A 57,671-nucleotide genomic window follows, 5' to 3' on the forward strand; every position below is an offset into this window, starting at 1 on the left:
GCTCATGTAGCCACTGGAGGATGTGATCCCGAAAGGGATCCAGCTTCTTGGACCGGTTGCGCAACGAAATAAGAAAGTCTTCAAACTCCTCCGGCGCCATCCCGATATATTCTTTTACGGTATTCCTCGACATGTTCAGCTTCTTCGCAATCGAGTTAATGGAGAACCCTTCTGCCTGCAGCTTACGAACTTCTACATATTTCATAAATCTGTTCACTCCAATTTCCTCACTTTCAATAAACTAGTCGCAGCCTATTAAAAGTGTCATATTTGTAGGGAAATTGGTCAATCTTATTTGTGGAAACCTGCTCTATCTTAATTGTGATAAATTGCTCTCTCTAGTTTAGCGTTTACAATATAGTTACAAAACTTAATATATTCTGAATTATCTGTTAAAAATAAAGCTTAGATGTTAAAATTTAATTAGGCTTAAGCCACCCGAGAGTTAAAGTACTACAGACTTGCTTGAATATTGCATAATGAATGAGCCACTTATGCGTAAACTTAAACCATCAATTGCGGAAGATAGAGCCAGCTTTTGCGGAGTAGAGAGCCACAAATACGTTTTCACGATAAATACCTCCGGTATACTTAAGGGGCGTGCTTAAAAGCATGACACTTGTGTAGAAGGAGTTTTTTTTATGGTTAATTATCGAAAAATTCTGGGGATGGAGTTCGATGGCATTAGCCAGAGGACAATCAGTTCCAGTACCGGACACTCGCGAAATACGATTGCTGAAGTTGTCCAACGGGCTAAAGAAAGAGGGATCAGAGAGTTGGAGGATTCCATGAATAATCAATGGCTTGGGACTTATCTAATTCCTGAGAAACAAGCGATTGAAAAGGGTTATTGTCCTGTTGATTTCGAGTGGGTTCACAAAGAACTTCAAAAGAAAAACGTCAATTTGACGCTTCTGCACAATGAATACGCAAGTGCAGCCAGAGAAGATGGAAAAGTCCCTTATGCCTATCGGACATTCGCTGAAAAATACGGAAACTTCGCAAAGAAGCATAAACTGACCATGCCCATCAGAAGAAAACCAGGCGAGATCCTAGAAGTAGACTGGGCAGGAACGACGCTTAAAATCATGGATAATACGACCGGCGAAATTATACCAGCGTATGTGTTCATCGCAACTCTTCCCTACAGCCAGTTGAGTTATGTAGAGGCATTTCTAGATATGAAATCAACTTCTTGGCTGCGCGCCCATATTCATGCATTCGAATATTTCGGCGGTGTTGCCGAGGTTTTGGTCCCTGACAACTTAAAGACGGGCGTGACGAAGCCCCTTCGGGGCGATCCAATAATTAATGAAGCTTACCGGGAATTAGCTGATTACTATCGGGCAGTTGTCGTGCCTAGTCGCGTCCGAAAGCCGAAAGATAAAGCGAGTGTAGAAGGAACTGTTGGATACATTTCAAGACAGATCATCGCGTCTTTACGAAACTACCAATGTTTTCATCTTGAGGATTTGAATGCGCGAATCTTTGAAAAGCTGGAAGAAATCAATACGATGGACTTTCAAAAGCGCGAGGGTTCTAGATTCAAAGTGTTTGAAGAAGAGGAGAAGAGCCACCTTCACCCTCTGCCCCCAACACGGTTCAAGATGACGGAATGGGCAACTGCCAAAGTCCAACCGAACTACCGTGTTCAAGTGGACTATAAGTTCTATTCCGTTCCTTATGAATACGTCCGCGAGGATGTCGATGTTCGAATCACTGCGGATGTAATTGAATTGTACTTTAAAGATGTGCGCATTGCATCCCACCCACGCAAACGGAAATCGGAAGATTCATATGCCACAAACCTGGATCACATGCCGGATCACCACCGGCGTTATCTCGATCATAACCCAGAAAATAACCGAAAATGGGCGAAGGAGATCGGACCAAATATGGAACGTCTGGTTGACCATATCCTAAAAACGAATGTCGAAAAGAAAGCGTTGAATATATTGAATGGATTGAGAAATACGGCTTCTAAAAGAACAAGCACAGAGCTTGAGGCAGCGACCAAAACGTTACTGGAGATATCCTCACATCCAACCGTTGCCGTGCTAAAAAGCATCTTAGCGAGGCAGAAGAAAAAGCAAGCGGACAAACAACTCGTGCGGGAACCGCAGACAGAGGACTATGGTTTTACCAGAGGCGCTACCTATTTTGGGAGGGATAAAAAATGATCAATCAAGAAACCTTACGAAAATTAATGGACATGAAGATGAGTGGAATGGCGGACTTATATCAACTGCAGAATGAAAATAAAGACTTCCAGGGTATGGATTTTGATGATCGTTTTAACCTATTGGTGGATACGGAATATGATCGCAGGAGGTCGAATAAACTGGACCGACTGATTAAACAGGCGACGTTTGATGACTCGAGCGCATCGGTGGAACTGATCGAGTACCACGCTGACCGTAAGTTGGATAAGCAGTTAATCTTAGAGTTGGCGTCCGGCACCTATCTTCAGAAGCATCATAACATTATCCTTATGGGTGCTTCAGGCAACGGGAAGACGTGGTTATCAAATGCCTTCGGCATTCAAGCCTGCCGGCAATTCTACAAGGTGAAATATATCCGCTTGCCCGAATTATTGGATGAACTCGCCGTTGCGAAACATGAGGCAGACGGAAGTTTTCGAAAATTGATTCAAAAATATAGATCCATTGATTTATTGATACTGGATGAATGGCTCCTGAGTGAGTTGTCGCAAGACCAAGTACTTCATGTTTTAGAAATTATCGATGCGAGACTCAAACGGACTTCTACCATCTTCTGTTCGCAGTTCTCACCCGAAGGGTGGCATTCCAAACTTGGACAAGCCCAGGTGGCGGATGCAATTCTCGACCGGATTGTCCATGATTCCTATAACATATTGATCGATGGCAAAATCTCAATGCGTGAACGCCATAGTTTAGTCGCGCCTCGTTGACCATATACCAAAAGAGAGTCACCGGTAAAATTTAGCCAGTGGCTCTCTTCTATGCATTTACTGGACACATTCTCCGCAATTGATGGCTCAAATCTCCGCACACGTGGCTTTTTCGTTCCGCAATACTCACTTGCTCAAACAACACGGAGGTGATTTTCTGACAAATAACTGATAGAGAATCACTTAGCGTATTAAAAAATGACAAAGCTGCACATAATTAGGCTCTAGAAATATCAGTGAAAGCAAGAGAATACTATTCTAAAAGTCCTGAAGAAATATAAGAATAAGATAGTCCACATCGCAGTGTCTAATTGTACTAGGATTTTCAAGTAGTAACTTGAAAGTTACTACTTGAGCTAGAAAAAAATAATCGAATGAAGATTCAGTTTTTAAAATGAATTGAAAATCAATCTAATAAATTATGAAGAGAATTATTTCCCTGCCCTAAAATAATTAAATTGAATTCTTTTCAAGGAAGACAGAAGACTGGTTAAATGAGTGATATGCAAAGTGCCAGGGAACTCCAGCGAGTTCCCGTTAATAAGATAAAATTCACTTATAAAATAAACTCTCAGAAAGGGGCAGACGACATGGATAATTGGTTTACCGACTTATAGGGCGAAGAGACCTTCAAGGACTGGATGGAGGAGCTGACCGAAAAAGGGCTGTGGGACGTGAACAAACATGGCGAGAAATACCGGATACGGGTCAGTGAACAGGAAGGGACGCTCATCATCGCTCTTTACGACCGCGAGACGGGCGAAGGGTATGACCGGATGTTTCCGGTGGGCGGATTCGACATGGAGAAGCGCGAAGTGATCGCCGAAAAGGCGCTCGCCTATGTGGAGGAAGATTTGCCGATCATGTGGAAGGAAATCATCTCTCCGCTGATCGGCGGGTACTGGGAGGACGAGGAGTGGGATGTCACCATTGTCCATAATATCGACCGCTCACGTATCAATCCTGGTTACCGTAACTATCTCAAATAAAAATAAAAAAAGCCATCCTATGCTTAACACAATTCAAGATATACAATAAAAATGCATGAAGAATCTAATCAAGCTTGCAATAAAGCGGATTCCTCATGCATTTTTATGGTAAATGACAACTTGTCATAATTAAGGTATTTACAGGGGAAATTTGAGAACCGCTGGTATAATGTGAAATACAAGGAACTCATGTTTGAGGTTAACCATAGATGTTCCAATGCATAAATCTTAAATCTCTTTCTGACTCTGCTCCTCCGTATACTTTCTGTGTTTTTCCTCCATTTCTTCATGAACTGTGAATACATATGTTTGGATGCTGAATCAGCCATACAACCCTTTTTGCCATTTCTGCATCGATAAAATTCTTCATGAAAGTCAACAAGGTCGTTCTCTAAAAGAACGGCTTTTTCAATACAGTTTTTTGATTTAAGTGCGTCTCCAGGTCTGACGAGACACTTTTTAGCATGACATCAATCATAGACTACACCAGCTTGGTCAATCGTTTTTGATTTTTAGCACGTGTATTTTTGTTCAAGAAATTCTCATAATAATTCGTGTAACCGTTTAAAGGAAAAATCTTGATGTGAGGAAGAATATTTTCATGGTAAAATAGTTTTATGAATATTCCGATTTTATCGACCAAACTCTACATTCCACAGCCACGGCCAAACAGTGTCCAGCGGCCACGCCTGATTGAACGCCTCAATGCCGGATTGGATCGCAAACTGACGCTTATCGCCGCCTCTGCCGGATTTGGCAAGACGGCGCTGATTAGCGAATGGGCAGCGGATTGCGGCCGGCGAGTCGCATGGTTGTCGCTGGATAAAGGGGATAGTGACCCTGTACGCTTCTTGTCTTACTTTGTTGCGACATTGCAGACGATTAAAGAAGACCTTGGAACCGGCGTGGTGAATCTGCTGAAGTCCCAGCAGCCACCGCCAATCGAATCGGTTCTGACGGCTCTGATCAATGACATCTCGGCCATTCCGTTCAAATTCATCCTTGTCCTTGACGATTTCCATGTGGTTGATTCCAAAGAAATAAATGAGGCTCTCAGCTTCCTGCTCGAGCACCTTCCGCCACAGATGCATTTGGCCATCGCCACACGTGAAAACCCACCGTTGCCCTTGGCGAGGATGCGTGCCCGAGGGCAGCTGAACGAGTTGCGTGCCGCCGATCTGCGCTTTACACCCGATGAAACAGCTTTGTTCCTCAAAGGGATGATGCGCTTGGACCTCACAGCTGATGAAATTACGGCACTGGAGTCCCGTACCGAAGGCTGGATAACCGGACTTCAGCTGGCAGCACTCTCGATGCAAGGGCGCAGTGACATACCTGCGTTTATCCAGGCATTCGCCGGAGACAATCGGTATATCGTGGACTATCTGGTCGAAGAGGTCCTGCAGCTGCAGCCAAACCACGTCCGGGCCTTTTTGCTTCAGACCTCAATTCTTGACCGGTTAAACGGGCCGCTTTGCGATGCCGTCACGGGCCGGCAGGATGGGACCGTTCAGTTGGAGGTGTTGGAACAGGGCAACTTTTTCGTTGTTCCGATGGATGAAACTCGCCAATGGTATCGCTATCATCACCTTTTTGCCGAAGTTCTCTATGCGTATTTGAAGGAGGAGCAGCGGGACCAGTTAGCTGATCTACATTTGAGCGCGAGCACATGGTATGAAAAACACAGCTTTTCAGCTGAAGCGATTCGCCATGCACTTGCCGCCGAAGATTTTGCGCGTGCTGCAAGCTTGATTGAGCTGGCTTGGGCAGATATGCGCAGGAATCGTCAGGAAGCGGCGATGCTCGGCTGGTTGAAAGCAATTCCCGATGAGCTTGTCCGGCATCGGCCGGTCCTTAGTGTAATTTATGCCTGGGCGTTATTGTCGGCCGGTGAGATCGCGACAGTAGAGGAGCGGTTGCAGGACGCTGAACGGTGGCTGGAAATGGCTGACGTGCATGAAACAACCGAATCTTTTTTGGAGGGCATGGTCGTCGTAGACAAAGAAGAATTTCGCGGGCTCCTAAGCTCAATTTCCCTTTACCGTGCCGCAAATGCTTTGGCGCAGGGGAACATATCCGCTGCCATGAAAAACGCCCGGCGGGTTCTCGGCCTTGTCCCCGAAACGGATCATCTCCGGCGGGGAGCGGCAGCCGGACTTTTGGGGCTTGCCTACTGGACAAGCGGGGAACTCGAGACGGCATACCATACCTATTTCGATGGCATGGCAAATTTACAGCTGGCCGGCAATCTATCAGACGTAGTCGGTGGATCGATCGCTTTGGCTGATATCCGGATTGCCCAAGGCCGGCTTCGCCAGGCGATGCACATCTACGAACGGGGTTTGCAGTTAGCGGCGGAACAGAGCGAACCTGCCATGCGGGGAACGGCAGATATGTGGGTGGGAATGAGCGAGCTTTGCCGGGAATCCAACGATTTGCCAAAAGCCTTGCAGCATTTAATGAAAAGCAAGGAACAAGGTGAGCGTACCGGGTTCCCGCAAAACCAATACCGCTCTCGCGTCGCTATAGCCCGCATAAAGGAAGCTCAAGGAGATCTCGACGCTGCGCTCAAACTTTACGCAGAAGCAGAACAGCTGTATGTCAGTGACTTTTTCCCGAACGTCCGACCCATTGCGGCGTTGAAGACAAGGGTATGGCTTAAGCAAGGACGGCTGGACGACGCTTTCGATTGGATGCGGGAGGAGGGCCTATCCGTCGACAACAGCCTTAGCTACTTGCGTGAATTTGAGCATATCACCATGATCCGAGTGCTTTTGGTCCGCTATGGAAATGGCCTTGCCGACCACCGTTCCTTTTCTGAGGCAAGAGAATTTCTGAATCGCCTCCTCAAAGCTGCAGAAGAAGGCGAAAGGATGGGGAGCGTTATTGAAATCCTGATTGTGAAGGCGCATGCCGATCAGCTGGAAAGCGGCGTCTCTGCCGGACTTGTGCCGCTGCAGCGAGCGTTGTCCCTGGCAGAACCGGAAGGATATGTCCGCGTCTTTGTGGATGAAGGGCCACCTATGGCGGCTTTGCTTGAAGCTGCCCTAAAAAAGAAGATTGCCTCGCACTATGTCCGTCGCCTGTTAACCGCTTTTGGCCAGACAAAACCTAATGTGCCTGTTAAACAGAATATAAGCGAACAGCTGAGTGAACGGGAACTTGACGTGCTGAGGCTGCTTCGAACCGACATGAGCGGTCCGGACATTGCCCAGGAGCTGAATATCTCTCTAAACACGCTGCGGACCCATACCAAGAACATTTACAGCAAACTTGAAGTAAACAGCCGCCGGGCAGCCATACGCCGGGCGGAGGAAGTCGGATTGTTTTGAAGAATATACCACCCTTCCGATCCAAGCGGATTTGAACTGCACCGGAATTGTTAGACACCAGTCTAGCAATTCCGGTGCAGTTTTTTTGTTTTTAAATTTACTCTTTTTATATGATAAATCACCACATATGGTGATGTGCTCTCACCACATGCACGTGTATCTTTGGATTAAGTAAGGAGCACACCTGCGACGCAGAGCCGCAACTCCAAGAAGAGAAAAGGAGGCGCACAATGAACGGGGAAAAAGAAGCAGACAATGGCTACGGGACGCCAGAACTTTATGAAATTCGCCTGAAAGGGCACCTGAATGACCGGTGGGCCGACTGGTTTGAGGGCTTTTCCTTCATCCGCGAAAGCGACGGAACAACCATTCTCTCCGGTGCAGTAGCGGATCAGGCAGCCTTGCATGGTTTGTTGAGGAAAGTGCGCGATCTGGGCCTTCCTTTAATCTCAGTCATTCAGATGAATCCTAAACAGGAAAGCTCGAGAGAGAACAACTGAAATTAATCGTAAAGGAGACGAACATATTATGAATACACATCACCAGCTTCCAATTTATAAAGGAAACATACAGGCTGACGTTGACCAAAAATCTGCGGTTAAGGCAAAAGGAAAATGGAATTTAACGGCTTTGGCTCTTTTCCGCGGGGCAGGGTTATCGGCTATGGCAGCAGGCTTCCTTTACGTGCTCATCCAAATGATCCACCCGCCTGAACTTCTTTCGACGGTCACGTCCGGCGCCTGGACTAACGTCCACTATTTAACTTTTGCCATGTGCCTTTTCTGGCTGCTCGGCATGGTAGGGATTTACGTAAAACAAGCGGAAAAGGCAGGTTGGCTGGGCCTTGCTGGTTTTCTTCTGTTTAGCCTCTTTCTGGTGCTCTCAGCTTCCTTCAATTTTGCCGAAGCCTTGATCATACCGCTGTTGGCGGCCGACGCCCCGAAATTTGTAGAGGGGTTCCTGGGAATTTTCAGTGGAGCCGGCAGCGAAGTCAACCTGGGAGTTCTTGCCGCAATCGGGCCGGTGGGCGGGATATTGTATTTATCCGGAGGTGTGGTGTTTGGCATCGCTACATTCCGCGCAGGCGTCCTGTCGCGCTGGGGTGCCGCCATATTCGCCTTCGGAGCTGTGGCATCCTTGGGAGCCGTGGTGCTCCCGCACGAGTTGGACAGGCTGATGGCAGTGCCAATGGGAATTGGCATCGCTTGGCTCGGCTATTCGCTCCTGAAGCAGCGGCGATAAAAAGTCTAAGAAGTTTTTTCATGATAGCGGGAACATGGATCGTTTTACGGGAATGACAAGCGGTCAACAGGACGCTTGTCTCAGCGTATTTTGCACAGAACGGCCGTAGCCGGTTCATATAGAAAGGAAGAGGAAAATGAAATCAACTGAAAGAACGGCGAAACTTATTGGCGTTTTGTTTATTCTTGCAGCAGTTTCCGCCATAGTGGGGGTTCTTTTATACAATCCCATCCTGAATGGCCCTGATTATCTGATCGAAGGCTCTAGCCACGCCAACCAGGTGCTGCTCGGCGCACTGATGGAACTGATTCTAGTGGTATCAGCCATTGGTACGGCGACTACGATGTTTCCCATTTTGCGAAAGTACAATGAAACCATCGCACTTTGGCACGTTTGCTTCCGTTTTCTAGAAGCGGTTGTCATCACCATCGGAATAGTCAGTGTGCTTGCTCTTTTGACAGTAAGCCGTGAATTTGCAGCAGCGGGAGCTCCGGATGCCGCCTCATTTCAAGCTGTCGGAACTTCCTTGATTGCCATACACGACTGGACTTTCATGCTCGGGCCGCTTTTTTTCCTCGGCATCAATACGATCATGTACAGTTACATCTTTTATAAATCAAAGCTTGTGCCGGCGGCTATCACCTACTTAGGCATGGCGGGTGCCGTACTTGTTTTCATCTGTGCCTTGCTGGTCCTGTTCGGCGTCATCCAGCAAGTATCATTAGTTGGAGGTCTGTTGGCGTTGCCGATCGCAGTTTATGAAATGACTTTAGCGGTGTGGCTCATCCTGAAAGGCTTTAATGATTCAGATGTTGTTCCCGTGGATGAAAAAACAACTGTACCTGTCTATTAGTGCCCGACTAAAAGAGGAGAGTTGCAAAATGAAAGCACTTGTCGCAACGAAATACGGGTTGCCCGAAGTTCTCCGGTTCAAAGAGGTCAAAAACCCTTCGCCTAATGACAATGAAGTGCTGATAAAAGTCTGTGCGGCATCCGTAAACTCATGGGACTGGGATCTTTTAAGAGGGAAGCCTTTATTGACCCGGTTAGGTGGTATTTTCACACCCCAATACCAAATACTTGGCGCTGACATTGCAGGGCAGGTCATCGCGGTGGGCAAAAATGTAAAGCAATTTTTGCCGGGCGATGAGGTATTTGGCGATATTTCAGGAGCCGGATGGGGCGGCTTTGCCGAGTATGTATGTGTGGGGGAAGATGCATTAGCGATGAAGTCAGCACACATGACAAACGAACAGGCAGCTGCTATTCCTCAAGCGGCAGTCCTCGCTTTGCAAGGGCTCCGCTATAAAGGAAGGATAAGCAAAGGTCAAAAAGTTTTAGTAAATGGTGCCGGCGGGGGAGTCGGTACGTTTGCGCTGCAAATCGCAAAATCATTTGGTGCGGAAGTGACCGCTGTGGACAATTCAGGGAAATTGGCTGTGCTGGGTTCGATTGGTGCAGACCATGTCATTGATTATACAAAAGAAAACTTTACTGAAAATGGCCTGCAGTATGACTTGATCTTGGACGTTGTCGCCCATCGCTCGATTTTCGACTGTAAACGCTCTTTAAAACCGAATGGCCGCTATGTCGTCATTGGCGGCACAACGGCTCGAATTATTCAGTTTGCGTTTTTGGGTCCATTGGTTTCACGAATGACGAAAAAGAAGATGGGCATCCTCATCTATCTTCCAAACCAACAGGATTTAAACGTGATAAGAGAGCTTTTCGAAAGGGGTAAAATTGTACCGGTCATCGATAAAAGCTATCCATTGTTCCAGGCTGCCGATGCTCTCAGGTATTTTGGAGAAGGGCAAGTTAAAGGGAAAGTGGTCATCACGATGGATTAAAAAGCATTGCCAATTGCGCAATGCTTTTTTAATCGTTTTTTATAGCCTCCAGCCCAATTTTAGCGAGTACAGCCTGTCCTTCTTCTGTCGGGTGAATGTCACCGGGGATGATGTAGTCTTCCTGTTTGCCATTGTAAGCCGAATAGGCATCGACCAGGTAGACATTCTCATAGCTTTCAGTAACTTCCTGGAATGTGGCGTTCACTTGGGGCAGAAGAGCTTCACCGATTTGGTGCATGGAATTGCCAGGCGGAAAAGGGGTGTAAATGTTATAAAGAAGGATTTGGGCGTCTGTCAGTGACTGGATCTCTTCAATGAGTTCACCGATTTCATCGAAGACAACGCTGTTACCAAGCTCTTGCCGCAGTATTTCTTCCACTTGTTCCGGGTCGCCTGCACTGGAAGTTTCAGCAAGCCGGAGGATCTCCAGCAAATCGTTGCTGCCAATTGTCATGGCAATCACGTCCGCGTCTTTGACCTTTTGGCGGTAGTCTTCGTCTTCGCGAAGGGCTTCTTTGACCCTTGCGGTTTGCCAGCCGGATACAGCAAGGTTATGCACTGCGAATCCAGCGTCTTCCGCGATCAAATACGGATAAGCCGACTGGCCGCTGTCTTCAAGATTGGCGCCGTAAGTGATGGAATCGCCTAAAGCGACGAGTGTTTCCTGCTCGGCGTCTTCCTGTACACAGGCGCTGAGCAGGAAAACGGCTGATAAGGCGAAAAGGGCATTCTTACCGATCCGCTTGAATTTGGCCATAGTGCCTCTCCTTTTATGTTTTTTTACAATATATCATGAACGTCAAACAGAGCGCCTTTCACGAAGCTCTTCGAGGAAACTTTCTATTTTGAGGGTGAAGGTTTTTCGCCATAAATATCCAAAGAAAATCCGGGGAAAAACAAAACGAATAAAAGAATGGCGAAATTCATCCGTGAAAGGACGAATTTCGCCATTCTTTTTTATGTTAAATAACTATCAATAACCAAGCTGCTTACTTGAAAACCCGCTCACTAATCGAGAATGCTTCCGGCTTCGCACAACTGCTTTCCATCCGATAATACGCACTATCCCGAGATGAATTCAAAAAGCCATGCATCGCTTCCAAGACATGATAAGCGAGCTGGCCGTTTGCTCGGTGCGGCTTGCCGCTCATGATGGCATGGGCCATATCTGCAACGCCGATGCCGCGGGCGTTGTCCTGGAAACTGGATACGAGGGGAATGTCGGTAAAGTCTTCATTGTCTTTTTTGCGCAGCCGCACCGGTCCGCCGAATGTATTCGGATCCGGGACAAGCAAGGTGCCTTCGCTGCCGTAGATTTCGATCGGCGGAAGCGTGGAACCGCCGAATGCATCAAAACTGGAAGTAAGGGTCCCGATGGCGCCGGATGCAAAATCGATCGTTCCGGAAATATGGGTTTCGGTTGACACGGTAATTTTTTGCCCAGCGTTCGGTTCGCTCAAGACAGTGCGTTCCGGATAACTGATGCGTGCGGCTCCGGCAATGCGGGTGATAGGGCCGAGCAGCGCAATCAACGCGGTTAAGTAATACGGGCCCATATCAAACAGCGGGCCGCCGCCTTTCTCGTAGTAGAAAGCCGGATTCGGATGCCAATGCTCATGCCCGCGGCTGATGACAAATGCCGACGCACCGATTGGAACACCGATGTCACCGTTTTGGATCAGCTGCAGAGCGGTTTGGATGCCGGCTCCAAGGAACGTATCCGGCGCGCTGCCGACGAATAAACCTTTTTCTTCTGCTTTGTCCAGCACACGTTTTGCTTCCTGCAAACTGATGGCGAGCGGTTTTTCGACGTAGACATGTTTGCCGGCTTCCAGCACTTGAAGGCAGACTTCCGCATGCACATTTGGCAGCGTTAAATTGATGACCAGGTCGATTTCCGAGTCGTCCAGCAATTCCTGTACGGTGCAGGCTTTCGGAATTCCGTATTGTGCGGCTTGTGAGCGGGCGCGTTCCAAGTCCAGATCCGCACAGGCCACAAGCGATAAATGGTTGAAGGCCGGAATATTCTCCATGTAAATGGAGCTTATGTATCCGCAGCCGATGATGCCGATCTTGAATGTGCTCATTTTGTTCCTCCCTTATTGGCTATCGCCCATCCCTGTATAGTTCCGGGCATTCCCGGAAGCGGCATAGTTTTGATTAGTTGCATTCCCATAAAGCGTTTTGCCTTCTGCTGCCCATAAAAATCCTTTTTTCATGATGAACGACACTTCCGGCATCGTTATGATATCCGCTACGTGTCCTAAAGAATTGTAAAATACGCGTCCGACTCCCCAGCGCTTCGTCCAGACAACCGGCATGTCGACGGCTTTGTTCAACACATGCGGGCCATCTGCCACGGGGAAGCGTGTAGTGGCCAGCACTTCAACGGCCGGATCGACGTGCAAGTAGTATTGTTCGCTGACGACTTTGAAATCATCCAATCCTTCCAAAATCGGACTCGAAGAATGTTTGACGTTGACCATGTATTCGACGCCGTCATTTCCAGGGTGCGCCACCCAGTTGCCGCCGGTCATGAACTGCCAGTCGACGTTCTTGCGGAATGAATCGCACATGCCGCCGTGGCTGCCGGCGAGCCCAACGCCGCTGATGACGGCTTCCGAGACATTGCGCACGTATTGCGGATCGATGTCGCCCATCGTCCAGTGCGGCACAATCAGATGAAGCGCTTTCAATTTTTCAAGGTCTGCGTAAGCGTCCAGCGTATCGGATATTTCCACGTCGAAATTTTCTTCAGCCAGCAAATCCTTGTAAATGTTTGCGACTTGTTCCGGCTCATGGCCGTCCCAACCGCCTTGGACAATCAATGCTTTTTTCTTCATAATCTATCGCTCCTAACGGTTTCAGGTTTCTTAGAGGCTTGAGACATCGATCCATTTTCTCTCCTTGATGGATTGTTCTACAGCTTCCAGCACTTGCTGGCATTTGACGCCGTCGTTGAAATTCGGGACCGGCTGACGGTCTTGCTCGATCGCGTCCAAAAATTCGACGAACGCATGCGTGAATGTATGTTCATAGCCGATTGGATGTCCGGCTGGCCACCAAATACCGGAATAGGCATGCGACGGATCGGTTGCCAGCACGCGGCGGAAGCCTTGGACATCTTCTTTATCGTTGGTGAAGTAAACTTGCAGCTCATTCATCCGTTCAAAATCAAAAATAACGCTGCCTTTGGAGCCGTTGATTTCAAATGAGTTGGTGCTGCGGTGGCCGGTCGCAAAACGGGTCGCTTCAAAACTGCCAAGTGCGCCGTTTCCAAAACGCACCAAGAACAAAGTGGCGTCGTCTACCGTGACAGGACCTGTTTCAGTCGTTTTTCCGCTCGTCGCCGATAAGCCGCCAGTTTCTTCCGGCAGCGGACGCTCTTTAATGAAGGTTTCGCTCATGCCGATCACTTCGGTGATATCGGCGATGAGGTAATGGGACATGTCTATCAGGTGCGCCCCTAAATCGCCATGGGCACCGGAACCGGCAATTTCTTTTTGCAGGCGCCAGGCAAGAGGGAAGTCCGGGTCCACCAGCCAGTCCTGCAAAAACCAGGCCCGGAAATGATAGATGTCGCCTAAGCGTCCTTCGTCGATCAATTTCTTCGCCAGCATGACAGCAGGCGCAAAGCGGTAGTTAAAGCCGACCATATGCTTGACGCCTGCATTTTCCGCCGCTTCCAGCATGTCGCGTGAATCCTGGAGTGACAGTGCCAGCGGTTTTTCGCAGTATAGGTGTTTGCCAGCCGTGGCTGCCGCAACCGCAATTTCCTTATGGGCGTTGCTCGGGGCGTTGATGTCGATCAAGTCAATATCTTCCCGGGAAACAAGCGCTTTCCAGTCCGATGTGTGTTCTGCCCAGCCGAATTGTTCCGCCGCAGCTGACACAGCTTCGGTATTTCGGCCGCAAATCACTTTCATATTTGGCTTGATGCGGTCCGGAAAAAACATCGGCAACGCGCGATACGCGTTGCTGTGCGCCTTGCCCATGAATTTATAGCCGACCATACCGATATTTAGCTTAGCCATTTCCTCATCTCCCATTCTTTGTTTAATGATTAAACAAACACATTTTTATTTTCTCGAATAGTTAATATTCTGTCAAATTTAAACGGTTTATTGATAATTAACATGCTTTTGTTTTGATATTAAAAGAGGTGTAGAAAGCGTTTCTGGCGAATTTATTCCATATAGTGTAAAGATTAAATGATTTTGGGTTTAGGGCTTCATTAACGGAAATAATGTTTTAGCTAGAATGCAGCGAATATTTATGCTTGAGAATGCAAAGTTTAAGGTATGCAGCGAACAGAAGAGCGGCAATTCGCATGCGGCCGGCAAGTGTAATTTAGAAAGTTTGTTTTCAAAAGTTAACGAAAGAAATAATGCCTTATACGTCATCGTTTATGAGAGGTGAAACGTTATGAAATTAACCGAAAAATTGGCGGAGGAATTTTTGTACTACACCGACGAAATGCAGGCTGTTTTGGACCGTGTGACGGGAGAAATCCTGTATGACGCGGATGAATCTTTGACTGGAGAACCCGGAATAGATTGGGATGATGAAACTGCCCGTAATTTGGTGCTGGTTCCGCAGATTTCATCAGCTGAAGCTTTTGAAGTGATGCAGCAATTTGCAGAAAAGCAAAAGCAGCCAAACCAAGAAGTGCTAATAAAGGCACTCGAAGGCAAAAAACCTTTTCGGCAATTTAAAGATCAAATTCTGGTGTTGAATTTGGAAGAAAGCTGGCATCGGTTTGAGCAGAAGTACGCCAGAAAGCGGATGACTGAATGGCTGGAAGCCAATGAGATTCACTTCAAGTGACGCTAATTCTTCCTCTCCATAATACTTAGGGATCTCCAAGCTGCCTTGACTATTTATCGCTCAAAAAATCATCAAGCGCTTGAATTGCCAAGTCCAAGGATTTCAGCCTTCTCTCGAGAAGCGTGTGCTGCGGACTGCCCGGTTTTGACTTGGCGCAGCTTTGTTCGATAGAAGGCAATAGGCCGTTCAGGACTTGCCTTGCTTCTGCCAGATTTCCTGATGTATAGGGATGCCGTTTTTGGTACCAAGCATTTTCCAGGATGGCTAAACCAATTTCCAAAGCGTTTAGCCGTTTCTTCAATAAGGCGGTATTCGACCCTTTCTGCGTCATTTGCGCCACGGCATTTTCGCATTTGCGGATAGTGGATTGGAAGGACTTGATCGCTTCTGATCGGGCATCGGTTGATACAGTTTCCATCGCACTGCACCTCTTTCTTTTTTCTTCCTACATAATGAGTTCAGTATACCCGATAAGCAGACAGATGGATGAATGACTTGTCGACTGAAAATCCGGACATTTTTTAAGGCTTTTTTAAAATAGAGGACTGAAAAGCTGCGGGGAGAAACGGTTGAATCTGCGCCAGTAGTTCTATGTTGAAAGCTTAAAACGGGCAGGAGGCAGCCATATAAATAAACGATTCATGATCAATAGTGTCTGCCTGTTTTTTTTCGCCGTGCTTCTGATTTCTTTGCAAACCCACAACAATGGTTTGCTCATCATCTGGGGAGTTTTTGCGTTCTTTTTTTACGTCTTTTCCGATAAGCGGATAAAAACGGTCATCGCTGTGCAGGCGGTATTTAGCGCCGGCTTTTCACTGTATTTATATACTCTTGCACACTGGATTCCGCAAATTCAATCAACCGAAATGCACGTCTTTTTAAGCCGCATGTCTTTGATTTTTGTGCTGCTTCCTTTATGGCTGCTGTCGCTCATTTTGCGCCGACCTTTACTAAACTACTGGAGAAAGCCGGCATGGAAAGAAACGATGGTCATCCCTTTTATTTGGAGCGGTTTTCATCGTGTCAGCATTGCTCATTTTCTCGCCATAGCATTAGCCGTCAACTTGGCTGTCTTTATCCCTTTCATTTACATGAACGATGGGGCTGTTTTTGCAGAGATATGGCTTTTAGCCATCATTTTTTCCGTGACAAATGCACTGCTCGAGGAGCTGATTTGGAGAGGTGTGCTTTTAAGCCGTTTTGCTGAAGGGATGGGGGAAAAATGGGCCGTCGCATTTACCAGCGTAGGATTCGGATTGCAGCATCTTTCACTCGGCTTTTCGTGGCCGATTTGCCTGGCTTTTTCAGTTGGCGGCCTGTTTTTCGGCGGCATCACGGTTCGATCCGGGAGCATCCTGCCGGCAATAGCCTGCATCTGGTTTTAAACTTGCTGATGGTGTTGAGTGGAATTGTGAAATAAGAAAGAAACTTAAAAAGGTTTCGTCTACCAGGACAGCAATCGCCAATAGAGGCAATTGCTGTCCTTTTATTTCCTCATGACAAACCGCTCATTTTTTCAATGGATCAGTTAGGCATCTGGATACTTCAAAAAGGGGGAGAAAACAGCGCTGCGCAAAAAAACGTTAAGAAAAGAACGGAAATATTTAAAAGTTATTGCTCGATTGACGTTTTGCGGACTTTGAATGACGGGGCACACTTCAAAATAAAAGGAAATGAGATTGACCAGTACCAATATTTTGAATAAAATGAAAAATGAAACGATTACAAGGGGGAAGCAAAAACCGATGAAAAAGAAATTGGCAGCAGGAACATTTGCATTCGCATTAGGGGCAGCATCACTTTTAGGCAGCGCAGTCAGCGCTGAAGAAACCGCTGCATCAAAAGAAGATTATATTGTCGTCTTCAAAAACCAGAACAGTTTGCCAACCGGCTATGAAAATGTACTGGCAAATGCTGGCGGAAAAGTGAAAACCAAATTGGCGAAGCTTGGGGCGGTGGAAGTGTCTTCTTCCAATCCGAACTTTTTAGCTGAAGTGCAAAAATCATCCGCAGTTCTGGATGCAGATCCGGAACGCGTTATTTATCCGGAAGCGCCTGCAGTAGCTGAAGCGGCCGCAACGGAAGCGATTGGCGACAGCGCCGATCTTTACAATGCGTACCAATGGGACATCAAGCAAGTGACGCAAAACGGCGCTTCGTGGGACTTGCCGGGCGGAACCGGGAAATCAGTCGATGGCAACGATATCGTCGTGGCAGTCATTGATACCGGCATTGATTACAACCACCCGGACTTAAAAGACAACTATGCCTACGGAAAATCATTCGTACCGGGCTATCCGGATGCGATGGATGAAAACAGCCACGGAACGCACGTAGCAGGAGCCATTGCAGCAAACGGCCGGACTATGGGTGTTGGGCCCGACTTGAAAGTGGCAGCTTACCGCGTCTTCGGGCCGACTGGCGGAGCATCGACAGCGAGCATTGCTGAAGCTTTAAGAACTGCGGCAGATGACAATGTTGATGTCGTCAACATGTCGCTTGGCGGCTATGACTGGCTGCAGGATCCGGAACAAAAAACAAGTGATGTTGCAGCGGACATGCGCCTGTTCAACCGCGCCATCCAGTACGCGATCCAGCAAGGCGTGACAGTTGTCGGCTCTTCTGGCAACAACAGCCTCGATATCACAAGCCCGGGCAAAATGTCCGGTGACGACGGCGGTGCGACGCACAGAAGCCCGAGCAGCCAAACGATGATCCGCGTTTCAGCAGGCGGAGCGGCTAAGAACTTGGCATATTACTCGAACTACGGCGTCGGCAAAATTGACGTAATGGCCCCGGGCGGCGACTTGGGCCCGAACTACGATCCGGTAACAAAGACAGGGCGCGACAATTCCTACTTGTCTTATGCGACCATTCCGGGCGGCAAATACGGCTATAAAGCCGGCACGTCAATGGCTGCACCAAAAGTGGCTGGGCTTGCAGGCGTCATCATTGCAAAGCACGGCAAAGACAAATTGAAGCCGGCACAAGTCAAGCACATCATCCAGTCTTCATCTGAAGATGTTTTCAAAACAGGTTATGACAAATATTCTGGCTTCGGATTGATCGATGCGGTAGACGCACTGGATTGATTTGGAAACAGCCTACATGAAAAACAGCCATCTCCGGAATCAATCGGTTTCGGAGATGGCTGTTTTATTTTTTTGTAAAATAATATTTTTTAAAGCTAAACAAAACGCTAAATGATGGGAAAATTACAAAAACTATAGCAAATTTGCTGGCTTTGCCCTATCATTAATCTTAATGAATGCTCTTCTATCAGCTGAGCATTTTTCTTATTGACTTTTGAATACGGGGAGAGGGTAAATTGAGCCGAAAAGAAATCGTTTATGTCGTATCAGATTCCATCGGCGAAACAGCCGAACGGGTGGTTAAAGCAGTAGCCGCCCAATTCCTCGAGGATGAAATTGGCATCCACCATACGTCGCATGTCAGTGATGAAGCGGATATTGACGAAATCATTGCAAAAGCCAAAAAAGATTCTTCCATCATCGTGTATACGATTGTCGTCGATGAACTGAGGGATTATCTGAACAAACGGGCCGAAGAAGAAAATGTTTCTGCGGTTGATTTATTGGCGCCTTTGATGCAGGCTTTTGTCGAAAAGTTCAATCGGGAGCCCGCCCATAAGCCAGGGCTCACGCATGTCTTGGATGAAAGGTATTTCCAAAAAGTGGACGCCATTGAGTTTGCGGTGAAGTATGATGATGCGCGGGATCTGGAAGGCATCAAAAAAGCGGATATCGTGTTGATCGGCGTCTCCCGGACGTCCAAAACGCCGCTTTCGATGTATTTGGCATATAAAGGCTATAAAGTCGCCAATATTCCGTTGGTTCCGGAAGTGCCTGTACCGGTTGAACTGTTTGAGGTACCGAAAGGCAGGTGCATCGGCCTGGTCATTACACCGGACAACTTAAATGCGATCCGCAAAGAGCGGCTGAAAAAAATGGGCCTGCAGCCGAATGCATCTTATGCCCAGTTTGACCGGATCCTGCAGGAACTGGATTACGCTGAAAAAATCATGAAGCGCGTCGGCTGTCCGGTCATTAATGTGTCAAACAAGGCGATTGAAGAAACGGCGAACGACGTAATTGATATTCTGAATCTCTAAACACATTGATCATTTTGAGGAGGCATTTGGATGGTTAAAATGGTATACATGTTTGATGAAGGAAACAGTGAGATGAAAGAGATCCTGGGCGGCAAAGGGGCAAATTTAGCCGAAATGACGAATATCGGTTTGCCGGTACCGCCCGGATTCACGATTTCTGCACAAGCCTGCAACGATTACTACGAATCCGGAAAGCGCATACAAGATGAAGTGAAAACCGAAATCCTGGAGTCGTTAAACCGCTTGGAAGAAACGACCGGGAAGAAATTAGGCGGGACAGACAATCCTTTGCTGGTGTCGGTGCGCTCCGGTTCGGTTTTTTCAATGCCCGGAATGATGGATACCGTTTTAAACTTGGGAATGAACGATGAAACAGTGGAAGCGGTAGCCAGGCTGACCGGCAATCCGCGTTTCGCCTATGACTCCTACCGGCGTTTTATCCAGATGTTTTCAAATGTCGTGCTGGAAATTGACGTGTTTTATTTTGAACAGTATTTGGAGAAATTCAGAGAAGCGAAAGGCTACCAAAACGATCCTGAGCTGGAAGCAGATGATTGGAAGGAAGTCATTGCGGAATATAAAAAGATTGTCAAAAAGCATAAAAAAGAAGAATTTCCACAAGATCCGATGCAGCAGCTGTTCCTGGCGATTAATGCCGTTTTCGACTCCTGGAACAACCAGCGGGCAATCGTCTACCGCCAGCTGAATAAAATCCCCGGCCATTACGGCACAGCGGTGAATATCCAAAGCATGGTGTTCGGCAATATGGGCAATGATTCCGGGACGGGCGTCGCTTTCACGCGCAATCCATCGACCGGTGAAGCTTTATTGTACGGCGAATACCTCATCAATGCCCAAGGGGAAGATGTCGTGGCCGGCATCCGGACCCCGAATCCGATCGATACGTTAAAACAGGATATGCCGGAAGTGTTTGAACAGTTCACGGAAGTATGCCGGCAGCTGGAGCGCCATTACCGCGATATGCAGGACATTGAATTTACCGTCGAACACGGCAAATTGTTCATTCTGCAGACGCGGAACGGCAAACGGACGGCCCAGGCCGCGCTGCGTACTGCAGTCGAAATGGTGGAAGAAGGCGTCCTGACAAAACAGGAGGCGATCGGCCGGGTGGAGCCTGAACAGCTCAACCAATTGCTTCACCGCCGCATTGACGACCGCTACCAGAAAGATGTGCTGGCGAAGGGCTTGCCGGCTTCCCCGGGAGCGGCTACGGGACGGGTCGTATTCGATCCGGACGAAGCCGAGCATTTGAGCAAAGAAGGCATAAACGTGATCTTGGTCCGCACGGAAACGACTCCGGACGATATCCATGGCATTATCGCGGCACAAGGCGTTGTCACGAGCCGCGGCGGCATGACGAGCCATGCGGCCGTAGTGGCAAGAGGCATGGGCAAATCATGCATATGCGGCTGTGAAGCTTTACGGATCGATATGCAGCGAAAACAATTCCAAGTGGGCGAAACGGTCATCAAACAGCTCGATATCATTACGATAGACGGTGGAACCGGTGAAATTTTCGCGGGAGAGATCCCAATGATTGCGCCGGAGCTGTCAAAGGAATTTGAACTGTTGCTGTCATGGGCGGATCAGGAACGAAGCCTCGATGTACGGGCGAATGCCGACAATCCGGAAGACGCCAGAAAAGCAGTGGAATTCGGAGCGGAAGGTATTGGGCTGTGCCGGACCGAGCATATGTTTATGGAATCGAAACGGTCCCCGATTGTTCAGCAAATGATCCTGGCGGAAACGGAAGAAGAAAGAATACTGGCACTCGACCGGCTATTGCCGATGCAGGAAAGTGATTTTGAAGGAATCTTTGAAGCGATGCAGGGGCTTCCAGTGACCATCCGGCTGCTTGACCCGCCGCTTCATGAATTTTTGCCGGACAAAGAACAGTTAGCCGTAGAAGTGGCTGAAATGCAAGTGACGGATTCCCATTCTCCGGGACTGGCTGCAAAAGAAAAACTGTTGAAACGCGTCCGCCAATTGCATGAATCGAACCCGATGCTGGGCCACCGTGGATGCCGCCTCGGAATTATCCATCCGGAAATCTATGAAATGCAGGTGACCGCTATTTTCAATTCAGCGGCTAAACTGCAAAGCAAAGGGATTACAGTAAAACCCGAAATCATGATTCCGCTTGTAGGCCATGTCAATGAACTGAAAATCCTGCGTGAGCTGGTCAATGAAACCGCGGTTAAAGTCCAGGAGAAAACGGGTGAACAAATTGAATACTCGGTCGGCACCATGATCGAAGTGCCGCGTGCCGCACTTACAGCCGATGAAATTGCCACCGAAGCCGACTTCTTTTCATTTGGCACAAATGATTTAACGCAGACGACGTTCGGCTACAGCCGCGACGATGCGGAAGGCAAGTTCCTGAAAGATTATGTGGACAGAAAGATCCTTCCGGACAATCCATTTGCTGTGCTCGACCGGGAAGGTGTGGGCGTACTGGTGAAAACGGGCATCAAATTAGGAAAGCAGACCCGTCCGGACCTTAAAACGGGAATCTGCGGAGAACATGGCGGTGAAAAGAGTTCGATTGAATTCTGCTGCCAGCAAGGCATGGATTACGTCAGCTGTTCGCCGTACCGTGTTCCATTGGCGCGTTTAGCTGCCGCTCAAGCTGCCATCAAACATGGGTTGAAACGGGCTGAAGTGACGCAGAAATGAAGGGTTTAGAAGTAGTTTCAGAAAAATAACCAAGTGTGGCAAGTGGCCTTTCCAAGGAGCAACATCCTTTGGGAAGGCCTCTTTTCTTGATCCATTGCCAAGCCGTTCAAGTTTAAAGCAGGAGGCAGGGGATACTGCTGTAAACTTGAGTAAATGTAAATATCATAAAGCCATTTGAATGATTCACTTTAAAATAAATCAAAGCCGCATCCTTCACAAAGAGGATGCGGCTTTTTATGGTTATTCATTCGAATGATCCACTCAAATGCAGAAAGAAATTATGAATAAAAAAAATCATTCAACCACCACACATGTATACATGGTATGGTTAAAGAGTATACATAAACGGATGAATAAACGTTATTCGGAAAGGGTGTTTTCATGGTTTCAACGACAGAAATCGCAAAATATGCGGGAGTTTCCCAAACCACCGTGTCAAGAGTGCTGAATAAACCCGATCAAGTCAAAAAGGAAACTTACGACAAAGTCATGGCCGCCATCACTGAATGGGGCTATTCGGCTGAACCGAAAGAAAAAATAGAAGAACTGAAAGCGGCCAAAACCATCAGAATTTTAGCATCCGCAAATGACCCGATCATCTACCAGGGCGCGATGCAGGAAATTGTGAATAGTGCTGCAGAACAAGGGATGCTCGTGAATATTCATGTGTTCGCTGCAGGAGACAAAGAAGCGTTATACAATGAATTAGCAGCCCAAGGAACCGCTGGCGTCATCGTTTCTTCCATGTCGATCGAGGAAGGGCTTGCTGAAAAATTGACACAGTCCGGTATTCCATTCGTTCTATTGAATGAAGGCTATTCGGAAAACGGCTATTCGGTTTCTTTGGATTATGCAGAAGCCGGTTATTTGGCGGCTAGTCATTTCATTGACAGCGGCCATCAAGAGATCGCCTGGGTCGGCGGACTGCTCGACTCCGAAATGAATAGGGACGGCCTTCTCGGTTTTGTCCATGCCTTGCAGGCAAATAACCATAAAATCCGTAAAAAGCGCTTAGTAGTTACGGAACCGGACAAAGTATCGCTTTATGCCGCTTTTGAAAGTTTGATGGTGCTTAAGAAAAAGCCGACTGCGATTGTAGCAGCATCCGACAGTCTGGCCATTCAATTGGTGGAGTTTTTGCAGATTGCCGGGCTGGATGTTCCAAAGGATATCAGCATTATCGGAATCGGCAATTCCGCAGAAGCGAGCCATCCGTTCAACGAACTTAGTTCAGTTGGCATCTCAGCTGAAAGCAAGGAGCTGGGACAGGATGCCATATCACTGATTTTTGAAAGCATGAGCGGCAAAGATACAGAGATTCGGCATATAAAGAAAAATGTGGCATTAGTTGAACGGCAAACAACGAAGCCGCTGCCTGTGAAAAAGTAATTCTAATTATAAAAGCAAAGCTGCACCGGTTTTTACACCGCTGCAGCTTTTTTGGCGTCCATTATTTGTAGTAATTGACTAAAGCATCTGCTAAATCATAATCCAGTTGCTTCGTAAGTTGACCCCATAAAGCTTCAGGAAGAGTGATTTCTGCAGCTGAACAGCATTGAACAAACTTGTCTTTCACGGCATTTGGATCGGTATCCGGGCTGAGGCTATAGACGGAATGAAATTCTTCCGATTTTGTGAATATGCGGATATCGCCCGGAGGCAAACCAGGAAAGTTGGCTTGGGCCGGTTTTATTTCAATCAAGCTTGAAAGCTGTAAAACGTTGGAATCGTCCAATGCTTTTTCCGTTAAATTGTTTAAATCCACTCGGCCGTGGACGAGTGCAAATGCCACCATGAAGGGAATGCTGAATTTGGCATCCTGTAAGGTGCGGGGGCGGCAACGCTCTGCCAAAGGACGGCAAAGCATCGCGGCAGTTTCGTTGGCGCCGATGACAATTCTGCTGATTTCTTGTGCTTCTGTTTTGCCGCGAAGCAGCAATGCTGCTTGGATAAAAGGATGCGAATAACGGCAGCTGGGAAAAAGTTTAATCGAAGTGTCAGCAAACACCCATATTTCTGTATCCAGCAGGATACTTTGCTGGGACTTTGCAAGATTTTGCCCGAAATAGATCCGAAAAAATCCAGTCGGTCCATCCATACTGCTGGAAGGAGCCGTGACGCCTTGGCTTGCCAATAATGCCGCCTGAACACCGCCCATCGAAGCGAACGCCGGATAGATGGAACGCGCCTGTGACCCTGTTCCAACGCCTGCTTCTTTCCCGCCGGCAGCTTGCATATAGGCAAGCCCGATGGCATGTCGAAGCTCCTCGTCAGTCAACCCAAGCACCAGTCCGGCAGTAATCGCTGCCCCAAAATAACCAAACAGCTGGCTCAAGAACCAATTTGCATCCGCTCCGACGCCCTTGGGTTCAATCGCTTTGCCCATCCGGCAAAGAAGTTCATTTCCAAGCGCTACGGCTGTCACCAAATCGATGGCTGGTGGTTTGCCTGCATCGGCGGCAGCTAAAGCCGCCGCTAAAGAAATGGGTGTCGGATGAATTCTGGCCAAATCATTGATGTCGTCAAAATCCAAGGCATGCGCCAGAGCGGTATTGCAAAAAGCCGCATGGCCAGGCGGCAACCGCATAGGGCTGCCGATGACTTTTCCGGTGCCGCTTGCGCCCATCGCCATCGCCAGCATGGATTGATGAGCGGTAGGTGCACGTTTTTGAGCAGCTAAAGAAATGGCAACGGTATCTTTTATATGCAGTTTTGTCTTCTCGGCAATCTTTTCAGGCAGCCCTTGCTTTTGGCGAATGCGGATCGCCTGGATCCATTCCGTGCTTAACGTCAATTCCACCACTTCCTTTTCCAAATAATAGTTCCATACTATCCTTCCAAAAAATTTCTCACAATCATTTTTTTCATAAGAAAATCAAAATCGAGTCAAATCAGTAAAGAAAACAGCAGCCTTTTTAGCTTGCCGAGTTCCTAATGGAGGGCATTGACAAAAGAAACAATTGCCCCTTATAGTTCGACTACAATGTCTGAAAATTTTATTTTTTATCGAGACTAAAATATTAGCTTTGAAAATGGAGGAATCGAAATGAAAGAAGAACAGGCGTATAAAACCATCAAAAATATGATTGTCCAAGGAAAGTTCTCGATGCAGGAATCGATCAGCATCAACGGGCTGGCAGAAGAAATGAACATGAGCCGGACGCCGGTCCACAAGGCATTGGCGCAATTGGAAAGGGAAGGCTATATCACAATTACACCGCAAGTCGGCGTTTTTGTCCGCCGCCCGGAGCCGAAAGAAATCCAGGATCGGCTGCAGCTCTGTGTCGCGATTGACGTTTTTCTGGCCGAGCAGGCATCCCGGTCCATCACCGAATTGCAGTTGGAGGAATTGAAGAAAGTGCTCGAAGCGATGGAGTTTCCGGGGGTGGCCGCTGACGACTACGAAGCGCTGAACGTGCAATTCCATACGATCATCTGCAAAGCAGCCGATAACGATTTTGCGTTCCGGACGAACAAAATCAATTGGGATTACTTGAATTACGTCAACATCTCCGATGAATTGTTTCAAGGCGGAAACCGGGAGCAATCGCAAGCGGAACACCGGATGATTTACTACGCTTTAAAAGACCGCGATACCAAGCTGACCGAGCTGCTGGTGCGGAAGCATTTATTGCGAGTTGCGCAATTTATTACCGAAAAATACAAGCTTGTGAATGCGTAAATACGAAAAAGGCGTCCGTTTTCCGTAAGTTTTATACAGAAAACGAAAAGGAATGTAACAACTATTTATTGAGTTTTCAAAATAGATTGAAAACTACGGATCTTGCGCATAGAATCAAAATCAAGAACCAAAGCAAGCTGATAGGAAAAGCAGGAAGGAGGACCAGAAGCATAAACGAAATATCTTCATTTTTGAAATGTAAGCGTTTTAATTCTGGGAGCTGAAACGAAATGTTCGGCTGACACCACCAGCTAAATGGCAAAGAATAGCTCAACTAAAATATTAGAATTTCAATTTGGCCCTAAAGACAACAAATTCTATTTTACAAGCTTATTTCTTCAATATTTATATGACCTAAAATTTTAGCTAGAAGGAGCAGATGTACATGCCAATCAAGACGCATAAAGTCCAGACAGGAACTTACGAAACCCTCATACACGAAGGAGGAGCGGGCAACAGCGAAACGATCATCTTCCTGCACGGCAGCGGCCCAGGAGCCAGTGCCAGTTCAAACTGGCAGGACGTACTCGCGCAATACGCCAATGACTATCATGTCGTAGCGCCGGATCTAGTCGGGTTTGGCGAGACCGAGCATCCGTCGGAATATCCGTCCAATGGCGTGCAATGGATGAACTTGCGGATTGAACAAATTCTGAATTTGATGGACCGCTTGAATGTCGAGAAAGCCCATTTGGTCGGCAACTCACTTGGCGGGGTCATTTCTTTATTCCTGGCAATGGATACACCCGAGCGCTTTGACCGCATCGTATTGATGGGGGCAGGCGGCGGCTTGACTGAACCGACACCGGAACTCAGCAAGCTGGCAAACTTCCATAAAGATCCGACAGCGAAATCTTTGCGCAATTTGTTGAGCTGGTTCCTTTACGACACGACGGGCATGGAAGAGAAACTCGATGCCATTGTGGAACAGCGCATGGAATTGTTCAACCGTCCGGAAGTGCTTCGTTCCTACGAAGCGAATTTCAAAAATACCCACTTATCGGATATGCTGGTTCCGCCATCCGCTTTAAAGCGCATGAAGCATGAATTTCTGTTGATCCACGGCCACCAGGACCGCTTCGTTCCATTGGCAAGCAGCCTGTATGTCATGGATTATCTGGAAAACGCCGAACTGCATGTTTTCAAACGCTGCGGCCACTGGGCGCAAATCGAACAAAAAGAGCAATTTATCAAATTGACGCATGATTTCTTTGACCGCAATAAAGTGCTCAATCAAGTTTAAACACTACTAACCAATTGGGATGGTTATCCAAATGAATAAAAAACAAGGGGCGTGGCTATATTGACTCAAATGGCGACTGATATTAAACAAACACTGGTCGAAAACGGCACAGCGTTGATTCCGAAATTGCGTGAACTAAGTTTTGAAATCGACCGCAACAGCGCAATACCGGATGAAGTGGTCCAAGATCTTCAAAGCAATGGCTTATTGAAAGTGCTGCGTCCGGAGATTTTCGGCGGACACCAGACGAATATGCGGACTTATACGGAAGTGGTGACGGAGATTTCCCGCGGCAACGGTTCGGCCGGCTGGTTCGTGTCGCTAAGCAACATCCGCGACTACATGATTTCATATGCATTCGGCCAGCAAGCCCTCGATGAAATTTTCGGTCCTGGAGAAGACGTCATTTTGGCTGGGAACTTCAAACCGATCAAATGCGAAATCGAAAAAGCGGAAGGCGGCTATTTCATTAAAGAAGCACAGTGGCCATTTGTTTCCGGAAGCCCGCATGCAGACTGGTTCTACTTCGGATTCCCGGTAGCCGACGAAAACGGCGGCATGGAAATGGCGATTATGGTGCTTCCAAGGCACGAAGTGACGGTTCTTGATGACTGGAACGTCATGGGCTTGAAAGGGTCAGGCAGCAACAGCGTCCGCGTTGAAAATGTCTTTCTTCCGGAGCACCGCGTGTCGCTCGACCGTTTGGCAAGACAAGGCGAATACATGATTGAACCGTTAAAACATGTGCCGCTTTACCAGACGCCTTTTGTCCCTTCCTTGACTTTGTCGATTGTTGCACCGGCATTAGGTTTGGCGCAGGCAGCGCTTGACCTTCACATGGAGCGCGTCGGAAAAGCGGGAATCGGCAATACGTTCTACAACAAAATGAGCGAAGCGCCGATCACCCACCTGCAAGTGGCGCAAGCCCAACTGAAAATCGATTCCGCTGAACTTCATCTGTACCGTGCGGTTGATATGCTCGATGACTATTCGGTGAGAGGCAAGCAGCTGACGATGGAAGAAGGCATTCGCATGAAAGCGGATTTCGGCTACGTCAACCAGCTCTGCAAAGAAGCGATCGACTTGATGACCGAAGGCGCCGGGTCCGTCTTCTCCTACAACAACAACTTGTTTCAGCTGGTCTACCGTGATTTCCTGTCGATGCACCTGCACGGCTTCATCACACCGAACAGCTTGATCGAAACCTACGGACGCGTCATGTGCGGCCAGGAACCGAATACTTATTTCGTTTAAATAAAGATATTCCGCAAAACAGCTACGAAGCTAATGGCTGTAGCTTGCAAGGCCATTAGCTTTGCGACGAAGCAGCGCAGCGATGCAGGAGCATGTGTTTTTAGCCGCAGGCGTCTCCGCTGTTTTGCTCCATATCTTAGTTAATGAGGATCAAGAGACTATCTAAATGATTCACTTTTTTATAGAATGCTTATCCAGCGCCGGCGCGCCCAAGGGCTAGGCAAGGAAATGATCCAAAAGCATTTTGGAGCATTTCCTTTGCGACGAAGCTAGCGCAGCGATGCAGGAGCAGAAGGTTTTTAGCTATGAGACGAGTGGTTTTCTCGGCTCATGGCGAGAGCCATGCCCAAAGCGACCGAAGCGGAATATCAAAGTTAATTTTTTTAGTACACCTTACTTAATCATATTTATATTATCAACCAACCATAAGGGGGAAACGCAAATGGCAATTCCAGAAATCGCAAAATTAGGGCATTTTGGTTTGGTATCCACAGATCTTGAGAAATCACTTTGGTTTTTTAAAGAAGTGTTAGGCCTTGAAGAAACAGAAGAACGGGACGGCGTCCATTACTTGCGTGCTTGGGGGGATTTCGAGCACCACACCTTGACCATCCGCCAGGGAGATGAGGCGAAGCTGGACCATATTGCGTGGCGCACGAAGAAGCCGGAAGACGTGGAAGGTTTCGCGGAAATTCTGGAAGAATCGGGCACGCCCATCACATGGAACGAAGAAGGCATTGAAGCCGGGCAAGGCAAAGCGTTCCGTTTCCAAATGCCAAGCGGGCATACATTGGAAATCTATTACGAAATGGAAAAGACCTTGGCGGATCCGAAGAGCCGTTCGGTGCTGAAAAACCAGACGCATAAATCGTGGGCACGCGGCATCTCCCCTCGCCGGATCGATCACGTCAACTTGTTGTCATCCTTGCCGGCAAACGAACTGGCAGATTTCCTGATGGACAAATTAGGCTTCCAGATGCGCGAATGCGTACAGGCGCCAGACGGCAGTCTGGTCGGCGCTTGGTTGAGTGTCACTGCATTGGTGCATGATATCGCCATCAGCCACGATCCGAATGCTGCTTCCACAAATGAAGTGCACCACATTTCATACTGGCTGGACAATGCGCAGGACCTATTGCGGGCAGCGGATATTCTGAAAGAGAACGGCATTCACTTCAAAGGCCCCGGAAAGCATGGGATTTCACAAGCCATGTATATTTATGCCATCGATCCAGGCAGCGGTGTCCGTGTTGAAATCTTCACGAACGGCTACTTGATTTTTGAACCGGACTGGGAACCGATTGTCTGGACATTGGATGAAATGGACATCGGCTTCACTTACTGGGGCGACCAGACGGATACCAAAACAGAAAATAATCCAACCATCAAAGCTTAAGATCCAAACCGAAAATAGAGGAGGAATTATCATGGATGATCGTTTATTCCGAGATGCAATGGGCAAATTCACCACAGGAGTCACGGTATTGACAACAGAGTTTGAAAACGAACCTGCGGGAATGACGGCCAATGCGTTCATGTCGGTTTCATTGACGCCAAAACTGGTCGTCGTATCAATTGGGCACAAAGCGCGCTTTTTGGAAAAAGTGAAAGTTGCGCAGAAATTCGCGGTTAATATTTTGGCCGCCGATCAGGAAAACTACTCCCGCATGTTTGCCGGCCAATTAAAAGACGACAGCAGAATCGAGTTTGCGGAACTGGCAGGCCTTCCGGTCGTCCCGAACGCTTTGGCGCAAGTCAGCTGCAAAGTGGTCGCAGAACATATTGAAGGTGACCATACCTTATTGATTGGCGAAGTGTTGGACATCCGCTTGGAAGACGGCAATCCATTGATTTTCTTCAGCGGCCAATACCACGCTCTGGCAGAAAAGACAGCTGTTCTATAAAAAAGGAGGAAAAGGATGGATATTCAAAAAGCGGCAAGCCGATTGGCGCAAGCTGAACAGGAAAAGACACCGATTCCTCCTTTGACATCCGGAGCAGAAGCCATTTCTGTTGAGGATGCTTACGGGATCCAGTTGCTGCAGATCCAGAAAAAGCTGCAGCACGGCGCCCAAGTCAAAGGATTGAAAATTGGGTTGACGAGCAAAGTGATGCAGGATATGTTCAATGTCCGGACGCCGGATTACGGCCATGTGCTGGATTCGATGGTTTACAGCGAAGACAAAGCGGTCAATATGGATGCGTTTATCCAACCGAAAGTGGAATTCGAAATTGCATTTATTTTAAAAGAAGACCTGCAAGGCCCAGGCGTGACGGTGGAAGATGTATTGGCTGCCACCGATTACGTCGTGCCGGCCATCGAAATCATCGACAGCCGCATTGAAAACTGGCAGTTCAAATTCGAAGACACCGTAGCCGATAATGGATCGTCTGCAGGTGCGATACTCGGAACGAAAAGAACTTCTCCAGACGCGGTGGATTTGGCAGGGGTTGAAATGACCGTTTACAAGAACGGCGAAGTGTTTGATTCGGCCAAAGGCGAAGCGGTGATGGGCCATCCGGCTAAAGCGGTGGCTTGGCTGGCCAATGCAGTAGCAGAATACGGCATCACCCTTAAAGCCGGATATTTCGTCCTGGCTGGCGCTTTGTCGAAAGCGGTGCCGTTTGAAAGGGATGATGTGTTTACAGCCGATTTCAGCGAACTGGGCGAAGTCGCCATTTCGTTTGCAAGGGAAGGTGAAAAAGTATGAGGAAATTAAAGGTCGGCATCATCGGTTCCGGCAATATCGGGACGGATTTAATGTATAAAATCGAACGCAGCGATGCACTCGAAATGAGCGTCATGGTCGGCATCGATCCGGAATCGGAAGGGCTGAAGCGCGCCAAGGACCGCGGCTATGAAGTGGTCACAGACGGCATCGATGGATTGATGGAGCGCTTGGAGTTGGTGGATATCGTCTTTGATGCCACTTCCGCCAAAGCGCACAAACACCATAGCGAATTACTGGTCGCGGCAGGCAAAAAAGTCATCGACTTGACGCCGGCTGCCATCGGGCCGTTTACGGTTCCAACTGTGAATTTGAACGAGCATTTTGCACAACCGAACTTGAATATGGTGACGTGCGGCGGCCAGGCGACCATTCCCATTATCAATGCCATCAACCGTGTCGTTCCGGTGGAATATGCCGAAATCGTGGCGACCATTTCAAGCAAAAGTGCGGGGCCGGGAACCCGTGCTAACATCGACGAGTTCACGCGAACTACGTCCAAGGCAATCGAGCAAGTGGGCGGGGCCAAAAAAGGCAAAGCGATCATCATATTGAATCCGGCTGAACCGCCGATCCTTATGCGCGATACGGTGCACGCACTGATTGCCGAAGGCGGCAAAGAAGAAGAGATTGCCGTTTCCATCAATGAAATGGTGAAGGACGTGCAAAGCTATGTGCCGGGTTACCGCCTGCGCGGAACGCCGCAATTTGACGGCCAGAAAGTATCGGTGTTTTTAGAAGTGGAAGGGGCAGGCGATTTCTTCCCGCCTTACTCAGGAAATCTGGATATTATGACAGCCGCCGCGGCCAAAGTAGCAAATGAACTTGCGAAACAGCTGGCAGCCGCTGAAGTGTAGGGAGGAAAACGGATGTTACAGCGATCATTTGAAATTTTAGATGTCACGTTGCGCGACGGAAGCCATGCAATGAAGCATGCGTTTACCGAACAGCAAGTGATCGATACAGCAAAAGGCCTTGACCAGGCAGGAGTCAGTTATTTTGAAGTGTCGCACGGCGACGGCTTGGGCGGCTCTTCCTTGCAATACGGTTTTTCGAAAGTGGATGAACTCAAATTGATTGAAGCGGCCGCCGGCGTCTGCAAAAACTCGAAGGTATCGGTGCTGCTGATTCCGGGAATCGGCATCAAGGAAGACTTGCAAGACGCGGTAAAAGCAGGTGCCAAAATGGTCCGCGTGGCGACGCATGTTACGGAAGCGGACGTGGCAGCCCAGCATATTGCCCTTGGCCGTGAACTTGGCTTAAAAACGGTCGGCTTTTTGATGATGGCGCATATGGCTGACGTTCAGAAAATCGTTGAACAAGCCAAGCTGTTTGAAAGCTACGGCGCCGAAGTGATTTACGTGACGGATTCAGCTGGGTATCTCTTGCCGCATGAAGTCACCGAGCGCATCAGCGCTTTGAAGCAATCGGTGTCCTGCGAAATCGGCTTCCATGGCCATAATAATTTGTCGATGGCCATGGCCAACACGGTCGCAGCAGTCGAAGCAGGCGCTACATATATTGACGGCAGCTTGCGCGCGCTCGGCGCAGGCAGCGGCAATACGCAGACCGAAGTCATGGTCGCGGTGCTTGAGCGCCTCGGCTACCAGACCGGCATTGATTTGTATTCAATCATGGACGTGGCGAACGATGTCGTGGCGCCTTTCATGCAGCGCCCGCAGGAAATCACAGGATCGGGATTGATCATGGGCTATTCAGGCGTCTATTCAAGCTTTTTGCTGCACACGCAGGCGGCGGCCAAAAGATTCGGCGTCGATGAACGCGATATCCTGGTGGAACTCGGCCGCATGAAAGCGGTCGGCGGACAGGAAGATCTGATCTATGATGTCGCTCAAAGCTTTGCGGTTAAGAAAGCTCTTTAAGCCATATCAGTGCCCGTAAAATTCTATAGGTAAGCAAAAACGCTGAGAAGAGAAATCTTTTCAGCGTTTTTATTTTTAGGAGCAGCAGGACCCAAAAATCAAAAACTAACAAAAACTAACGGAAAATCTCGAGGGAATCGAATAATTTCTACTCTAGTATGTAAGTTTTTGTTTGTGTAATATTTCAGTATATTCAACAAATTCTTTAAATTAATTGTAAACGCATACAAAAGGCGGGGATGAAATGGGCAATCCGGAAATTGCAAAATTAGGCTATGTGGCATTGGTGACACCAGATTTGGAAAAATCATTGCATTTCTTTAAAGAAGTGATTGGTCTGGAGGAAACAACAGAGATCGGCGGCGTCCATTATTTGAGGGCGTGGGGAGATTTCCAGCATCATACCTTATCCATCGAAAAAGGAGACAGCGGCCATGTGAAGTACATTGGCTGGCGCACGAAAAACCGGGAAGATGTAGCCGGGTTTCAGGAGTTGTTGGATCAGGACGGAATTCCGGTAGACTACTTGCCGGCTGGAACCACTCCGGGCATCGGGGAAGCGATTCGCTTTCAATTGCCAAGCGGCCACACGTTCGAGTTGTACTACGATGTCGAGCGGCCGGCAGTTGAAGAAAGCCGCAAGTCGATTTTGAAAAACCAGACGTACAAATCGTGGGCGAAAGGCGTCTCACCAAGAAGACTGGACCATGTCAACATCCACACGTCGACAGATGCCGGCATCACCTACGATTTCCTGAAACAATTGGGCTTCAATATGCGGGAGTATTTGCGGGATGACAATGGCGATGTGATCGCTGGCTGGATGAGCGTTACCCAACTTGTCCACGATATTGCACTGGCACAAAAGCCAGTCTTGCCGACGCCGGCGCGCATTCACCATATCTCGTATTGGTCGGATGATTCACAGGACATCCTGCGGGCTGCCGACATTCTCCGCGAACACGACATCGATTTTATCGGTCCAGGCAAGCACGGCATTTCGCAGGCGCTTTACTTGTATGTCATGGATCCGGGCAGCGGCTTCCGCGTTGAATTGTTCACAGGCGGCTACTTGATATTCGAACCGGACTGGGAACCGGTGGAATGGACGATGAAAGAACGGGCATTCGGCAATACGTATTGGGGAGACACCGTCCAGGACAAGGAATTGAACAATATCACGATCGAAGCAAAATAAGGAAAAGAGGCGAAATCCTATGAAAACAATCGAAATCAATCACGCCAATTTGCAGCATTGCCAGCAAACGCTTCCGCAGCATGTCATCGCTTTGGGATTTTTTGACGGACTTCATAAAGGCCATCGGACCGTTATTGAAACGGCCCGCCGAAAAGCGGATGAACTGGGACTGCCTTTAGCGGTCATGAGTTTTTTCCCGCATCCGAAGAGCGTGTTGTCAAAAGGGCAAAAACAGGTCGAGTATTTGATGCCTCTGGAGAAAAAACAGCAGCGGCTTCAGGAACTGGGCGTCGATTGGTTCTTCATTGTTGAATTCAGCCTGGATTTCGCTTCTCTTTCCCCGCAGCAATTCGTCGGCCAGTATTTGGTCGGACTGGGTGCAAAACACGTGGTTTGCGGCTATGACTACACGTATGGAGCCAAAGGCGCCGGCAATGTCAATACGCTTTATGCAGACGGCGGCGGCTGCTTCGGCGTGACCGAAGTGGCAAAAGTGGAGCTGTGCGGCGACAAAATCAGTTCAACCCGCATCCGTGAAAGCCTGGCAGTGGGGGATATTGAATTTATCCAGAACTTACTGGGAGAGCCTTACACAATTGAATGGTGTCCGGAAAACGGCTTGCTTCCGCAATACACTTTGCCGGCACGGGGAGAATACGTGGCAACGGTGAAATGCCATGACCGGGAAATCGTTGGCATTCTGCAAGTGACCGCTGACCAGCAGATCAATTTCAACCGCGTCGGCTTTATCTCGGACCGCATGATGACGATCAAATGGCATAAAGAAGTGGAAGAAACCGCGTTCAGTTTGATGACTTAATAGAGAAGGGTTGGTTGGATGTCAAAGAACAAGCAATTTAAAGCGCTGCTTCAGCAGCCGAATGCATTTATTCTGCCGGGTGCTTATGACGGCATGACGGCGCGTTTAATAGAAGAAACCGGATTTCCCGCGATCTATGCGACGGGTGCGGGCATCTCCAATGCGCAGCTCGGATGGGCGGACGTCGGGCTGACGGCTGTCACGGAAATTGCGGATGTTGTCAGCCGCATGTCGGACGTGACGAATGTGCCGATCGTCGTCGATGGCGATACCGGATTCGGCAACGCCATCAATTTGATGCGCACCGTGAAACAGCTGGAACGTGCCGGTGCATCTGCGATCCAGTTTGAAGACCAAGTGGCTCCGAAAAAATGCGGCCATTTTGGCGGCAAGCAGGTCATTTCAAAAGAAGAAATGGTTTACAAGATCAAAGCGGCGGTGGACACGCGGAAAGACGATGACCTGTCTATCATTGCCCGGACCGACGCACTGGCCGTTTACGGCATGGGCGAAGCGCTGGAACGGGCCAATGCCTATAAAGAAGCGGGCGCAGATGTGATTTTTGTGGAAGCGCCGACAACAGTCGCGCAACTGCTGGAAATTACCGCCAACGTGCCGGACATTCCGCATATCATCAATATGGTGGAAGGCGGCAGTACACCGCTTGTGTCATTGGAAGAAGCGGAGGAGATGGGCTTTCACATCATGCTTTGCGCCAATACGGTGCTGCGTTCCGCCATCAAAGGGATACAGGAAAGCCTGCGTGTCTTGAAGCAGGACCGTTCCCAGCAGAACATCCATGACTTGATCTGCACCTGGGAAGAAAGGCAAGAACTGTTCAAACTGAAGCAAATCAAACAATGGGAAAAAGACTACCTGGAATTTGAAGCAGCAGAGGGGGCGCCGAAAAGATGACAAGAGAAGTGGATTACGATATCGCCATCATTGGCTGCGGAGCTGCAGGGACAGCAGCGGCTTTGTCAGCAGCGGAAAAAGCGAAAGAACAAGACAAAGATATCCGGATTGCCATCATTGAACGGGCGGATTTCGATAACCGCGGCGGCAATTCGCGCTGGACAGCAGCTTATATGCGGATGGAAAACATCGATCAGCCGGCTGCAAACTTTAAAGAAGACATGCTGGCTTTTTCGGATAATTTTTCCGACCGGGCCTACATTGAAACCTTGTACGATGAAGCCGGCCCGACATTGCGCTGGGTGGAATCGAAAGGCGTCGAATTCGGCTATTTGCCGACGATGTTTTTGACCGCATCAAAACCGCGTCTGTTGCCGGTAGGCGGCGGGCGGGCATTGATCGATACCTTGTCGCTTCGCGCACGCGCACTGAATGTCGAAATCATTTACGAAGCGACTGCCTGGGATTTGCAACTCGGTGAAGAAGGCACTGTTGAAAGCTTGAAAATCCGCGTAAAAGGGGGAGACAGCATCACTTTGAACGTGAATGCCGTTATTTTGGCAGCTGGCGGTTTCCAAGGCAGCCAGGAAATGATGGCCCAGTATATCGGCCGCGACGCGCACAAGATTCCGCCGGTTGCGGAAGGCGGCTATTACAACAAAGGCGAAGGCATCCGAATGGCGCAGCAATTAGGCGCAAAAGGGACCGGGCAATGGGACTCGTTCCATGCCGAACCGGTGGATCCGCGCAGCAAACGCGAAGAAGCCGGCGTCATGACTTATCCATACGCCATTCTGGTGAACCAGCACGGAGAACGCTTTACCGATGAAGGGGAAACGACAATCGATGAGCAGTATGAAGCTGTAGCCCGGAAAATCTTCTACGACCAGCCGGGGCATATCGCGTACATGATTTCCGACCAGAAAATGTACGACATCCCGAATTACGAAGAAGCGCTGCAAACCGAACAGCCGCCGATCGTCTCCGACACGATTGAAGGTTTGGCCCTACAGTTGAACATCAAACCGGAAAACTTGAAACAGACGGTCGACGACTTTAATGCAGCCGTGCAGCCGGGACAATTTCTTTGGAATGTAAAAGACGGCAAGCAGGCAGTCGGCATCCAGCCGCCAAAATCCAACTGGGCGATTCCGATTGACCAAGGCCCGTTTATCGCTTATCCAATCGTCTGCTGCAACGTCTTCACGAACGGCGGCATCGCAACGGACATCCATGGCCGCGTCGTTTCCAATGACAACGAGCCGATTCCGGGGTTATACGCAGCCGGCGAAATGACCGGTTTGTACTACGGCAAATATCCGGGCGGTACATCGGTATTGCGCAGCCTCGTGTTCGGAAAACGGGCCGGGGAGCACGCCGTCGAGTATATCGCTTCATCAGTGAAAACTTATTCATAAAGTGAGGAGGTGCAGCCCATGTTAACAGGAAAAGTGGCGTTCGTCACAGGCGGCGGCCGGGGAATTGGCCGGGAAACTTGCCTGCTTTTGGCATCATACGGAGCAAATGTAGCCGTATGCGCCAGAAGCGAAGAAGAATGCAACGAAGTCGTCCAGACAATTGACCATCAATATGGCTTAGAAGCCATCGCCGTCATTTGCGATGTTGGCGATGAAGCGGCTGTGGACCAGGCAATTGCACAAGTGAAGCAGCGCTTCGGAAAAATTGATATGCTGATCAACAATGCCGGCGTCATGAGCATGAAGCCGATCACCGAATTGTCCGTGGAAGAATGGAAATGGGTCCATGACATCAATGTCCACGCGCCGTTTTATTTGAGCAAAGCGGTCGTGCCGGAAATGATTGAAAGGCGGGACGGCGTCATCATCAATATTTCGTCCATCTGGGGCACAAAAGGCGGCCCGAACCGCTCCGCCTATATTTCATCCAAACATGCTATCATCGGTTTTTCAAAAGCGCTCGGCGAAGAATTGAAGCCGTACGGCGTCCGGGTCAACGCCGTTTGCCCGGGGCCCGTCGATACGCAAATGATGGCGGTGCTTGGCGCAGGCGTCAACAAATCCAGTTGGCTGCAGCCGATCGATATCGCACACGTCATCGTGGATCTTTGTTTACCGAAAATGAAAGCCGTCACCGCTTCTTCGATTGAAGCATTCGGCTACGGCCAGCCGGTCGCAGTTACACCACAAACAAACTAAAAGGGGTAGATTATCATTAGCGAATTCATCACAGCAATCGAGTCGAAAAACATCAGCCTGGCATTAGCCACTAAACTACTGGAAGCGGCAGCTGAAAAAGGAAAAGAAATGGGCATTCCCTTCAGCATCGCCATCGTCGACCGCGTCGGCAACTTGAAAGCTTTCTCGGCAATGGACAATGCACCGGTATTAAGCCTGGAAATTGCACAGAACAAAGCATTTTCAGCAGCAACTTACAACCGTGCGACCCACGAATGGTACGACCGCTTGAAAGACGATCCGCCGTTGTTGCACGGCTTGGTCCACACAGAGCGATTGGTAATCTTTGGCGGCGGCTATCCGATCAAACTCAATGATGAATTGATCGGCGGCATCGGTGTCAGCGGCGGCCACTATTCCCACGATATGCAAGTTTGCGAAGCGGCTTTAGAGGTATTGAACGAATTGACTTCAAAGGTAGTGTAAAGCCTATGGGAGAAACGTATAACTTGATCATTGTCGGTGCCGGTATGGCGGGCTTGTGTGCGGCGGCGGAAGCGGCTGCACAGGGAGCAGCTGTCCTCGTGCTTGAAAAAGAAGCGGATTTCGGCGGCAGTTCACTGCTCAGCGGGCGCTATATGGCGTTCGCCGGAACCGATCTCCAGCAGCAAGAAGGCATCAACGATGAATCCCGATTCCTGGTCGACGATATGCTCGCAGTCGGCCAAGGGAAGAATGAAACCGAGTTGGTGGAAGCATACGGTGAGCATCAGTTGGAAACTTTTGAATGGCTTGTTTCCAAAGGAGTGGAGTTTCATAAAGTCCAGGCAGTGAGCGGCCATAGCGTTCCGCGGGGCCACACGATTACGCCGCAGCAAGCCATTACGGCTTTGTACCGAGCGGCTGCCGGGTCCGGAACGGTATCATTTAAAACCGGGGCGTCCGTCAAGCGGCTGCGTAAAGATGAAAATGGACGAGTTTCACATGTGATTTTTGAACATGGCGGCCAAACGGAAACCGCGACGGCTGAGAATGGGGTACTGCTCACGTCTGGCGGCTTTTCAAGAAGCGAAGACCTGCTCCAAAACTTTGCACCGCATTTATCCGGTGCCATCCGCATCGGCGGCAAAGGGAATGTTGGGGACGGCATCAAACTGGCCAGTGAACAAGGGGCCTGGCTGCGTGATTTTCCTTATTTAAAAGGGACATACGGCTTTCATCCGAGCGCAGACGGACCCAGAAAATCGCAGGCCTTGGCATTTTACAAAGGCGCCATCATCATCAATAAATTCGCAGAGCGTTTTGTCAATGAGTCGATCTCCTATAAGCTGATCGGTACGGAAGCTTTGCTTCAGCCGGAAGGCATCACGTACCAGGTCTGGGACCAGTCGATTATGAACGGAGGAGTCTCGAGAGATGCTCTTTATGACTTTGACAAGCTGCTGGCTCTCGGCTTGATCGAAAAGGCGGATACGCTTGAAAGGCTGGCGGAAATCATCGAAGTTCCCGCTGAACAGTTGAAAGCCACTATAAATGAGTATAATCGCGATATCCAAAACGGCGGAGACCAAAAATTCGGCCGCAGCACATTGACGCACCATTTCGGAACGCCGGCGCCGATCGGCAATGCTCCATTTTACGCAATGCGGACAACCGTAGCGATGCTGGCAACATATGCCGGTGTCAGCGTCGACCCATCCGCTCAAGTCTTGAATGCGTTCAATGAACCGATTGAAGGACTGTATGCGGCCGGCGAAATCGCCGGCGGATTCCACGGCGCAGGATACATGACAGGAAGTTCTCTCGGCAAAGCCGCTATTTTTGGCAGGATAGCCGTTCAAACCGCATTACAAAAACAAGCTGTACTTTAGGGGGATGGATGTGTTGAAAATATGGCATCAAAGTTTGACATCGATCGAGCACGTGCCGGCTTACCGGGATGCGGTCATCGGCCATATCCAGAAAGTGGCGCGCCCGGACGTGGAAATTGTGCTGCACGGCATGGCCAGTGAAACTTATCCGAGCGATTATCCCGGCCATTTTATCACGTATTCCTATTTGCAGAACCTGCACAAAGAACAGTTTATCCGCAACGCCTTGATTGCCGAAAGCGCCGGCTACGATTGCATGTTCATCGGCACCATTCCGGACGTCGGTTTGCTGGAAGCGCGGGCATTGGTCGACATCCCGGTGATTGGCTACGGACAGGCTTCTTTCCATATTGCTTCGATGCTCGGAGACCGCATCGGCATCGTCAATTTCCTGGAACCGCTGGCGGACCAATTGCGCAGCAATGCCGAACGCTACGGACTTGGCGGAAAACTCGGGCCGATTGTCCAGACGTCGATCGGGTTCTACGATGTGCTGGCCGGTTTTGAAAATCCACAGCCGGTCATTGACAGCTTTATTGCCAGCGCGGAGAAAGCCATCGCTCTTGGCGCTGATGTGATTGTGCCGGGCGAAGGCCCATTGAATGTCTTTTTGGCTGCTCATGGCATTTCCCGGATCGGCGATGTGCCGGTAGTCGATTCTTTTGCGGCCGGGATCAAAATGTGTGAAAGCCTAACCGATTTAAAAGTGAATTCAGGCGTCACGATGACCCGTAAAGGTTTCTTTAATGCCAAGCCGCCGGAAGAGGCAGTGAAAAAACTGCGCGCGTTCTACAATCAGGAAAGCGAGATTCATGCCGGCTTGGATTACGGCTTATCTGTTAAAGCAGGCGTTAATATCTGACTTGGCAGAAACACTTCCGGCTTTGGGCTGGAGGTGTTTTCTCTGTGGAGCCGTCATTTGAAAAATAAATGAGAAATATTTCAGTTTATTTTGTATAATCCATATAAGCATAAATTTATTATGTTTTGCGCAAGGGAATGGGATAAAAGTTCTGGAGTTCGTTTATTCATAGATATTGATGGCCACAAGGGGGATTTTCATGAGAAAACTGGAAACGTTCGATCAAATGGAAGATAAAAAAATCTCGACGACTTCTGCAACTTTCGGGTTGTTAAGAAAAGAGCTGATTGAAAACCTGGGAGTTCAGCGGGCCAAGTCGTTTTTGCTCAAATATGGATGGAATCTTGGGAAAGCCCATGCCATCGATGTCTTGAAAGTCGGTGGGACAACAGAAGAAATGCTGGAAAAAGCCGGAGCGCTGCATTACGAAACGGGGCAAATATCGGGTTTGGTATCCAATCGCGAAGTGATTGTGGATGAGAACGGGGAAGTGACAAGAATTTCAGCAAAAGGAGAATGGCTGGATTCCTTTGAAGTGGCTGAACACGTAAAAAATCACGGCATTTCCAATTGCCCGGTATGCCATACCTTAACCGGTTTTGGAAGCGGTTTCACTTCGACAATTACCGGCCGCCGCGTTTTCCTTCGGGAAATCGAATGCAGAGGAAAAGGAGACGCTTCCTGTACGTTTGAAATGAGGCCCGAGGAAGATTGGGACGATGCCGACATGCAGAAAGAAATCCAGCTGTATCAGGAAAGCCGCTTTATCGATGAGCTCAATTTCACGTATGAGCAGCTGCTGGAACAGAAAGATTTCATTGAGAAGGCTTCTACCTTCCATAATACACTCACAACAAGGCTGTCGGATGGAGATTCGATAGAAGAAATGATCAGCACCATCTACGATACCTTGAACATTCCCGTTTCGATTGAGGATTTGAATTTCCATCCGCGCGTTTACCGGGGGATTGACGAAATCCAGTACAAGACTTTTAGTGAAGACTTTTATAACTCCATCAACAAAACCAAAAGCGGAAAAATCCTTTATTCATCTTATGACAAGACCTTTGTCATTCAAGGGAAAGCCCATAAACGCCTCGTGTCGCCGATCATTGTCCAGAAAAAGCCGATTGGCTATATCACATTCTTTTATCTGGACAAAGAGGCAGAAGCTGAAAATGATACCATGTTTATCCAACGAGCTGCGACATCGGCCGCACTTTACTTTTTGAACGAGAAAACCAGTTTGGAAGCGGTTGAAAACATCAAGGCGTATTTCTTTGAGCAATTGCTGCAAAAGCAATATACTTCGATTCCGAGCATTGTTTACCGGGGCTATTATATGGGCATCGATTTAAAAGAACCTTTTTTCATCGCCAGCTTGAAATGCACTTCCGAACACCTGGATGTCTCTAAAGTGGAGCTGCTGGACCAGATCATCCAGTCGATTACGCGCTATTTGGAAATGCAAAGCTATAAAATCCTCATCACCGAATACGAGGGGGCGATTGTCATGCTGCTGCCGAAAGTGGACCGGCTCAACTATATGCTGGAAAATATTCTTAAGCATTTAAGCCATGAACATCGGCACATCGCGTTCCAAGTCGGAATGAGCAGCCAGCACGGCAGCATCGAGACGATTGATGAAGGGCTGGAGGAATCAAGAGTTGCGCTGCGCTTGAATACGGCTGAGAAAATCGCTTCTTTCGAAGAAGTCAGCATCATCGGTTCGCTGATTAATTCCAAAAATATGCTGACCATCCGGCGCATTGCCAGAAAAGAATTGGAACCGATCTTGGAACTGAAAGACCACAAACGAGATGAACTCCTGAAAACTTTGTATGTGTTCCTGATGAACGGCGGCAATCTGCAGCAGTCGATCAGCGATTTGTCGCTGTCGATGAGCGGCTTGATGTACCGCATCACGCGCATCGAGAAATTGCTGAACAAAGAACTGCGCAATCCAGCGGCAGCGTATGAGCTCCTGTTGATGCTCGATGCACTGAAAATCCTCGGCGACATAGACGTCTAGAACATTTTAAAAAGCAACCGAATGTATAGGGCTATTCAAGAGTCTTTTCCGGACTTTTGGATAGCTTTTTTTGTTTTTAACAGGCAGTAACAAATGCCGAAAACTGGTTTTTGATTTCAGTTATAACCGAATCAGACGAAACCATCTCTAAATTAACGCAATGGTGGGCGGCATTTATTGAAAAAAATTAACGGAAAAGAAATGAAAAAGACGATTCTTTCGATAAAAACTAACAATTTTTATTGGAAAAAGGGAGGAAATCGAATGGTTTTTCATCTTTAAATGATTCTGAAATTTCTTTAAATTAAGGGTAGCAAGAAAAAGAATCAGAGGAGTGAACCCAATATGAATCCTGTAATCCAAGAGGAAAGCAAAGTAGACGTAGTTGCAGCGGCAAAATCGCTGATTCCTTCTTTAAGAGAACGCGCAAAAGAAACCGATGAACTTGGCCGAATTCCTGAAGCGACAATGAATGAATTGAAAGAGCTGGGCTTGTTTAAAATGCTGCGCCCTAAGCAGTATGGCGGCCAGGAACAGAATATGCGCACTTACAGCGAAGCGATTGTTGAAATTTCAAAAGGCTGCGGATCGACGGGCTGGATTGTGGCTTTATGCGCCATCCGTGAATTGATGGTGGCTGAATCCTTCAGCGAGAAAACGCATGAAGAGATTTTCGGGCAAAACGAAGACGATGTGCTGTTTGCAGGGGTTTACGAGCCGCGCAAATGCATCGCCAAAAAAGTGGAAGGCGGCTATTTGATCGAAGAAGGATTTTGGATGTTCTGTTCGGGATCCCAGCACGCCACGTGGGGATATTTCGGCATGCCGATCATCAACGAAGAAGGCAAAATGGTCGATCAGGTGCTGATGACGCTTCCGTTCAGCGAAATGGAAATCATGGACGACTGGAATGTCATGGGATTGAAAGGAACCGGAAGCAATAGCGTGAAAATGCATAATGTCTTTATTCCGGACCACCGCTGTACATCGTTCGTCAAAGCGCTTGACGGCGATTTTGAATCCACGCATTTGCGCGACATTCCGCTTTACCATACCGCGCTTTTCCCGGCATTGATTCTTTCGCTTGGACTGCCGGGCGTCGGCATGCTTCGCTCAGCGATGGAATTTTTCAAGCAAGGCCTGCCGAACCGCCGCGCCGCACATATGGGCGTTGAATTTGTCAAGGATGCTGCCAGCACCCATGCCATTATTGCGGAAGCGGAATTGAAAATTGAAACGGCTGAGATTTTCTTCTATAAAGTAGCCGATGCTTTGGATGCCAGTGCCCAAGCAAAAGAATACATGGGGCGCCATGAACGCGTAAAAACCTTAGCGGATATCGGCTATGCCAACCAATTGCTGAAAGAAGCGATGGATTTGCTGATGTCAGCAAGCGGCTCAGGCTTTGCCTATAACGGCCATCCGATGCAGCGAATTCTGCTCGACTTTCTCGTTTTGCATTCCCACCGTTCCCTGTCGCCGATCATTACCATTGAAAACTATGGGCGGGTATTGTCCGGGCTCGAATCAAACGCCGTACGCTACTAAAAAAAATGTACGCGCTTACAAAACTATGAAGTCAAAGGAGGTTTTTCAGTGAAACCGGAAATTGCAAAACTGGGCTATATTTCATTGGTATCGGCTGATTTGGAAAAATCGCTCGTATTTTTCAAAGACGTCATCGGACTGGAAGAGACCGAACAAAAAGACGGCGTCCATTATTTGCGGGCCTGGGGAGATTTCCAGCATCATACGTTGTCGATTGAACAAGGCGACCGCGGATATGTTAAGCATATTGGCTGGCGGACCAAGAAGAAAGAAGACGTCCAAGGATTTAAAGAACTTCTTGAAGCTAACGGCGTTCCGGCTAACGATGTAGAAGCCTGGACGACTCCAGGCATTGGATCTTCCGTTGCATTCCAAGTGCCGAGCGGACATACTTTCCAGCTCTACTACGATGTGGAGCGTCCGCCGGTGGATGAACACCGCAGGTCTGTGCTGAAAAACCAGACGTATAAATCCTGGGCAAAAGGCGTGTCGCCCCGCCGGTTGGATCATGTCAATCTCCACACTTCAGCGGACTCGTCTGACACCTATTCCTTTATGGAGAACATACTCGGATTTAAAATGCGCGAGTTCTTAGCGAACGATGCTGGAGATGTACTGGCCGGCTGGATGAGCGTAACGCAGCTGGTGCATGATGTGGCACTGGTATCCCGTCCTGAGACGCCAACAAAAGCGCGTCTGCACCATATCTCTTATTGGCTTGACGACTCACAGGATATTCTGCGTGCAGCGGACATTCTGCGGGAAAACAATTTTGATTTTGTCGGTCCGGGCAAGCATTCCATTTCCCAAGCCCTGTATTTATACGTGACAGATCCAGGCAGCGGCTGCCGCGTGGAATTGTTCACAGGCAGCTATTTGATCTTCGAACCGGACTGGGAGCCGATTCATTGGCATGAAAGTGAACGTGCTTTCGGCAATACTTACTGGGGAGACAGCATTACGAATAAAGAGCTTGTCAAAGAGACGATTGAGGCATTGTAAAAAAATATGAGTAGCGTCGTAGTGGTTCAATTAATCAAATTCATAAAACTATATAAGATGAACTAATAATTTATAGCAACGGATATTCCGCAAAACTATTTCCAAACTGTCGGTTTTCTCCATAGTTTAGCATCATATCAATAGAAATAATCATTAAAAAAATTATATAAATGATTCTCTCTTTTTAAGAGAGCTTCTCCAGCGAAGGCGCGTCCAAGGGCGAGACGGAGCGATAAGACGAGTGTCCTACTCGTCTTATCGCGGGAGTCCTGCCCAGAGCGTCCGAAGCGGAATATAAAAGAATAATTCTATAGTTTAATTAATATCGATGATAGAAAGGGGCAAAAATAATGGCTTTATTGACAAATGCAGTGACTCAGGAAATCGTCCAGACAGAAAATTTTGCTACATACTTAAACCGCTCCGGCGAACAGAACGAACAAACGATTCTGTTCCTGCACGGCTCCGGTCCAGGAGTGACCGCTTTCGCCAACTGGCGGCCGGCACTCGAAGAAGTGGGAGAACAGTTTCAATGCCTGGCACCAGATTTGTACGGTTTCGGGAAAAGCAGCCATCCGGACGTGCCGCTGAAAAACCGCCAGGAGTGGATGGACCAATGGATTCGGCAGACGATCGAACTGCTGGACCATTTGAAGCTTGGAAAAGTGCATGTCGTCGGCAATTCGCTGGGCTGCTCGATTGCGCTGGAATTGCTGCTTGAGTACCCGGAACGCTTTGATCAAGTCGTGCTGATGGGGCCTGGAGGCACGCCGAATACGAAACTCAGTTTTGAACTGGCCCGGGCAAAAGGATTTTACGACAATCCTTCCAAAAAGAAATTAAAGCAGATTATGGGCTGGTTTGTCTATGACGAAAAAGAGATGCAGCCGGTCATCGACAGCATTCTGGATGTCCGCTTTGAAACCGCGATGCAGCCGGAAGTGCACCGTTCGAACGATTCAATCTTCTCTACAGCAGCTGTACCTGTACCGGTTGTGGCGCTGAACCGCATCGAAAACGAAGTGCTGCTCGTCCACGGCCTGAACGATAAAGTATGTTCAGTCGAGTCGAGTTATTATTTGGCCCAGCATTTGAAAAAGGCGCAGCTGCATGTTTTCGGCCAGTGCGGACACTGGGCACAGCTTGAGAAGAAAGACAGTTTCCATGAACTAATCCAATCCTTCTTTAATAAGAAAATATAAGCAATGGGAAGTGGCGAAATGGAGTCGACAACGGAGTACCAATATGAAGCGGATGTGGTGATTGTAGGAGCCGGCAACGCGGCGATGTGTGCAGCTCTTGCGGCACAGGAACAAGGCGCGCGTGTTATCGTTCTTGAAAAGTCGCCTGAAAAAGAAAAAGGCGGCAATACGACGTATACCCATGGTTCGATTCGTTTTGCGTATAACGGAACGCAGGACATCCAGGCAATCATCCCGGATTTGACAGAAGAAGACCTCCAAATGACGGATTTCGGAAGCTATAGCGAAGAACAGTATTACGAAGACCTTTGCCGCATGACCAATTACAAGACCGATCCTGAGCTGGCTTCCATTTTAACAGGAGAAAGTTTCGAAACGATGAAATGGTTGACGAAGCACCATATTCAATTCATTCCGATTTACGGGCGGCAAGCATTTAAAATCAATGGCATTTTCAAATTTTGGGGCGGCATGATTCTCGAATCAGTCGGCGGCGGCCATGGATTGGTCGAAGCGCTTCATAACGAAGCATCCAGCCAAGGGGTCCGGATTTTATACGACACGATGGCAATTGAATTGCTGCACGGTGACGAAGGAATCCGAGGCGTCCAGGTGAAAGAGAAAGGACGCAGCAAAACCATCCTGGCGAAAGCCGTTGTCATGGCTTCAGGCGGTTTCCATGCCAATGTCGAAATGCGCACGAAATACCTCGGGCCGAAATGGGATGTGGTCCATACACGCGGCAGCCGCTACAACACCGGAGAAGGCATCCAAATGGCGTTGGATATCGGCGCATTGTCTGCCGGCAACTGGTCGATGGCGCATGCGGTGACCGGTGACCGTTACCTCCCGGACTTCCAGGAAGGATTCCAGCGGCTCAGCTATCCGTTTGGCATTTTGGTCAATTCAGACGGCCAGCGTTTCCTGGATGAAGGCGCCGATTTCCGCAATTACACGTATGCCAAATACGGCCGGTTGATCCTGGAGCAAAAGGATAATTTTGCTTGGCAAATTTTTGACGGGAAAGTCTCGCATTTGCTGCGCGAAGAGTACAAAGGCAAGCAAGTAACGAAAGTAAAAGCGAATTCTTTGGAGGAACTGGCGGACAAAATGGAAGGCGTCCACAAAGAACAATTCCTCAAAGAAATTGCCCGCTACAATGCAGCGATTGATGAGGCCGTACCATTCAATCCAAATGAAAAAGACGGAAGAGGCACTAAAGGGATTGATGTACCCAAAACAAATTGGGCGAACCGCATCGATACCGCTCCTTTTGAAGCGTACGCTGTAACTTGCGGCATCACATTCACGTTTGGCGGATTGAAAATCAACGAACAGGCCGAAGTCCAAAACACGATGTATCAGAAGATTAATGGCCTGTATGCGGCTGGGGAAGCGGCTGGCGGCCTGTTCTATGACAATTACCCAGGCGGCGCCGGCTTGATGGCAGGGGCCGTATTTGGAAAAATTGCCGGGGAACAGGCAGCACACTATGTGAAGTCGGAGCTGACCGAGAAAGTTTAAGTTTCTTCTATAATATGTATGTTTACAAACGTTTTCTGGAATTCTCACCTGTGAGATTCCGGAAAACGTTTTGTCTTTTGCGGGAAGGGTATCAGATATACTAACTCCTTTTTAGGCGAGACAAAATATGCGCTCAAATGACTTATCTCGAAGCCGAGGCATATAAATTGATATCGCTCCACTATGCGCGTAGACTTTTAGTTAGTAAGCAGCATTATCCAATGCTTACAGAGCAAAGTGGAGCCAGTTGGAGAATTCAAAGAAGAAGGTGTATACCTATGATGAATGATCACAAAACGATTTTAAAAAACAGTGACTGGGTGAAAGGCATATCCCGCCACGGTGAACTGATTATCGGGTTCATCGATTCGATGAATATTTTTCAGGAAGCGGTATACGTAGTAGTAGCCGAGAGCGATAATGAGGAACTGATCGGCAAGACCATCCCGATGTCACTTACACAAGTTGAAAGCATACCGGACAACGAAACGAAAGATGCCGGCCAATTGGAGTTTCTGATCGATTTAGCCTTATCGACTGGGGATAAAGAATGGTTCAATGAGCTTTCAGCAGAGCTGAATGGAAAGAAACAATCGGTCAATTAAATAAATAGCAGCATCCATTTTAAAAAAGCAGCGGACTCTAATTGAGCCGCTGCTTTTTTTGAGGCAATCGGTTTAATGGACATTCAAATTCAGGCAGTCAAACGGCAGGGAAAACGGGTTCATCGGCTGATTGAATGTTCTATTTCTAAAAAAACACGGAAATTAATACCGTCCATTTTATATTTCACGAAAACTTAACTGCTCTGCCGAATTGCATCTTATGGCAAATGGCTGAAAAGAGAAAATGCATAGAGCTTAAAATAGGAGCAGCCAAAGAACATCCTTATTTAACTGTTATTAACTTAAAAAAGCAAAAGAATTTTTCCATTAAAAGTATTACAAATTAAGCATTTTACCTTAAACAATTGTTTAAAGTGCAGGCCGCAGAAATATCTTCTGCTCATCGCATTGAATTTTTTATAGATAGTTATGCATATTTATAAAAAAAGATTGTAAACTTTAATTAATGAATTGCCATTCATAGGACTTTTATATGAGTGAAAGTTATACAAGAAAAGCATTCTAAGTATCAGAATTAAAAGAATATTCTAAAGCCCTTTACATATTTTGTGGGGTAATATAGTCTTAAGGTATCGAAAAACCTTAACTGATTATTAAATAACAGTTAAATTTAAGCAAATAGTTTATGAATTTAGGTTGAATAGCAAATAATTGTTGATTTAATTTTTGGAATTATCATTTATTTATTGAATCGTTTAGCCTGTGGTTAATTATACAACCTGTTATGCATTATGCTATTTATAAGTGGAGGCAAAGATAGATTGTGGAACTAAGAATGGAAGGGTTGATCTGGATGTTAGAAATGAATTCTCTAGTCGCAATTGCCAAGAAAGTCGGAGAATTGCTCGAGGCAGAAGCGGAACTTCGCCCTGAGGGGTTAGTTTTTAAAAAGAAGCGGATTGTGAAAGAACAGAAAAGTTCTAACGTGCATGTCTGCTGGTCACTGGATTTGACCGTCAGGGTCCAATCGGCCGGATGTGAAATCGCTGCCAATGAAGCGGAAGTATTTCTTCTTCCGGAAGAACTGCCATTATTCACGGCATCGCTGATCGGAAACCCGATTTTAATGCCGACTAACTTTTCACAGAAAATTTCATTGGAGCGCGGCATGTATTGTGTGCGCTTAATGTCTCAGGAAGCCCCGGAAATCTTTGCTGCACGGCTTTCAGAGACGCTGTGTACACTTGGCCAATAAAGAAGAGTAATTTTTTCAATGGACGCGAATGGATTGCGGCAAGGAGGAAAAACTAAATGGAACAGATGAAGCGAAGGCATCAAAAATCGGTTAGCTATTTTTTTCTCAGATCCAAAGACGTTCATATCGAAAACGATTCAGCCGTCATTACTTTTTTTGCCCGCCTGACAAGAGAAATCTTTCTGGGCAGAGAAGAAAAGCCGAAAGTCGAGACGGTTTGGGTGAAGATTGACGAAGTTCCATTGGATCGCGCCTCCCCAAAAGAAAAAGCCATGCCAAATTGCATGCAGCGGTATGAAATTCCGCAAAACGTCTTTTACCATCTCTACCAAATGTCGAAAAGCTGTCCTAAAGAACTTTTTTATGTGAGCCCTTACTCGCGGCATTTCACCCGGGAAGATTTCATAACTTAAGTTTTTGGAAGCAGATGTTCCCGTAAAGCATTTTGCAGCGGCAGCCGTTTTTTCATTTAAGGCTTAAGCACTTATCATTTTTTTCGGTACTAAGGTTACTCAATATATTGAACAAACCCAAGGAGGATGAATCAGATGAATACAATGCTAAAAGAAGCGACAAGAATGGAAAATACGAAAAAGACGTACTTGGAACTGTACAAAGAGTTTATCAACGGCTATCTTCAATATAAGTCAGGAAAAGCCCATGGGCATAATACAGCGCCACAGACTGAAAGACATGAAAAATGACCTGTACATAAAGGGCATTAAAGAAAAACCCTCTTGTTCTTCCGCCACGGCGCAACAATCTGCAACGATATTGGCCGAAGGAAAGTTACTGGCGCAGGAAAAAACAAAAGACAGTACAGGGAATCCGCTCTGGTATGATAATTTAATCGACGTTGAAAAGTTTGTGAAAAGCAAAAGGGTCTAATTTTTTATCTGAATTTAAAATAGCTGAACATTTTCAAGAGGCTGCTCGAACTTTGAGCGCCTCTTTTTATATTGTCTGTTGAAAAAGCGTTCTCCAATTCTGCAGCGCTGAAAACCGGGGAATCAAAAAGCTGCATTTCCTCGAGAAAGGGAATGCAGCTTTTAAGGTTTAGTTATGAACAAAGTCAAAGCAGAATGCTTCTATGCCGATAGCAGCAAGCACTTTATGGCCGGCAGCGGTCGGATGGATGTCGCGCGGGAATACGTATTTCGCCTGGTTGTTGCCAAAAGCGCTGTAAGCGTCCGCCAATTGGACATCGTCATACGCTTCCGACAGCCCTGCAAACTTGGCATTGATCTGCGGCAGGAACAGGTCGGAAACTCGATGCAACGGATCGTTTACCTGGAACGGATTGTAAATATTGTAGAGAACAATGGGTGCATCTGTCCGGGAACGTATTTCTTCCAGAATCGTAGCGATGTTGTCGAAAACATCACTGTTCGCCAATTTGAAAGCGAGCAGTTCCTGGAACTTCTGCTGATTTCCGCCGCTTTCCGCATTGGCTGCTCTTAAAATTTCGAGAAAATCGTTGCTTCCGATATTGACTGTCACGTAGTCAGCGTGCCGGACAGCTTGGCGGAATTTTTGATTGGTTTCCAAGGCTGTCAGCAAATCGGTTGTCTGCCATCCCGGCATGCCCAGATTGCGTACCCGCAAATCGGCTTCGTCGGCAATCAGGCCAGGAAAAGCATTTTTGGCCGGGCTGCTGTTATTCGTTGTAAGGTTGTAGCCAAACGGAATAGAGTCTCCTAAAGCAACCAGAGAATCCTTGCCATGTCCGTGTCCATGGTCCTGGTGGGCAAAAGCGGTTGGCGTGCCAAGCGACAATGCCAGCAGGACCGCTACGATCACTTTAAATAACTTGTTCATAAGGCACCTCCTTTCTTTTAAAAATTTTCAAACTTATTATAAACTAAAAAGACTGAATTGTCTGTAAATGTAAGATAATTTATCTGTTTTTCTTAGATAGGGAAATCTTTGAGTTTTTTTTGCATGCAGCCCGGCTCGATTGGCAACATCCTGTTTAATTAGCGATTGCCGGTATTGGAATCCTGCTGAAGATCAGTAAAACTCCTCTTTACATAGTCAACCTGAACTGATTCGTAGAGGAGGATTTAAATAACTGGAGCTGCCTGCTTTAAAAGCCATTGCATTCTTGCAATCTTGTTCAAGCAACGCTACTATAGAATTAATATTCAGACAATACTGACTGGTTAGTATTATTTGATGTTAATCAACTAAAGGGGGAAACAGGCATGGCAGAAATTTTAAAGAAGTACTGGCCGGAGTCGCTTCCGGTACAGATCGATTACCGCTTGGGGAAGGAGCCGCTTCATCAGTACCTTAAACAACACGCGAAAAACATGCCAGATCAAACTGCCTACCATTATTATGGAGCACAGATTACCTGGAGGCAGCTTGACCGCCATGTTGATCGGTTTGCGCAGTTTCTTCGGACACAAGGCATAGAAAAAGGCGACCGGGTCGGACTGTATATGCAAAATTGTCCGCAGTATATCATCGCCCATTACGCGGCGCAGCGAATCGGCGGAATTGTGGCGCCTTTAAATCCGATGTATAAAGAAGCGGAACTGTCTTTTTTGATTCAAGAAGGCGGCATTTCGGCAATTGTCGCTGGAGAAGAGCTGCTAGAGAACCTGGAAAACAGCGAAGGGCAGACGCCGGATCTCCGGTTTGTGGTCACGACCAATTACAGCGACTTTCTGCCGGCTGAACCCGTTTTGGCGTTGCCGCCTGAATTCAGCGTGCCCAAAAAACGGCACGGAGATCCGTTTGATCTGGCTGAGATTTTAAACGGGGCCGATTTGCTGGAAAAAGATGCGGAAATCGATTTGGACAATGATGCCGCCTTGATGGTGTTTACTTCCGGAACGACCGGACGGCCAAAAGCCGCACTTTTGTCTTTTGGCAATGCGCTGTTCAAAACAGCGGCCACGGTAGAGGCATACGGCATTGCAAAAGATGAACGGATGCTGGCGGTGGCGCCGCTTTGCCATATTGCGGGTATGGTCATGGGCGTCAATATGCCGGTATACACCGGTTGTGAATGCGTCTTGCTGACTCGGTTTATTCCGCAGACAGCAGTGGACGCGATTGAACAACACCGAATTACTTCCTGGTACAGCATCGCGCCGATGAATGCCGCAATTCTTGCCATTCCGGAAATCGAAAAAAGAGATTGGAGTTCTCTAAAAACGAATATGGCCACGAGCTTCGGCATCGCCGTAACGGAAGAACTTGCGCAGCGCTGGAGCGGGATGACAGGCGGCTGTTCATTGTTTGAAGCGGCTTACGGGCTGAGTGAGACGCATACGTGCGACACGTTCATGCCGAAAGACCGGATCAAGTATGGGAGCTGCGGCATCGCGACTTATGAGACGGAGATCCGTATCATTGACCCGGTGACGGAAGAAGTAATGGAGGCGGGGCAGCAAGGAGAAATCCTCGTCAAAAATCCAGGCGTCTTTATGGGCTACTATAACCGCCCGGACGCCACAGCGGAAACACTCCGAAATGGCTGGGTCCATACGGGGGACGTCGGAAAACTGGACGACGAAGGCTATTTGTATTTTCTCGGGCGCACCAAAGAAATGATCAAAAGCTCCGGCTACAGCGTGTTCCCTGAAGACGTTGAAGCGCTTTTGAATCATCATCCGACTGTGCTGCAAAGCGCCGTGATCGGCATTCCGGATGCGGTGCGCGGCGAAAGCGTCAAAGCTTTTATTGTGTTGAAGCCGGATTTAAAGGGGACAATTTCTGAACAGGAAATGATGGAGTGGGCAAAAGGCTATATGAGCGCTTATAAAACTCCGCGTGAAATCGTTTTTCTCGGCCAATTGCCGGCTACCAGTTCAGGCAAAATTTTGCGCAGGCTCTTAAAAGAGGATCAGGAAGGATGACGCTGTCATGGATAAACAAGTGATGGGTGAAAATGCACGGCTGATGGAAGACTTTGAACAGCGCAGGAAAATCGCAGAACAAGGCGGCGGCAGTGAAAAACTCCGGCGCCTTCAGGAAGAAGGAAAACTTTCGGCACGTGAGCGCATTGAACTGCTGGTGGATGAAGGAACTTTCCTCGAACTGGGTGCTTTAAACGGTTCTGGCCTTTCAGGGGGAAGTTCTTTTGGGAACGGCGATGGGTTGATCGGGGGACTCGCAAAAGTGGAAGGCCGCCCAGTAGTCGTTCAGGCGGGTGATAAGACCGTTTTTGCTGGGACTGAAGGGGCGGTGCATCTGAAAAAGTCGAAAGACCTTCACCATTACGCACAAAAGCGCGGACTGCCCATGTTCAATTTGAACGAAGGCGGAGGATTGCGGATGCCGGACGGAATGGGCTCTGACGGCATCAGCGACAAATTGTTTCCGCCAGAGATGCTGTTAAACCGGCGCGAAATTCCGCAAATTACGGCTATCCTGGGCGACAGCTATGGCGGACCGACTTGGACTGCCGTGTCTTCTGACTTTGTGGCGCAAGTGAAAGGCAGTACGATGGCCGTTGCCGGGCCGCGCATTTTGGAAATGGCAACCGGGCAAAAGATTTCACCGGAAGAACTCGGGGGCTGGACCGTCCATGCCAAAAATACTGGTCAAGCGGATGCTTTCGGCAACACCGATCAAGAATGCATCGAACAGATGAAAGCCTTTTTCCGTTTTATGCCGCAAAATGCGCATGAATTGCCGCCAATTAAAGAAACAAGCGACAGTCCGGAGCGATTGTTGAAAAATGTGCTCGATATCCTGCCGGATCGGCGCAACCAAGTCTATGATATGCATCGAATTCTTGCCGAAATTGTCGACGACGGGGAATATTTCGAGTACAAAGCCGCATACGGCGAAGCGCTGCTGGCTGCATTCGCACATATGGGGGGACGCGCCGTCGGGATTATCGCCAACCAGCCGAAAAAATATGCCGGCGCAGCAGGGCCGAAAGAATGCGAAAAAGCAACCGACTTTATTTGCTTATGCGACTCTTTCCACATTCCGCTTATTTTCCTGCACGACACGCCGGGTTTCCGGGTTTCAATGGAAGCGGAAAAAGAAAAAATGCCGACAAAAATTATGGTGTGGAACCAGGCGCTTGCCCAGTCGACGGTCCCGAAAATATCGGTCGTAATCCGCAAAAGCATCGGCGCGGCTTATGGCAATATGTGCGGGCCGGGAATGGGAGCGGACTTTGTTGTTGCTTGGCCGACCGCGGAAATCAACTTCACCGGGCCGGAAGTCGGCGTGAATGTAGTATATGGCCGCCAGCTGCAGCAAGCGGAAGACCCGCAGAAAGAACGGCAAACTTTGCTGGAAGGCTGGGCTTTTGACAGTTCGCCTTATAACGCGGCCGGCAAGCATTTGCTGGACGACGTCATTGATCCGCGTGATACCCGCAAGTTTATATGCCGAACGCTGGAATTTTCATGTGCGGCCAACGGCGGCAAAAGTGAACGCCGCCTGGCAAACTGGCCGACCGGGTTTTAAACGGAAAACTGCAGAAAGCAAAAAACTTCTTGGAAATCGCTATTCCAGGTAGTTTTTTGCGTTAAAAGACCCTTATAATCAGCTTTTCAATCAAAAAACAATATTATTATTGTTAGTATAATAAAATTAACTATACAAATTAGTACCTAATACTAATAGTTGATGTTAAAATGAAGCGAGTACCAGCAAAGGGGCGAACTTCATGAATACATCAAAAGCGAGAATTACAGCTATCGGTTCCTATGTACCGGAAAAACGGCTGACGAATCACGATTTGGAAGAGTTAGTGGAAACCGATGACGAATGGATTGTCCAACGGACTGGCATAAAAGAACGACGCATTGCAGCGGATACAGAATATACTAGCGATATCAGCATTAAAGCCGTTGAAAATCTTCAAGAGCGCTATGGAAAGTCCGTGGATGACGTCGACATGATCATCGTCTGCACGATGACGCCGGACTTCAAAACTCCAAGCGTCTCTGCACTCGTGCAAGCGAAGCTTGGCATCCAAAATACCGGAGCGATTGATTTGAATGCTGCCTGTTCAGGTTTTGCCTACGGCTTGCATATGGCGAATGGATTGATCACGTCCGGCTTGAACCGGAAGATTCTGGTGATCGGTGCGGAAACCTTTTCGAAGATTTTGGATTACCGCGACCGTTCGACCTGCATTTTGTTCGGCGACGGCGGCGGAGCCGTGCTGGTCGAATACGATGTGGAGAAACCCAGCTTCATTGCTTCCCATATGGGAACGGACGGGGCTCTGGCAAACAATTTATACTGCACGGATCTGTCGGACCGGATGTTTGGAAACGAGCTGGCGGTCAATGGATTTGTGACGCAGAACGGCCGCGAAGTGTACAAATGGGCGGTCAATACCGTACCAAAAGGCATGAAGGCATTAATGGAAAAAGCGGGATACGACAACGATCAAGTGGACTGGTTTGTGCCGCACAGCGCCAACCTGCGCATCATTGAGTCCATCTGCAGCCGAAACGGGCTGCCGCTTGAGCGGACCATTTACAGTTTGGAATACTACGGCAACACGTCTGCTGCCTCGATTCCGCTGTCGCTGTCCCAAGGCGTGCTGGAAGGCAAAATCAAAGCCGGAGACCGGCTGCTTCTTTACGGATTCGGCGGCGGGTTGACCCATGCCGGCATGCTGGTGGATTGGTCAATCTAATTTGGCTGCAGCCAATGGAACTAAATATGGACTAAAAAGTTTTCTTCTTTATTGAAGAAAACTTTTTTTATTGTTTGGAGCGGATTGAAATTTCACTTAACTTTCACTTTAGCCGGTTAAAGTAAAAGCAGGGAAAGGCGATTTGATTGGGAAAGAGGCGGATAGGATGAAAAAGATATTGATACTCGGTGGATATACGCATTTAATCGATGTGGTGCAAACGGCAAGACAGATGGGCATGTATACAATTGTTGCGGACCGGGACCCCGATTCACCGGCGAAAATGTATGCAGACAAATCTTTTACAATCAGTACGGATGAAACGGAGCGCTTAGCCGAAATGGCAAGAGCAGAAGGAATTACAGGCGTTTTCAATGCTTTTGATGATTTCAATACTTGGCAGGCGCAAGCGCTTTGCGAACGGCTCGGGCTGCCGTTTTATGCGACCAAAAAACAGTTGGAAATTTGTTCGAACAAGGAGCAGTTTAAAGCTTATTGCAGAGATTATGAAATTCCGGTCATTGAAGAGTACAGCATCAGAGACGTTCAGGAATATGCGTTCGAAAATCTTCCGTATCCGGTGATCGTCAAACCAGTCGACAGTTATGCGAGCCAGGGAATTACGGTTTGCCGGAACGGGGAGCAACTAGAAAAAGCCTATGCCAAAGCGGTCGGACGCTCCAAAAGCGGCACCGCCATCATCGAACGCTTTGTCGATAATTCACATGGCGTAGAAATGTATTACACGGTCGCACAAGGAACCGTCATACTAACGGCAATGACCGACCGCTACGTGCAAAAACTTTCAGAAAATCATCCGCCCTTGCCGACTGCCACCGTTTTTCCTTCCGAACACTTGGACCGGTATGTAAACGTGCTGGATGCAAAAGTGCGCAATATGATCCGCGGCATGGGCATTCAAAACGGCGTACTGTTCATTCAATCGCTGGTCGAAGATGGGAATTTCTATCTTTATGAAATGGGCTTCCGCTTAAGCGGTGAGCAGCATTACCAAATCATCGAAAAACAGACCGGCATCAACTTGCTGGAAGAAATGCTGGAATATGCGACTGGGGGAACGATCAATGCCGATTCGATAGCGAAGTTTGACAATGGTTATACAAAAACCATGGCATGCAATCTTGCCGTGTTGCTGCATCCGGGGAAGATTCTTTCCATTCAAGGGCTTGAAGCAATCCTTCAAATGCCGGAAGTGCTGTCATTTGTCCAGTTGAAAGAACCTGGCGATGTAGTGCAGGACATAGGAAATTACGGCCAGATGCTGGGAAGATTCAATATCGTC

The 57,671-nt window shown here is 48.1% G+C and carries 51 protein-coding genes and 1 pseudogene (1 of these 52 running past the window's edge); 44 read left to right on the plus strand and 8 right to left on the minus strand.

What is annotated here, in order from left to right:
- Positions 1 to 205 (minus strand): annotated as a pseudogene (locus BLQ32_RS10785) (helix-turn-helix domain-containing protein); the annotation flags it as partial.
- A 436-nt stretch (positions 206 to 641) separates the two neighbouring features.
- On the opposite strand from BLQ32_RS10785, the gene istA reads away from it, so the two are divergent.
- The 8 genes from istA to BLQ32_RS10825 all read left to right on the plus strand — a co-directional run bounded on the left by istA (position 642) and on the right by BLQ32_RS10825 (position 10,345).
- Positions 642 to 2,180, plus strand: coding sequence for an IS21 family transposase (gene istA / locus BLQ32_RS10790; RefSeq protein WP_074510313.1), 1,539 nt, complete (start codon positions 642 to 644; stop codon positions 2,178 to 2,180).
- Complete coding sequence (gene istB / locus BLQ32_RS10795) at positions 2,177 to 2,932, plus strand: IS21-like element helper ATPase IstB (protein WP_074510314.1); 756 nt, start codon at positions 2,177 to 2,179, stop codon at positions 2,930 to 2,932. The genes istA and istB overlap by 4 nt, the downstream gene beginning before the upstream one ends.
- A gap of 641 nt (positions 2,933 to 3,573) precedes the next feature.
- The gene (locus BLQ32_RS10800) at positions 3,574 to 3,921 is read left to right on the plus strand and encodes a hypothetical protein (protein ID WP_074510315.1); all 348 of its coding nucleotides are present in this window, start codon (positions 3,574 to 3,576) and stop codon (positions 3,919 to 3,921) included.
- 617 nt (positions 3,922 to 4,538) lie between these two features.
- Positions 4,539 to 7,253, plus strand: a complete 2,715-nt coding sequence (locus BLQ32_RS10805) for a winged helix-turn-helix domain-containing protein (protein WP_074510316.1) — start codon at positions 4,539 to 4,541, stop codon at positions 7,251 to 7,253.
- 230 nt (positions 7,254 to 7,483) lie between these two features.
- Positions 7,484 to 7,753, plus strand: coding sequence for a hypothetical protein (locus tag BLQ32_RS10810; RefSeq protein ID WP_074510317.1), 270 nt, complete (start codon positions 7,484 to 7,486; stop codon positions 7,751 to 7,753).
- Between the two features lie 28 nt (positions 7,754 to 7,781).
- A complete protein-coding gene (locus BLQ32_RS10815) occupies positions 7,782 to 8,495 on the plus strand; it encodes a hypothetical protein (protein WP_244890344.1) in 714 nt (237 codons plus the stop codon).
- A 136-nt stretch (positions 8,496 to 8,631) separates the two neighbouring features.
- Positions 8,632 to 9,348 (plus strand): DUF4386 domain-containing protein, encoded by a 717-nt coding sequence (locus BLQ32_RS10820; RefSeq protein WP_074510318.1) that lies wholly within the window; start codon positions 8,632 to 8,634, stop codon positions 9,346 to 9,348.
- Between the two features lie 28 nt (positions 9,349 to 9,376).
- A complete protein-coding gene (locus BLQ32_RS10825) occupies positions 9,377 to 10,345 on the plus strand; it encodes an NAD(P)-dependent alcohol dehydrogenase (protein ID WP_175557105.1) in 969 nt (322 codons plus the stop codon).
- Between the two features lie 28 nt (positions 10,346 to 10,373).
- On the opposite strand, the gene BLQ32_RS10830 is transcribed toward BLQ32_RS10825, so the two are convergent.
- From BLQ32_RS10830 to BLQ32_RS10845, 4 genes are all read right to left on the minus strand, one after another.
- Positions 10,374 to 11,102 (minus strand): SGNH/GDSL hydrolase family protein, encoded by a 729-nt coding sequence (locus BLQ32_RS10830; RefSeq protein WP_083335307.1) that lies wholly within the window; start codon positions 11,100 to 11,102, stop codon positions 10,374 to 10,376.
- A gap of 232 nt (positions 11,103 to 11,334) precedes the next feature.
- Positions 11,335 to 12,432 (minus strand): Gfo/Idh/MocA family protein, encoded by a 1,098-nt coding sequence (locus BLQ32_RS10835; protein ID WP_074510319.1) that lies wholly within the window; start codon positions 12,430 to 12,432, stop codon positions 11,335 to 11,337.
- A 12-nt stretch (positions 12,433 to 12,444) separates the two neighbouring features.
- Positions 12,445 to 13,188 carry a ThuA domain-containing protein gene (locus tag BLQ32_RS10840; protein ID WP_074510320.1) on the minus strand — a complete coding sequence of 248 codons (744 nt, stop codon included), beginning with the start codon at positions 13,186 to 13,188 and terminating at the stop codon, positions 12,445 to 12,447.
- Positions 13,189 to 13,218: 30 nt separating this feature from the next.
- Complete coding sequence (locus tag BLQ32_RS10845) at positions 13,219 to 14,379, minus strand: Gfo/Idh/MocA family protein (RefSeq protein WP_074510321.1); 1,161 nt, start codon at positions 14,377 to 14,379, stop codon at positions 13,219 to 13,221.
- Positions 14,380 to 14,770: 391 nt separating this feature from the next.
- On the opposite strand from BLQ32_RS10845, the gene BLQ32_RS10850 reads away from it, so the two are divergent.
- Positions 14,771 to 15,172, plus strand: a complete 402-nt coding sequence (locus BLQ32_RS10850) for a UPF0158 family protein (RefSeq protein ID WP_074510322.1) — start codon at positions 14,771 to 14,773, stop codon at positions 15,170 to 15,172.
- 49 nt (positions 15,173 to 15,221) lie between these two features.
- On the opposite strand, the gene BLQ32_RS10855 is transcribed toward BLQ32_RS10850, so the two are convergent.
- A complete protein-coding gene (locus BLQ32_RS10855; RefSeq protein ID WP_074510323.1) occupies positions 15,222 to 15,590 on the minus strand; it encodes a hypothetical protein in 369 nt (122 codons plus the stop codon).
- 223 nt (positions 15,591 to 15,813) lie between these two features.
- Here BLQ32_RS10855 and BLQ32_RS10860 point away from each other — a divergent pair, with 223 nt between their 5' ends.
- From BLQ32_RS10860 to BLQ32_RS10880, 5 genes are all read left to right on the plus strand, one after another.
- The gene (locus BLQ32_RS10860) at positions 15,814 to 16,557 is read left to right on the plus strand and encodes a CPBP family intramembrane glutamic endopeptidase (protein ID WP_074510324.1); all 744 of its coding nucleotides are present in this window, start codon (positions 15,814 to 15,816) and stop codon (positions 16,555 to 16,557) included.
- Positions 16,558 to 16,917: 360 nt separating this feature from the next.
- Positions 16,918 to 18,264 (plus strand): S8 family serine peptidase, encoded by a 1,347-nt coding sequence (locus tag BLQ32_RS10865; protein ID WP_074510431.1) that lies wholly within the window; start codon positions 16,918 to 16,920, stop codon positions 18,262 to 18,264.
- 236 nt (positions 18,265 to 18,500) lie between these two features.
- Entirely contained in the window at positions 18,501 to 19,304 is an 804-nt protein-coding gene (locus tag BLQ32_RS10870) for a pyruvate, water dikinase regulatory protein (RefSeq protein ID WP_036803509.1), read from the plus strand.
- 30 nt (positions 19,305 to 19,334) lie between these two features.
- Entirely contained in the window at positions 19,335 to 22,001 is a 2,667-nt protein-coding gene (gene ppdK, locus BLQ32_RS10875; RefSeq protein ID WP_074510325.1) for a pyruvate, phosphate dikinase, read from the plus strand.
- A 381-nt stretch (positions 22,002 to 22,382) separates the two neighbouring features.
- On the plus strand, positions 22,383 to 23,390 hold the full coding sequence (locus tag BLQ32_RS10880) for a LacI family DNA-binding transcriptional regulator (RefSeq protein WP_074510326.1): 1,008 nt from the start codon (positions 22,383 to 22,385) through the stop codon (positions 23,388 to 23,390).
- Positions 23,391 to 23,451: 61 nt separating this feature from the next.
- On the opposite strand, the gene BLQ32_RS10885 is transcribed toward BLQ32_RS10880, so the two are convergent.
- The gene (locus BLQ32_RS10885; protein ID WP_175557106.1) at positions 23,452 to 24,795 is read right to left on the minus strand and encodes an MmgE/PrpD family protein; all 1,344 of its coding nucleotides are present in this window, start codon (positions 24,793 to 24,795) and stop codon (positions 23,452 to 23,454) included.
- A gap of 252 nt (positions 24,796 to 25,047) precedes the next feature.
- Between BLQ32_RS10885 and BLQ32_RS10890 the strand changes: the two genes are divergently transcribed.
- The 26 genes from BLQ32_RS10890 (at position 25,048) to BLQ32_RS11010 (ending at position 50,631) form a co-directional block, all read left to right on the plus strand.
- Positions 25,048 to 25,683 (plus strand): GntR family transcriptional regulator, encoded by a 636-nt coding sequence (locus BLQ32_RS10890; protein WP_074510328.1) that lies wholly within the window; start codon positions 25,048 to 25,050, stop codon positions 25,681 to 25,683.
- 385 nt (positions 25,684 to 26,068) lie between these two features.
- Positions 26,069 to 26,926, plus strand: coding sequence for an alpha/beta fold hydrolase (locus BLQ32_RS10895; protein WP_074510329.1), 858 nt, complete (start codon positions 26,069 to 26,071; stop codon positions 26,924 to 26,926).
- Between the two features lie 51 nt (positions 26,927 to 26,977).
- Positions 26,978 to 28,180: an acyl-CoA dehydrogenase family protein gene (locus BLQ32_RS10900; RefSeq protein ID WP_244890345.1), complete on the plus strand. Its 1,203-nt coding sequence runs from the start codon at positions 26,978 to 26,980 to the stop codon at positions 28,178 to 28,180.
- Between the two features lie 442 nt (positions 28,181 to 28,622).
- Positions 28,623 to 29,576, plus strand: coding sequence for a VOC family protein (locus BLQ32_RS10905; protein WP_074510331.1), 954 nt, complete (start codon positions 28,623 to 28,625; stop codon positions 29,574 to 29,576).
- A 31-nt stretch (positions 29,577 to 29,607) separates the two neighbouring features.
- Positions 29,608 to 30,084, plus strand: a complete 477-nt coding sequence (locus tag BLQ32_RS10910) for a flavin reductase family protein (protein ID WP_074510332.1) — start codon at positions 29,608 to 29,610, stop codon at positions 30,082 to 30,084.
- Between the two features lie 15 nt (positions 30,085 to 30,099).
- On the plus strand, positions 30,100 to 30,891 hold the full coding sequence (locus BLQ32_RS10915; RefSeq protein WP_074510333.1) for a 2-keto-4-pentenoate hydratase: 792 nt from the start codon (positions 30,100 to 30,102) through the stop codon (positions 30,889 to 30,891).
- On the plus strand, positions 30,888 to 31,766 hold the full coding sequence (locus tag BLQ32_RS10920) for an acetaldehyde dehydrogenase (acetylating) (RefSeq protein ID WP_074510334.1): 879 nt from the start codon (positions 30,888 to 30,890) through the stop codon (positions 31,764 to 31,766). Before BLQ32_RS10915 ends, BLQ32_RS10920 begins: the two co-directional genes overlap by 4 nt.
- Before the next feature lie 12 nt (positions 31,767 to 31,778).
- A complete protein-coding gene (dmpG, locus tag BLQ32_RS10925) occupies positions 31,779 to 32,792 on the plus strand; it encodes a 4-hydroxy-2-oxovalerate aldolase (RefSeq protein WP_074510335.1) in 1,014 nt (337 codons plus the stop codon).
- A gap of 244 nt (positions 32,793 to 33,036) precedes the next feature.
- A complete protein-coding gene (locus BLQ32_RS10930) occupies positions 33,037 to 33,990 on the plus strand; it encodes a VOC family protein (protein WP_074510336.1) in 954 nt (317 codons plus the stop codon).
- 19 nt (positions 33,991 to 34,009) lie between these two features.
- On the plus strand, positions 34,010 to 34,810 hold the full coding sequence (locus BLQ32_RS10935; protein ID WP_074510337.1) for an FAD synthetase family protein: 801 nt from the start codon (positions 34,010 to 34,012) through the stop codon (positions 34,808 to 34,810).
- A gap of 18 nt (positions 34,811 to 34,828) precedes the next feature.
- Positions 34,829 to 35,725, plus strand: coding sequence for an isocitrate lyase/PEP mutase family protein (locus BLQ32_RS10940; RefSeq protein ID WP_074510338.1), 897 nt, complete (start codon positions 34,829 to 34,831; stop codon positions 35,723 to 35,725).
- Positions 35,722 to 37,143 carry an FAD-binding protein gene (locus BLQ32_RS10945; RefSeq protein ID WP_074510339.1) on the plus strand — a complete coding sequence of 474 codons (1,422 nt, stop codon included), beginning with the start codon at positions 35,722 to 35,724 and terminating at the stop codon, positions 37,141 to 37,143. The genes BLQ32_RS10940 and BLQ32_RS10945 overlap by 4 nt, the downstream gene beginning before the upstream one ends.
- A gap of 18 nt (positions 37,144 to 37,161) precedes the next feature.
- On the plus strand, positions 37,162 to 37,902 hold the full coding sequence (locus BLQ32_RS10950) for an SDR family NAD(P)-dependent oxidoreductase (RefSeq protein ID WP_074510340.1): 741 nt from the start codon (positions 37,162 to 37,164) through the stop codon (positions 37,900 to 37,902).
- A 15-nt stretch (positions 37,903 to 37,917) separates the two neighbouring features.
- The gene (locus BLQ32_RS10955; RefSeq protein WP_074510341.1) at positions 37,918 to 38,367 is read left to right on the plus strand and encodes a GlcG/HbpS family heme-binding protein; all 450 of its coding nucleotides are present in this window, start codon (positions 37,918 to 37,920) and stop codon (positions 38,365 to 38,367) included.
- 5 nt (positions 38,368 to 38,372) lie between these two features.
- On the plus strand, positions 38,373 to 39,752 hold the full coding sequence (locus tag BLQ32_RS10960; RefSeq protein ID WP_074510342.1) for an FAD-dependent oxidoreductase: 1,380 nt from the start codon (positions 38,373 to 38,375) through the stop codon (positions 39,750 to 39,752).
- 10 nt (positions 39,753 to 39,762) lie between these two features.
- Positions 39,763 to 40,614: an aspartate/glutamate racemase family protein gene (locus BLQ32_RS10965; RefSeq protein WP_244890346.1), complete on the plus strand. Its 852-nt coding sequence runs from the start codon at positions 39,763 to 39,765 to the stop codon at positions 40,612 to 40,614.
- A 199-nt stretch (positions 40,615 to 40,813) separates the two neighbouring features.
- Positions 40,814 to 42,646, plus strand: coding sequence for a V4R domain-containing protein (locus BLQ32_RS10970; protein ID WP_175557107.1), 1,833 nt, complete (start codon positions 40,814 to 40,816; stop codon positions 42,644 to 42,646).
- A 345-nt stretch (positions 42,647 to 42,991) separates the two neighbouring features.
- Complete coding sequence (locus BLQ32_RS10975; RefSeq protein WP_074510343.1) at positions 42,992 to 44,194, plus strand: acyl-CoA dehydrogenase family protein; 1,203 nt, start codon at positions 42,992 to 42,994, stop codon at positions 44,192 to 44,194.
- A gap of 48 nt (positions 44,195 to 44,242) precedes the next feature.
- A complete protein-coding gene (locus BLQ32_RS10980; protein WP_074510344.1) occupies positions 44,243 to 45,196 on the plus strand; it encodes a VOC family protein in 954 nt (317 codons plus the stop codon).
- Positions 45,197 to 45,546: 350 nt separating this feature from the next.
- Positions 45,547 to 46,398, plus strand: a complete 852-nt coding sequence (locus tag BLQ32_RS10985) for an alpha/beta fold hydrolase (RefSeq protein ID WP_074510345.1) — start codon at positions 45,547 to 45,549, stop codon at positions 46,396 to 46,398.
- A gap of 18 nt (positions 46,399 to 46,416) precedes the next feature.
- Positions 46,417 to 47,922 carry an FAD-dependent tricarballylate dehydrogenase TcuA gene (gene tcuA / locus BLQ32_RS10990; RefSeq protein ID WP_074510346.1) on the plus strand — a complete coding sequence of 502 codons (1,506 nt, stop codon included), beginning with the start codon at positions 46,417 to 46,419 and terminating at the stop codon, positions 47,920 to 47,922.
- Positions 47,923 to 48,200: 278 nt separating this feature from the next.
- Entirely contained in the window at positions 48,201 to 48,527 is a 327-nt protein-coding gene (locus BLQ32_RS10995; RefSeq protein WP_036803522.1) for an IDEAL domain-containing protein, read from the plus strand.
- 814 nt (positions 48,528 to 49,341) lie between these two features.
- Positions 49,342 to 49,743, plus strand: a complete 402-nt coding sequence (locus BLQ32_RS11000) for a hypothetical protein (RefSeq protein WP_074510434.1) — start codon at positions 49,342 to 49,344, stop codon at positions 49,741 to 49,743.
- Positions 49,744 to 49,799: 56 nt separating this feature from the next.
- Positions 49,800 to 50,156, plus strand: coding sequence for a hypothetical protein (locus BLQ32_RS11005; RefSeq protein WP_036803528.1), 357 nt, complete (start codon positions 49,800 to 49,802; stop codon positions 50,154 to 50,156).
- A 135-nt stretch (positions 50,157 to 50,291) separates the two neighbouring features.
- Positions 50,292 to 50,447 (plus strand): hypothetical protein, encoded by a 156-nt coding sequence (locus BLQ32_RS19850; RefSeq protein ID WP_157833099.1) that lies wholly within the window; start codon positions 50,292 to 50,294, stop codon positions 50,445 to 50,447.
- Positions 50,437 to 50,631, plus strand: coding sequence for a hypothetical protein (locus tag BLQ32_RS11010; RefSeq protein ID WP_074510347.1), 195 nt, complete (start codon positions 50,437 to 50,439; stop codon positions 50,629 to 50,631). Before BLQ32_RS19850 ends, BLQ32_RS11010 begins: the two co-directional genes overlap by 11 nt.
- Before the next feature lie 168 nt (positions 50,632 to 50,799).
- On the opposite strand, the gene BLQ32_RS11015 is transcribed toward BLQ32_RS11010, so the two are convergent.
- Positions 50,800 to 51,561 (minus strand): SGNH/GDSL hydrolase family protein, encoded by a 762-nt coding sequence (locus BLQ32_RS11015; protein WP_074510348.1) that lies wholly within the window; start codon positions 51,559 to 51,561, stop codon positions 50,800 to 50,802.
- Positions 51,562 to 51,947: 386 nt separating this feature from the next.
- On the opposite strand from BLQ32_RS11015, the gene BLQ32_RS11020 reads away from it, so the two are divergent.
- The 4 genes from BLQ32_RS11020 to BLQ32_RS11035 form a co-directional block, all read left to right on the plus strand.
- A complete protein-coding gene (locus BLQ32_RS11020) occupies positions 51,948 to 53,612 on the plus strand; it encodes a class I adenylate-forming enzyme family protein (protein ID WP_074510349.1) in 1,665 nt (554 codons plus the stop codon).
- Positions 53,613 to 53,619: 7 nt separating this feature from the next.
- Positions 53,620 to 55,182 (plus strand): acyl-CoA carboxylase subunit beta, encoded by a 1,563-nt coding sequence (locus tag BLQ32_RS11025; protein ID WP_425312156.1) that lies wholly within the window; start codon positions 53,620 to 53,622, stop codon positions 55,180 to 55,182.
- A gap of 202 nt (positions 55,183 to 55,384) precedes the next feature.
- Positions 55,385 to 56,368, plus strand: coding sequence for a ketoacyl-ACP synthase III (locus BLQ32_RS11030; protein ID WP_074510350.1), 984 nt, complete (start codon positions 55,385 to 55,387; stop codon positions 56,366 to 56,368).
- 166 nt (positions 56,369 to 56,534) lie between these two features.
- Positions 56,535 to 57,671 carry the 5' portion of an ATP-binding protein gene (locus tag BLQ32_RS11035; protein WP_074510351.1) on the plus strand. Its footprint extends 123 nt past the window's final position, so the window shows 1,137 of its 1,260 coding nt (coding positions 1-1,137); the start codon lies at positions 56,535 to 56,537; its stop codon lies beyond the right edge, outside the window.

The organism is Planococcus glaciei (genome assembly GCF_900099655.1).
Classification (GTDB): domain Bacteria; phylum Bacillota; class Bacilli; order Bacillales_A; family Planococcaceae; genus Planococcus; species Planococcus glaciei.

Bases quoted from the DNA above. Each gene is read 5' to 3' on its own strand.
- istA (WP_074510313.1), top strand. From the start codon at position 642: ATGGTTAATTATCGAAAAATTCTGGGGATGGAGTTCGATGGCATTAGC.
- istB (WP_074510314.1), top strand. From the start codon at position 2,177: ATGATCAATCAAGAAACCTTACGAAAATTAATGGACATGAAGATGAGT.
- BLQ32_RS10800 (WP_074510315.1), top strand. From the start codon at position 3,574: ATGGAGGAGCTGACCGAAAAAGGGCTGTGGGACGTGAACAAACATGGC.
- BLQ32_RS10805 (WP_074510316.1), top strand. From the start codon at position 4,539: ATGAATATTCCGATTTTATCGACCAAACTCTACATTCCACAGCCACGG.
- BLQ32_RS10810 (WP_074510317.1), top strand. From the start codon at position 7,484: ATGAACGGGGAAAAAGAAGCAGACAATGGCTACGGGACGCCAGAACTT.
- BLQ32_RS10815 (WP_244890344.1), top strand. From the start codon at position 7,782: ATGAATACACATCACCAGCTTCCAATTTATAAAGGAAACATACAGGCT.
- BLQ32_RS10820 (WP_074510318.1), top strand. From the start codon at position 8,632: ATGAAATCAACTGAAAGAACGGCGAAACTTATTGGCGTTTTGTTTATT.
- BLQ32_RS10825 (WP_175557105.1), top strand. From the start codon at position 9,377: ATGAAAGCACTTGTCGCAACGAAATACGGGTTGCCCGAAGTTCTCCGG.
- BLQ32_RS10830 (WP_083335307.1), bottom strand. From the start codon at position 11,102: ATGGCCAAATTCAAGCGGATCGGTAAGAATGCCCTTTTCGCCTTATCA.
- BLQ32_RS10835 (WP_074510319.1), bottom strand. From the start codon at position 12,432: ATGAGCACATTCAAGATCGGCATCATCGGCTGCGGATACATAAGCTCC.
- BLQ32_RS10840 (WP_074510320.1), bottom strand. From the start codon at position 13,188: ATGAAGAAAAAAGCATTGATTGTCCAAGGCGGTTGGGACGGCCATGAG.
- BLQ32_RS10845 (WP_074510321.1), bottom strand. From the start codon at position 14,379: ATGGCTAAGCTAAATATCGGTATGGTCGGCTATAAATTCATGGGCAAG.
- BLQ32_RS10850 (WP_074510322.1), top strand. From the start codon at position 14,771: ATGAAATTAACCGAAAAATTGGCGGAGGAATTTTTGTACTACACCGAC.
- BLQ32_RS10855 (WP_074510323.1), bottom strand. From the start codon at position 15,590: ATGGAAACTGTATCAACCGATGCCCGATCAGAAGCGATCAAGTCCTTC.
- BLQ32_RS10860 (WP_074510324.1), top strand. From the start codon at position 15,814: ATGATCAATAGTGTCTGCCTGTTTTTTTTCGCCGTGCTTCTGATTTCT.
- BLQ32_RS10865 (WP_074510431.1), top strand. From the start codon at position 16,918: ATGAAAAAGAAATTGGCAGCAGGAACATTTGCATTCGCATTAGGGGCA.
- ppdK (WP_074510325.1), top strand. From the start codon at position 19,335: ATGGTTAAAATGGTATACATGTTTGATGAAGGAAACAGTGAGATGAAA.
- BLQ32_RS10880 (WP_074510326.1), top strand. From the start codon at position 22,383: ATGGTTTCAACGACAGAAATCGCAAAATATGCGGGAGTTTCCCAAACC.
- BLQ32_RS10890 (WP_074510328.1), top strand. From the start codon at position 25,048: ATGAAAGAAGAACAGGCGTATAAAACCATCAAAAATATGATTGTCCAA.
- BLQ32_RS10895 (WP_074510329.1), top strand. From the start codon at position 26,069: ATGCCAATCAAGACGCATAAAGTCCAGACAGGAACTTACGAAACCCTC.
- BLQ32_RS10905 (WP_074510331.1), top strand. From the start codon at position 28,623: ATGGCAATTCCAGAAATCGCAAAATTAGGGCATTTTGGTTTGGTATCC.
- BLQ32_RS10910 (WP_074510332.1), top strand. From the start codon at position 29,608: ATGGATGATCGTTTATTCCGAGATGCAATGGGCAAATTCACCACAGGA.
- BLQ32_RS10915 (WP_074510333.1), top strand. From the start codon at position 30,100: ATGGATATTCAAAAAGCGGCAAGCCGATTGGCGCAAGCTGAACAGGAA.
- BLQ32_RS10920 (WP_074510334.1), top strand. From the start codon at position 30,888: ATGAGGAAATTAAAGGTCGGCATCATCGGTTCCGGCAATATCGGGACG.
- dmpG (WP_074510335.1), top strand. From the start codon at position 31,779: ATGTTACAGCGATCATTTGAAATTTTAGATGTCACGTTGCGCGACGGA.
- BLQ32_RS10930 (WP_074510336.1), top strand. From the start codon at position 33,037: ATGGGCAATCCGGAAATTGCAAAATTAGGCTATGTGGCATTGGTGACA.
- BLQ32_RS10935 (WP_074510337.1), top strand. From the start codon at position 34,010: ATGAAAACAATCGAAATCAATCACGCCAATTTGCAGCATTGCCAGCAA.
- BLQ32_RS10940 (WP_074510338.1), top strand. From the start codon at position 34,829: ATGTCAAAGAACAAGCAATTTAAAGCGCTGCTTCAGCAGCCGAATGCA.
- BLQ32_RS10945 (WP_074510339.1), top strand. From the start codon at position 35,722: ATGACAAGAGAAGTGGATTACGATATCGCCATCATTGGCTGCGGAGCT.
- BLQ32_RS10950 (WP_074510340.1), top strand. From the start codon at position 37,162: ATGTTAACAGGAAAAGTGGCGTTCGTCACAGGCGGCGGCCGGGGAATT.
- BLQ32_RS10960 (WP_074510342.1), top strand. From the start codon at position 38,373: ATGGGAGAAACGTATAACTTGATCATTGTCGGTGCCGGTATGGCGGGC.
- BLQ32_RS10970 (WP_175557107.1), top strand. From the start codon at position 40,814: ATGAGAAAACTGGAAACGTTCGATCAAATGGAAGATAAAAAAATCTCG.
- BLQ32_RS10975 (WP_074510343.1), top strand. From the start codon at position 42,992: ATGAATCCTGTAATCCAAGAGGAAAGCAAAGTAGACGTAGTTGCAGCG.
- BLQ32_RS10985 (WP_074510345.1), top strand. From the start codon at position 45,547: ATGGCTTTATTGACAAATGCAGTGACTCAGGAAATCGTCCAGACAGAA.
- tcuA (WP_074510346.1), top strand. From the start codon at position 46,417: ATGGAGTCGACAACGGAGTACCAATATGAAGCGGATGTGGTGATTGTA.
- BLQ32_RS10995 (WP_036803522.1), top strand. From the start codon at position 48,201: ATGATGAATGATCACAAAACGATTTTAAAAAACAGTGACTGGGTGAAA.
- BLQ32_RS11000 (WP_074510434.1), top strand. From the start codon at position 49,342: ATGTTAGAAATGAATTCTCTAGTCGCAATTGCCAAGAAAGTCGGAGAA.
- BLQ32_RS11005 (WP_036803528.1), top strand. From the start codon at position 49,800: ATGGAACAGATGAAGCGAAGGCATCAAAAATCGGTTAGCTATTTTTTT.
- BLQ32_RS19850 (WP_157833099.1), top strand. From the start codon at position 50,292: ATGAATACAATGCTAAAAGAAGCGACAAGAATGGAAAATACGAAAAAG.
- BLQ32_RS11010 (WP_074510347.1), top strand. From the start codon at position 50,437: ATGAAAAATGACCTGTACATAAAGGGCATTAAAGAAAAACCCTCTTGT.
- BLQ32_RS11015 (WP_074510348.1), bottom strand. From the start codon at position 51,561: ATGAACAAGTTATTTAAAGTGATCGTAGCGGTCCTGCTGGCATTGTCG.
- BLQ32_RS11020 (WP_074510349.1), top strand. From the start codon at position 51,948: ATGGCAGAAATTTTAAAGAAGTACTGGCCGGAGTCGCTTCCGGTACAG.
- BLQ32_RS11025 (WP_425312156.1), top strand. From the start codon at position 53,620: ATGGATAAACAAGTGATGGGTGAAAATGCACGGCTGATGGAAGACTTT.
- BLQ32_RS11030 (WP_074510350.1), top strand. From the start codon at position 55,385: ATGAATACATCAAAAGCGAGAATTACAGCTATCGGTTCCTATGTACCG.